Source organism: Ruegeria sp. YKSF57 (assembly GCF_059612585.1).
The window spans coordinates 1-56820 of record NZ_JBXWQW010000013.1; the positions used below are offsets into that span (position 1 = coordinate 1).

Annotated in this window: 55 protein-coding genes and 1 tRNA gene (1 of these 56 only partly in view); 29 read left to right on the forward strand and 27 right to left on the reverse strand. The window is 57.9% G+C overall.

Features of this window, described 5'->3' with window-relative positions:
- On the forward strand, positions 1–1468 hold a 1468-nt coding region (locus tag AC2FLX_RS07450), incomplete at its 5' end, for an adenylate/guanylate cyclase domain-containing protein (RefSeq protein ID WP_496875400.1).
- An 82-nt stretch (positions 1469–1550) separates the two neighbouring features.
- On the opposite strand, the gene mtaB is transcribed toward AC2FLX_RS07450, so the two are convergent.
- Both mtaB and dapF read right to left on the reverse strand, forming a co-directional pair.
- Positions 1551–2807 (reverse strand): tRNA (N(6)-L-threonylcarbamoyladenosine(37)-C(2))-methylthiotransferase MtaB, encoded by a 1257-nt coding sequence (gene mtaB, locus AC2FLX_RS07455; RefSeq protein ID WP_496811369.1) that lies wholly within the window; start codon positions 2805–2807, stop codon positions 1551–1553.
- Positions 2804–3646, reverse strand: coding sequence for a diaminopimelate epimerase (gene dapF, locus AC2FLX_RS07460; protein WP_480748985.1), 843 nt, complete (start codon positions 3644–3646; stop codon positions 2804–2806). The genes mtaB and dapF overlap by 4 nt, the downstream gene beginning before the upstream one ends.
- 207 nt (positions 3647–3853) lie before the next feature.
- Between dapF and AC2FLX_RS07465 the strand changes: the two genes are divergently transcribed.
- A tRNA-Lys gene (locus AC2FLX_RS07465) sits at positions 3854–3929 on the forward strand.
- 555 nt (positions 3930–4484) lie between these two features.
- On the opposite strand, the gene gyrB is transcribed toward AC2FLX_RS07465, so the two are convergent.
- The 9 genes from gyrB to AC2FLX_RS07510 all read right to left on the reverse strand — a co-directional run bounded on the left by gyrB (position 4485) and on the right by AC2FLX_RS07510 (position 14932).
- Positions 4485–6902, reverse strand: a complete 2418-nt coding sequence (gene gyrB, locus AC2FLX_RS07470) for a DNA topoisomerase (ATP-hydrolyzing) subunit B (protein ID WP_480748959.1) — start codon at positions 6900–6902, stop codon at positions 4485–4487.
- 132 nt (positions 6903–7034) lie between these two features.
- On the reverse strand, positions 7035–7655 hold the full coding sequence (locus tag AC2FLX_RS07475) for a LysE family translocator (protein WP_480748958.1): 621 nt from the start codon (positions 7653–7655) through the stop codon (positions 7035–7037).
- Complete coding sequence (gene recF, locus AC2FLX_RS07480) at positions 7652–8752, reverse strand: DNA replication/repair protein RecF (protein WP_496745400.1); 1101 nt, start codon at positions 8750–8752, stop codon at positions 7652–7654. The genes AC2FLX_RS07475 and recF overlap by 4 nt, the downstream gene beginning before the upstream one ends.
- Positions 8753–8811: 59 nt before the next feature.
- Entirely contained in the window at positions 8812–9933 is a 1122-nt protein-coding gene (dnaN, locus tag AC2FLX_RS07485; protein ID WP_480748956.1) for a DNA polymerase III subunit beta, read from the reverse strand.
- Between the two features lie 219 nt (positions 9934–10152).
- The gene (gene dnaA, locus AC2FLX_RS07490) at positions 10153–11535 is read right to left on the reverse strand and encodes a chromosomal replication initiator protein DnaA (RefSeq protein ID WP_496811201.1); all 1383 of its coding nucleotides are present in this window, start codon (positions 11533–11535) and stop codon (positions 10153–10155) included.
- A gap of 545 nt (positions 11536–12080) precedes the next feature.
- On the reverse strand, positions 12081–12344 hold the full coding sequence (gene rpsT / locus AC2FLX_RS07495) for a 30S ribosomal protein S20 (protein ID WP_480748954.1): 264 nt from the start codon (positions 12342–12344) through the stop codon (positions 12081–12083).
- 223 nt (positions 12345–12567) lie between these two features.
- On the reverse strand, positions 12568–13344 hold the full coding sequence (acuK, locus tag AC2FLX_RS07500) for an acryloyl-CoA hydratase (protein ID WP_480748953.1): 777 nt from the start codon (positions 13342–13344) through the stop codon (positions 12568–12570).
- Positions 13345–13410: 66 nt separating this feature from the next.
- A complete protein-coding gene (mutM, locus tag AC2FLX_RS07505) occupies positions 13411–14262 on the reverse strand; it encodes a bifunctional DNA-formamidopyrimidine glycosylase/DNA-(apurinic or apyrimidinic site) lyase (RefSeq protein ID WP_480748952.1) in 852 nt (283 codons plus the stop codon).
- Complete coding sequence (locus AC2FLX_RS07510; protein WP_496811202.1) at positions 14255–14932, reverse strand: hypothetical protein; 678 nt, start codon at positions 14930–14932, stop codon at positions 14255–14257. The genes mutM and AC2FLX_RS07510 overlap by 8 nt, the downstream gene beginning before the upstream one ends.
- A gap of 78 nt (positions 14933–15010) precedes the next feature.
- Between AC2FLX_RS07510 and ubiE the strand changes: the two genes are divergently transcribed.
- Together ubiE and ubiB are read left to right on the forward strand one after the other, a co-directional pair.
- Positions 15011–15757: a bifunctional demethylmenaquinone methyltransferase/2-methoxy-6-polyprenyl-1,4-benzoquinol methylase UbiE gene (gene ubiE / locus AC2FLX_RS07515; protein WP_496807964.1), complete on the forward strand. Its 747-nt coding sequence runs from the start codon at positions 15011–15013 to the stop codon at positions 15755–15757.
- A gap of 3 nt (positions 15758–15760) precedes the next feature.
- Positions 15761–17290 (forward strand): 2-polyprenylphenol 6-hydroxylase, encoded by a 1530-nt coding sequence (ubiB, locus tag AC2FLX_RS07520; protein ID WP_496745391.1) that lies wholly within the window; start codon positions 15761–15763, stop codon positions 17288–17290.
- A gap of 39 nt (positions 17291–17329) precedes the next feature.
- Here ubiB and AC2FLX_RS07525 read toward each other — a convergent pair whose 3' ends face one another.
- Positions 17330–18505, reverse strand: a complete 1176-nt coding sequence (locus tag AC2FLX_RS07525) for an acetyl-CoA C-acyltransferase family protein (protein ID WP_496811203.1) — start codon at positions 18503–18505, stop codon at positions 17330–17332.
- Positions 18506–18620: 115 nt separating this feature from the next.
- On the opposite strand from AC2FLX_RS07525, the gene AC2FLX_RS07530 reads away from it, so the two are divergent.
- Positions 18621–19187, forward strand: coding sequence for a helix-turn-helix domain-containing protein (locus AC2FLX_RS07530; protein WP_496811204.1), 567 nt, complete (start codon positions 18621–18623; stop codon positions 19185–19187).
- A 43-nt stretch (positions 19188–19230) separates the two neighbouring features.
- On the opposite strand, the gene AC2FLX_RS07535 is transcribed toward AC2FLX_RS07530, so the two are convergent.
- Positions 19231–19524, reverse strand: coding sequence for a hypothetical protein (locus AC2FLX_RS07535; protein ID WP_480748946.1), 294 nt, complete (start codon positions 19522–19524; stop codon positions 19231–19233).
- A 101-nt stretch (positions 19525–19625) separates the two neighbouring features.
- Here AC2FLX_RS07535 and AC2FLX_RS07540 point away from each other — a divergent pair, with 101 nt between their 5' ends.
- The 3 genes from AC2FLX_RS07540 to tdh all read left to right on the forward strand — a co-directional run bounded on the left by AC2FLX_RS07540 (position 19626) and on the right by tdh (position 22217).
- On the forward strand, positions 19626–19862 hold the full coding sequence (locus AC2FLX_RS07540) for a sulfotransferase (RefSeq protein WP_496807962.1): 237 nt from the start codon (positions 19626–19628) through the stop codon (positions 19860–19862).
- A 127-nt stretch (positions 19863–19989) separates the two neighbouring features.
- A complete protein-coding gene (locus AC2FLX_RS07545; RefSeq protein WP_496811205.1) occupies positions 19990–21174 on the forward strand; it encodes a glycine C-acetyltransferase in 1185 nt (394 codons plus the stop codon).
- 14 nt (positions 21175–21188) lie between these two features.
- A complete protein-coding gene (gene tdh, locus AC2FLX_RS07550; RefSeq protein WP_496811213.1) occupies positions 21189–22217 on the forward strand; it encodes an L-threonine 3-dehydrogenase in 1029 nt (342 codons plus the stop codon).
- A gap of 169 nt (positions 22218–22386) precedes the next feature.
- On the opposite strand, the gene AC2FLX_RS07555 is transcribed toward tdh, so the two are convergent.
- The gene (locus AC2FLX_RS07555; protein WP_496811206.1) at positions 22387–23451 is read right to left on the reverse strand and encodes a peptidoglycan-binding domain-containing protein; all 1065 of its coding nucleotides are present in this window, start codon (positions 23449–23451) and stop codon (positions 22387–22389) included.
- Between the two features lie 153 nt (positions 23452–23604).
- Between AC2FLX_RS07555 and rlmN the strand changes: the two genes are divergently transcribed.
- Together rlmN and AC2FLX_RS07565 are read left to right on the forward strand one after the other, a co-directional pair.
- A complete protein-coding gene (gene rlmN, locus AC2FLX_RS07560) occupies positions 23605–24789 on the forward strand; it encodes a dual-specificity RNA methyltransferase RlmN (RefSeq protein ID WP_496811207.1) in 1185 nt (394 codons plus the stop codon).
- Positions 24790–24868: 79 nt separating this feature from the next.
- Positions 24869–25252: a hypothetical protein gene (locus tag AC2FLX_RS07565; protein ID WP_496745382.1), complete on the forward strand. Its 384-nt coding sequence runs from the start codon at positions 24869–24871 to the stop codon at positions 25250–25252.
- A 6-nt stretch (positions 25253–25258) separates the two neighbouring features.
- Here AC2FLX_RS07565 and AC2FLX_RS07570 read toward each other — a convergent pair whose 3' ends face one another.
- Positions 25259–26377 (reverse strand): cystathionine gamma-lyase, encoded by a 1119-nt coding sequence (locus tag AC2FLX_RS07570; RefSeq protein WP_496811208.1) that lies wholly within the window; start codon positions 26375–26377, stop codon positions 25259–25261.
- 160 nt (positions 26378–26537) lie between these two features.
- On the opposite strand from AC2FLX_RS07570, the gene AC2FLX_RS07575 reads away from it, so the two are divergent.
- Entirely contained in the window at positions 26538–26747 is a 210-nt protein-coding gene (locus tag AC2FLX_RS07575; RefSeq protein WP_496811209.1) for a hypothetical protein, read from the forward strand.
- 6 nt (positions 26748–26753) lie between these two features.
- Here AC2FLX_RS07575 and AC2FLX_RS07580 read toward each other — a convergent pair whose 3' ends face one another.
- Complete coding sequence (locus AC2FLX_RS07580; protein WP_496745376.1) at positions 26754–27041, reverse strand: hypothetical protein; 288 nt, start codon at positions 27039–27041, stop codon at positions 26754–26756.
- A gap of 48 nt (positions 27042–27089) precedes the next feature.
- Complete coding sequence (locus tag AC2FLX_RS07585; protein ID WP_480748937.1) at positions 27090–27935, reverse strand: LOG family protein; 846 nt, start codon at positions 27933–27935, stop codon at positions 27090–27092.
- 89 nt (positions 27936–28024) lie between these two features.
- On the opposite strand from AC2FLX_RS07585, the gene AC2FLX_RS07590 reads away from it, so the two are divergent.
- The 6 genes from AC2FLX_RS07590 (at position 28025) to AC2FLX_RS07615 (ending at position 32644) form a co-directional block, all read left to right on the forward strand.
- Positions 28025–28942: a threonine/serine dehydratase gene (locus AC2FLX_RS07590; RefSeq protein ID WP_496811210.1), complete on the forward strand. Its 918-nt coding sequence runs from the start codon at positions 28025–28027 to the stop codon at positions 28940–28942.
- Between the two features lie 44 nt (positions 28943–28986).
- Complete coding sequence (locus AC2FLX_RS07595) at positions 28987–29586, forward strand: GntR family transcriptional regulator (protein ID WP_480748935.1); 600 nt, start codon at positions 28987–28989, stop codon at positions 29584–29586.
- Between the two features lie 121 nt (positions 29587–29707).
- Positions 29708–30295 carry a biotin transporter BioY gene (locus AC2FLX_RS07600; protein WP_480748934.1) on the forward strand — a complete coding sequence of 196 codons (588 nt, stop codon included), beginning with the start codon at positions 29708–29710 and terminating at the stop codon, positions 30293–30295.
- Positions 30288–31253, forward strand: a complete 966-nt coding sequence (bioB, locus tag AC2FLX_RS07605; RefSeq protein ID WP_496811211.1) for a biotin synthase BioB — start codon at positions 30288–30290, stop codon at positions 31251–31253. The genes AC2FLX_RS07600 and bioB overlap by 8 nt, the downstream gene beginning before the upstream one ends.
- Before the next feature lie 92 nt (positions 31254–31345).
- Positions 31346–32173, forward strand: coding sequence for a 2,3,4,5-tetrahydropyridine-2,6-dicarboxylate N-succinyltransferase (gene dapD / locus AC2FLX_RS07610; RefSeq protein ID WP_496745370.1), 828 nt, complete (start codon positions 31346–31348; stop codon positions 32171–32173).
- Between the two features lie 126 nt (positions 32174–32299).
- Positions 32300–32644: a DUF8846 family protein gene (locus AC2FLX_RS07615; protein WP_480748931.1), complete on the forward strand. Its 345-nt coding sequence runs from the start codon at positions 32300–32302 to the stop codon at positions 32642–32644.
- A gap of 3 nt (positions 32645–32647) precedes the next feature.
- On the opposite strand, the gene AC2FLX_RS07620 is transcribed toward AC2FLX_RS07615, so the two are convergent.
- A complete protein-coding gene (locus tag AC2FLX_RS07620; protein ID WP_496811212.1) occupies positions 32648–33703 on the reverse strand; it encodes a transporter substrate-binding domain-containing protein in 1056 nt (351 codons plus the stop codon).
- 209 nt (positions 33704–33912) lie between these two features.
- Here AC2FLX_RS07620 and dapE point away from each other — a divergent pair, with 209 nt between their 5' ends.
- From dapE to AC2FLX_RS07640, 4 genes are all read left to right on the forward strand, one after another.
- A complete protein-coding gene (gene dapE, locus AC2FLX_RS07625) occupies positions 33913–35058 on the forward strand; it encodes a succinyl-diaminopimelate desuccinylase (protein WP_496875401.1) in 1146 nt (381 codons plus the stop codon).
- 3 nt (positions 35059–35061) lie between these two features.
- Positions 35062–35673, forward strand: a complete 612-nt coding sequence (locus tag AC2FLX_RS07630) for a TIGR04282 family arsenosugar biosynthesis glycosyltransferase (protein WP_480748928.1) — start codon at positions 35062–35064, stop codon at positions 35671–35673.
- 31 nt (positions 35674–35704) lie between these two features.
- Positions 35705–37963 (forward strand): ribonuclease R, encoded by a 2259-nt coding sequence (gene rnr, locus AC2FLX_RS07635; protein ID WP_496811028.1) that lies wholly within the window; start codon positions 35705–35707, stop codon positions 37961–37963.
- 198 nt (positions 37964–38161) lie between these two features.
- A complete protein-coding gene (locus AC2FLX_RS07640; RefSeq protein ID WP_496811029.1) occupies positions 38162–39481 on the forward strand; it encodes a lytic murein transglycosylase in 1320 nt (439 codons plus the stop codon).
- Between the two features lie 25 nt (positions 39482–39506).
- Here the strand turns inward: AC2FLX_RS07640 and AC2FLX_RS07645 are convergent, their stop codons facing one another.
- From AC2FLX_RS07645 to AC2FLX_RS07670, 6 genes are all read right to left on the reverse strand, one after another.
- Positions 39507–40682: an ABC transporter permease gene (locus tag AC2FLX_RS07645; RefSeq protein ID WP_496745359.1), complete on the reverse strand. Its 1176-nt coding sequence runs from the start codon at positions 40680–40682 to the stop codon at positions 39507–39509.
- Between the two features lie 6 nt (positions 40683–40688).
- A complete protein-coding gene (locus tag AC2FLX_RS07650; RefSeq protein WP_496811030.1) occupies positions 40689–41960 on the reverse strand; it encodes an ABC transporter permease in 1272 nt (423 codons plus the stop codon).
- 112 nt (positions 41961–42072) lie between these two features.
- On the reverse strand, positions 42073–43176 hold the full coding sequence (locus AC2FLX_RS07655; protein WP_480748923.1) for an extracellular solute-binding protein: 1104 nt from the start codon (positions 43174–43176) through the stop codon (positions 42073–42075).
- An 82-nt stretch (positions 43177–43258) separates the two neighbouring features.
- Positions 43259–44359 (reverse strand): ABC transporter ATP-binding protein, encoded by a 1101-nt coding sequence (locus tag AC2FLX_RS07660; RefSeq protein ID WP_496811031.1) that lies wholly within the window; start codon positions 44357–44359, stop codon positions 43259–43261.
- A gap of 354 nt (positions 44360–44713) precedes the next feature.
- On the reverse strand, positions 44714–46111 hold the full coding sequence (locus tag AC2FLX_RS07665; RefSeq protein ID WP_496746844.1) for an aspartate aminotransferase family protein: 1398 nt from the start codon (positions 46109–46111) through the stop codon (positions 44714–44716).
- A 79-nt stretch (positions 46112–46190) separates the two neighbouring features.
- On the reverse strand, positions 46191–46865 hold the full coding sequence (locus AC2FLX_RS07670) for a GntR family transcriptional regulator (RefSeq protein WP_496811042.1): 675 nt from the start codon (positions 46863–46865) through the stop codon (positions 46191–46193).
- A 146-nt stretch (positions 46866–47011) separates the two neighbouring features.
- Between AC2FLX_RS07670 and AC2FLX_RS07675 the strand changes: the two genes are divergently transcribed.
- The 5 genes from AC2FLX_RS07675 (at position 47012) to AC2FLX_RS07695 (ending at position 52291) form a co-directional block, all read left to right on the forward strand.
- A complete protein-coding gene (locus tag AC2FLX_RS07675) occupies positions 47012–48097 on the forward strand; it encodes a polyamine ABC transporter substrate-binding protein (RefSeq protein WP_496746847.1) in 1086 nt (361 codons plus the stop codon).
- A 72-nt stretch (positions 48098–48169) separates the two neighbouring features.
- Positions 48170–49297, forward strand: a complete 1128-nt coding sequence (locus AC2FLX_RS07680; RefSeq protein ID WP_480748919.1) for an ABC transporter ATP-binding protein — start codon at positions 48170–48172, stop codon at positions 49295–49297.
- The gene (locus AC2FLX_RS07685) at positions 49297–50178 is read left to right on the forward strand and encodes an ABC transporter permease subunit (RefSeq protein WP_480748918.1); all 882 of its coding nucleotides are present in this window, start codon (positions 49297–49299) and stop codon (positions 50176–50178) included. The genes AC2FLX_RS07680 and AC2FLX_RS07685 overlap by 1 nt, the downstream gene beginning before the upstream one ends.
- Positions 50175–50993, forward strand: a complete 819-nt coding sequence (locus AC2FLX_RS07690; protein ID WP_480748917.1) for an ABC transporter permease — start codon at positions 50175–50177, stop codon at positions 50991–50993. Before AC2FLX_RS07685 ends, AC2FLX_RS07690 begins: the two co-directional genes overlap by 4 nt.
- Complete coding sequence (locus AC2FLX_RS07695) at positions 50990–52291, forward strand: NAD(P)/FAD-dependent oxidoreductase (RefSeq protein WP_496811032.1); 1302 nt, start codon at positions 50990–50992, stop codon at positions 52289–52291. The genes AC2FLX_RS07690 and AC2FLX_RS07695 overlap by 4 nt, the downstream gene beginning before the upstream one ends.
- Position 52292: 1 nt before the next feature.
- On the opposite strand, the gene AC2FLX_RS07700 is transcribed toward AC2FLX_RS07695, so the two are convergent.
- The 3 genes from AC2FLX_RS07700 to fliK form a co-directional block, all read right to left on the reverse strand.
- Complete coding sequence (locus tag AC2FLX_RS07700; protein WP_496811043.1) at positions 52293–53153, reverse strand: phosphotransferase family protein; 861 nt, start codon at positions 53151–53153, stop codon at positions 52293–52295.
- A gap of 77 nt (positions 53154–53230) precedes the next feature.
- Positions 53231–53899, reverse strand: coding sequence for a flagellar hook capping FlgD N-terminal domain-containing protein (locus AC2FLX_RS07705; protein WP_496811033.1), 669 nt, complete (start codon positions 53897–53899; stop codon positions 53231–53233).
- Positions 53900–53902: 3 nt separating this feature from the next.
- Complete coding sequence (fliK, locus tag AC2FLX_RS07710) at positions 53903–55249, reverse strand: flagellar hook-length control protein FliK (RefSeq protein ID WP_496811034.1); 1347 nt, start codon at positions 55247–55249, stop codon at positions 53903–53905.
- Positions 55250–55470: 221 nt separating this feature from the next.
- Between fliK and AC2FLX_RS07715 the strand changes: the two genes are divergently transcribed.
- The 3 genes from AC2FLX_RS07715 to AC2FLX_RS07725 all read left to right on the forward strand — a co-directional run.
- Entirely contained in the window at positions 55471–55659 is a 189-nt protein-coding gene (locus tag AC2FLX_RS07715; RefSeq protein WP_496811035.1) for a rod-binding protein, read from the forward strand.
- The gene (flgN, locus tag AC2FLX_RS07720; RefSeq protein ID WP_496746858.1) at positions 55637–55996 is read left to right on the forward strand and encodes a flagellar export chaperone FlgN; all 360 of its coding nucleotides are present in this window, start codon (positions 55637–55639) and stop codon (positions 55994–55996) included. Before AC2FLX_RS07715 ends, flgN begins: the two co-directional genes overlap by 23 nt.
- 204 nt (positions 55997–56200) lie before the next feature.
- A protein-coding gene (locus AC2FLX_RS07725; RefSeq protein WP_496811036.1) for a flagellin N-terminal helical domain-containing protein crosses the window boundary here: on the forward strand, positions 56201–56820 show its 5' portion. The gene runs 688 nt beyond the window's last position; only the first 620 of its 1308 coding nucleotides appear in the window; the start codon lies at positions 56201–56203; its stop codon lies off the right edge, out of view.

Consider the following 56820-nt stretch of genomic DNA (forward strand, 5'->3'; position numbering starts at 1 on the left):
CGTTGCAGAGGCGTCTTCGGATGCTCCGCTCCTCGAACTTGATGGGGAAGGCTTTTCGGTTGTCGTCGCCACGGATCATCGCAATCCTCTGCCTGCACTGGGTCCGACAGAGGCGTTGCGCGGTACGACCTCTCTCGGCCATGTCATTCTGCGCCACGACACAGATGGAGCTGTCCGCCGAATTGACGCGGCGCATCCTCTGGCAACGCAAGATGGTATCGTTTGGTATCCTGCGCTTGCTATGGCGGCCCTGACCGATGCAGGTAACGATCTTGATCTGCAACTGTGGTTGTCTGCTACCGGAGGGAAGCTGACGGTCGGAGAATCCACCATTCCGCTGGACATGCTGGGTGCGATACCACTCAAGTTCTACGGGCCGGGGGGCACAATCCAGACCTTCTCCGTCACAGAGGTTCAGGACGCAGACCTTGAGGGTAAGATCGTGTTCCTCGGGGCAACCGCGACCGGATTCGGAGACCGGCACGCCACATCGTTCGACGCGGCCTTCCCCGGCGCCGAGCTGCATGCGACGCTTGCCGCGAACATGCTTGAAAAGCGCCTGTTGCGACGTGACGCGGTTGCGTGGTTCTGGGATATCGCACTTGCGCTCGTGGCGAGTACCTTGGGGTTCATCGTGGCCGGAGTGAGCCGACCCTGGCTTGCCCTGTCGGGAACCGCTGCCGTGACAGTTGCACTGGCGGCCGTGTTGCAGGCCGCGTTCATCGCGGGATGGTGGCTGGATGTGACAACTGTGCTGCTTTCGCTGTTGCTCGGGGTCGGATTCGGTGCCGGGCTGCGGCTTTTGGATCATCGCCGTCGCGCGGCGAACCTCGCTCTCTATCATTCACCGCTGTTGGTGGAACGGCTTGCAAGCGCCGCCGATCCCCAGTTCGAAACAGCGGCGCGGCCAGCCGTCGTTCTGTTTGTCGATGTTGAGAATTTTACTGGCTATTCAGAACAGCTGGGCCCCGAAGGCACTGCACAGTTCCTGCGAGTTTTTCATGGCCTGGTCGAACAGACGGTGGAGCCCTTGGGCGGGGTCATTGCGCATTTCGCCGGTGATGGCGCAATGGTTGTCTTTGGTCTGCCGAAACCTCGACCCGATGACGCAACGCAGGCTTTGCGGTTCATCGAAGGTTTGTATGAAAGCGTTGGAAGGGCGGCTGACTGGCCTGGCCTCGGTCTGCGGGTGGGCGGCCACGCTGGCCCCGTTCAGACCGGAGTGGTCGGTGGACGGCATCACAGACAGCTGACCGTAAGCGGTGACGTGGTCAACACCGCCAGCCGATTGCAGGATTTTGCCAAATCCTGCGGTGCGGCCATCGCCCTGTCCGAGGCGCTCGTGCAATCCGAACCGGAAGCACTGGCTCGGGCTGGCAAGCTGGGTCTCAGCCCGTCCGGCCGGCACAAGTTGCGCGGTCGCCAAGAACCGATCCTTGTCTGGACCGACCAGCCAACCAAAAGCTGACGAAGCATATTCGTACTCAGCACGGTTAGGACAGCGATCCTTGGACCAGCTGTGGGGAAAACTGACCAGCCTTGAGGTGCGTTCAGGCGATGAGCCGGCTATCCGACACACCGCTGATCGTCGCGGTGACGATCTGACCTTCGGATTGCGGGTGGCTCAGGCGGACCTCGGTGAATTGTTCCGTCCGGCCCATGACCGGGGTTTCCATCAAAATGCGATGGGTTTTTCCGATCTGCGCTGCGACGTGCTTTTGGACCTGCGCATCGCCCGTCGCACGCAACCGTGCGGCGCGGTCCTTGATGACCTTGCCGTTGACTTGCTGCGGAATGCGCGCCGCTGGCGTGCCGTCACGTCTGGAATAGGGAAAGACGTGCAGCCAGGTCAGGTCGCAGTCGATCACCAGTTTCAACGAATTTTCGAAATGGGCCTCGGTCTCGGTCGGGAAACCGGCGATGATGTCGGCGCCGAATGTCATCTCGGGGCGCAACTTGCGAGCCTCTTCGGCAAATCGGATCGCATCATCGCGCAGGTGGCGCCGCTTCATTCGTTTGAGGATCAGGTCGTCGCCATGCTGCAGGCTGAGGTGCAAATGCGGCATCAGGCGCGGTTCGGTCGCGATGGCCTGCATCAGGTTCTCATCCACCTCGATCGAGTCGATCGAACTGATCCGCAGACGCGGCAGATCGGGCACCAGTTTCAGGATACGCATCACCAGATCGCCCAGCTTGGGTTGAGCGGGCAGGTCAGCACCCCACGAAGTCAGATCGACCCCGGTCAGCACCACCTCGTTAAAGCCGCGATCCACCAGCCGCTTGATCTGGTCCACCACGACGCCGGCTGGGACGCTGCGTGAATTGCCCCGGCCATAGGGAATGATGCAGAAGGTGCAGCGGTGGTCACACCCATTCTGGACCTGTACATAGGCCCGCGAGCGCGTGCCAAAACCGTCGATCAGATGACCGGCGGTTTCAGTGACCGACATGATGTCATCGACCTGCACCGCCTCGGTCCGACCGATGAAATCGGCGGCCATGCCCTTCCAGGTTTCGGGGCGCATCTTTTCGGTGTTGCCGATCACCGCGTCGACCTCGGTCATGGCGGCAAAAGTCTCTGGCTCGGTCTGGGCGGCGCAACCGGTTACGATCAGACGCGCCTGAGGGTTTTCCCGCCGCAGCTTGCGAATTTCCTGTCGCGCCTTGCGCACCGCTTCGGCTGTGACCGCACATGTGTTGACGATCACCGCATCCGCAAGCCCCGCCTGCTGCGAAAGCTCTTTCATCGCTTCGGTTTCATAGGCGTTCAGGCGGCAGCCGAGCGTTGTGAATTTGGGCGCGTTCATTTCAGCCCGTCCAGGAATTCAGGCGTCATCGTGCCCGAGAACACATGGCAGGTCGGCCCGGTCATCCAGACCCCGTCTTCGCGCCACTCGATCCAAAGCGTGCCGCCATCCAGATCAACCCGCACCTTGCGCCCCGTCAGTCCGCGCCGCGCCGCCGCGACAGCAGTCGCGCAGGAAGAAGAACCGGACGCCAGCGTAATGCCGACGCCCCGCTCCCACACGCGCATACGGATATGGTCGGGGCCAACGATCTGGGCCACCTGAACATTTGTCCGCTGCGGATAAAGCGGGTGGTATTCATAACGCGAGCCGAATTCTGTCAACGGAATCGCCTCGGCATCCTCGACGAAGAAGGTACAATGTGGATTGCCCATACCTGTGGCGACCGGCCCGCCTTCGATCGGCAGCTCCAACGTGTCCACGTCTTCGGCCAGTGGAATATCCTGCCAGTCCAGCTGAGGCTGTCCCATGTTCACCGAAGTCAGCCCGTCGCCTACGTCCCTTGCGCGCAGCTCGCCGCGGTCGGTGGTCAGCACCAACTCGGTCTTGCCGGTCTCGGTCATCAGGTGGCGTGCGACGCAACGGGTCGCGTTTCCGCAGGCGGCCGAGGTCGTGCCGTCGGCGTTGTAAAAGACCAGATGCGCATCGCCCTTGCCGTTCTGGATCACGGCCAATTGGTCAAAGCCGACCCCGAACTGGCGATGCGCGATCCCTTGCGCCGCAGCCGGGGTGATTCCGATTTCATGCGCTCGCGCATCAACAATGACAAAGTCATTGCCCAGCCCGTGCATCTTCATGAATGGTAATCCGGTATGTGTCTGATCCTGCATGGCGGGCATATAGCGCTGCTGTAGTGATGAATCCAGCCTGTCGCGATATTTCGCCAAAAAAGGGCTTGACCCCCTCGCGCCACCTCCCTAATTAGGCCGCCTATCGGGTCGCCGGATGGTTCTGAACCAAAGGGGGCGCGCGGTGCAAATAAGGCCTTGAACCTGACCGGTAAAATGCCTTACAGAGCGCCACGGATCGAAAAGATCCAAAAGAGTGGGCCGTTAGCTCAGTTGGTAGAGCAACTGACTTTTAATCAGTGGGTCGCAGGTTCGAATCCTGCACGGCTCACCACTTTTTATAGTAAAACAAAGAGTTCCGCCTCTGGGCTGTTGGCTTGGCAGGCCGTGTGATCGAATTTCACGGAAGAATGTGCTGCAAGGGATTTTGTTTTCTTGTGTTTCATAATTGGGACCAACAATTGACCGTCGATCAATTGTTCATAGGCGCGACCCCTGCCGTCGGAGCCAATCCTGCTAACAATCAATTCTAGCAAACCTGTTGATTGGCAGGGAAAATACGACCCCGCCAAAACTCACCAAGACATGCCCCATGTCGCTTTTCATTCAGAGAATCTCCGCATTCCTCGAAATACTCCACCTGGACACGGTGCCCTGACGTGGCCAGGGCATTTCGTGACCCGCGAGCTTGAAAAGTGTGTCGAGAACAAGAGCCCGATATCGCCGGATACTGGGAATGAACATATCGCGCGAGGAACTGTTCGCTCTCATCTGGTAGAAGCCGACCATCGAGGTCGCGCATGATATCGGAAACCCACAGCGCAAAACTATGGGCAAACTACGCAATCTTATAGGGTGCGCGAAGTGTTATGCGCGCACCTACACAAGCTCAGAAATCCAAATTCTCCACGCTAAGTGCGTTTTGCTGAATGAATTCGCGGCGGGGTTCGACTACATCGCCCATCAGTTTGGTGAACAGATCATCAGCTTCGACCATGTCGTTAACCCGGACCTGCAGCAATGTGCGCGCGTCGGGGTCGAGCGTGGTCTCCCACAGTTGATCCGGGTTCATTTCGCCCAGACCTTTGTAACGCTGCAGCGACAGGCCCTTTTCGCCCTCATCCAAAATCGCCTTGAGCAGCGACAGCGGCCCGTGAATCGCCTGCGAGCGGTCGCGGCGGATCAAGGTGGCGGGAGTGTTATAGATCTCTTGAAGGCTTTGAGTGAAGCTGCCTGTCTTGCGCGCCTCGCCCGAGCGCAGCATCGGACCATCAAGCGTACGCACCTCTTCGACGCCGCGCAGAATGCGGGCCAGACGGATGCCGTGATCCTGAGTTATCCGGCCCTGCCAGCCGCGCTCGTATTCCAGTGCGATCAGATCCAGACGAGCGGCAACCTTGTCGGCCACGCCCTGCAGGTCCGCATCCACCGCACCGGGCACAAAAGCGCCGGCAACGGCAGCCTGTTCAAGAATATGGCGCGGATAATGCGTCGGGAACGCATCCAGAACGCGTTTCAACTGGCGCGCCTCGTCCACAACACGGGTCAGGTCTTGACCGATGATTTCTTCGCCGGTGCCCAGTTTCAGCACCGCGCCCTCGACACCCTGATGGATAAGATAGTCATCCAGCGCTGCCTGATCCTTGAGGTAAACCTCGGACTTGCCGCGCGATACTTTATAAAGCGGCGGCTGCGCGATATAAAGATAACCACCCTCGATCAGTTCCGGCATCTGGCGATAGAAGAAGGTCAAAAGCAGCGTGCGGATATGCGCACCGTCCACGTCCGCGTCGGTCATGATGACGATCTTGTGGTAGCGCAGCTTGCCGATGTTGAACTCGTCCCGTCCGATGCCGGTGCCCAGCGCCATCACGAGGTTGCCGATTTCCTGACTGCCGAGCATCCGATCAAACCGCGCGCGTTCCACGTTCAGGATCTTGCCGCGCAGGGGCAGCACCGCCTGCGTACGCCGGTCGCGGCCCGTTTGTGCCGAGCCACCGGCCGAGTCCCCCTCGACCAGGAACACTTCGGTTTTCGCCGGGTCTTTTTCCGAACAATCTTTGAGCTTCCCTGCCAGATAGTTGACATCCATCGCCGTTTTGCGCCGGGTCAGTTCCCGCGCCTTACGCGCGGCTTCGCGGGCCAGTGCCGCCTCGATGATCTTGCCGACGATCTGCTTGGCTTCGTTCGGGTTCTCTTCGAACCACTCGGCCAGTTTCTCGTTCACCAGGTTCTCGACCGCCGGGCGCACCTCGGAGGAGACCAGCTTGTCCTTGGTCTGGGACGAAAATTTCGGATCAGGCACTTTGACCGACAGAACACAGGTTAGCCCCTCGCGGGCGTCATCGCCGGTGAAGTTGATCTTTTCCCGCTTCGCGATGCCGCTCGACTGGGCATAGTTGTTGATGGTCCGGGTCAGAGCGCCGCGAAATCCCGCCACATGGGTGCCGCCGTCACGCTGCGGGATGTTGTTGGTAAAGGGCAGCACCGTCTCGTGATAGCTGTCGTTCCACCACATCGCGATCTCGACGCCGATATCATCGCGCTCGCCCTTGAAATAGATCGGGGCGGGCATGACCGGGGATTTGGACCGGTCCAGGTATTTGACGAATTCGCGCACGCCGCCCTCATAGAACAGCTCGGTCTCGATCCGCTCGGCCGGGCGCTCGTCGATCAGGATGATGCGCACGCCCGAGTTCAGGAAGGCCAGTTCGCGCAGACGCTTTTCCAGCGTCTCGAACGAGTATTCCAGGTTCGAAAACGTCGAGGTCGAAGCCAGGAACCGCACCTCGGTTCCGGTCCGGTCGCCGCAGTCGCCAACGACTTTCAGGTGCTCGGTCGTCTCACCGCCCTCGAATTTCGCGAAATGCTCCTTGCCCTTGCGCCAGATGCGCAGTTCCAGCCAATCGGATAGTGCGTTCACCACAGAAACACCCACACCATGCAGACCGCCTGAAACCTTGTAGGAATTCGAGTCGAATTTGCCGCCAGCATGCAGTTGGGTCATGATGACCTCGGCTGCGGAAACGCCTTCTTCGGCGTGAATGTCCACCGGAATGCCGCGCCCGTTATCGGCCACGGATACGCTGGAATCGGCGTGGATTTTCACGGTGACATGGTCGGCGTGTCCGGCCAGCGCTTCGTCAATTCCGTTGTCCACCACCTCATAGACCATGTGATGCAGGCCCGAACCGTCATCGGTGTCGCCGATATACATGCCCGGCCGTTTGCGGACGGCCTCCAACCCTTTGAGAACCTTAATGGAATCCGCGCCGTATTCCTGCTGCGCCTGTGCGTCTTGGGACATGCCGTCTGTACCTATATTATTTTGGTAACTTATACGTTTTCTGGTGGGGATTGTCACGCGCTCCCACCAGATTTTGTGCATCGCAACCGTTTTTTGCACACAGCAATTCGGCGCGCGTTTCAGGCTGCATTTTCAGGTAAACGGAATGACCAGACCGACCGCGACAAGCATCGCGCCAGCGGTCAGATTCATTCGCCTCAACGCGGTCGGAGAGGCAAGAAGACGCCGCACCCGGTCAATGAACGCCGCCAGCATCAGATTGCCGAATAACGGCACCAACTGAGACACCAGAACAATGGCGGCAATATCGGGAAGCGTGACGGCGGAGAGGTCAAAAAAGCCGGGTAGAATGCCCATGTAAAACAGCACGGCCTTGGGATTGCCAAGGATCACGACCAGCCCCGCCAGAAACCCCGCCCACTTGCCGGGGCGGGTCATCCGGCTGTCGGCGTGCAAGGTCTGGCCGGCCTTGCGGATCGTCGCGATGCCCAGCCAGACAAACACCAGCACCGCAACGCCTTTCAACACGACCGCCAGTTGCACCGACGCCGCCGTGATCCAACTGACTCCGGCGATGGCCAGCACCGGCCACAGCATGTCGCCCACCACAACGCCCAGCGTCAGAGGCCACGCGGCCTGAAACCCGCCTGTCAGCGTGCGCGCGGTCAATGCCAGCCAGACCGGCCCCGGCGTCAGGAACAGAACGAAAACCGCACTGGCATAAAGCAGCAGATCCACCGTTGAGAGTGTCATGTCTGCAAAACCTCCGACACGCCTTCATGATCGTGAACCTCGATCATCTGCGCCCGCGCACCCAGTTCCGCGAACAGTTCCGGTTCGGTCCCGGTCATCCAGGCCTGTGCCCCAAGGGCGCAAATCTCGTCATAAAGCGCCGCGCGACGCTCCGCGTCCAGATGGGCGGAAACCTCGTCCAGCAACACGATCGGGGGTGCGCCGACCAGGTCCGACAAGGCGCGTGCGTTGGACAGGATCAGCGACACCAGCAGGGCCTTTTGCTCTCCGGTCGAACAATCCTTGGCCGGAACCCCCTTGGCAGCAAATACGCCATAAAGATCGGTGCGATGCGGCCCGACCAGCGTGCGCCCGGCGGCCAGATCGCGAAACCGGCTTTCTGTAAGAGCGTCCCGCAGATCCGCAACCGTATCCGGCATTGCTCCTTCGGTTTGCACCAGCTCCAGTTCGGCCGAGGGAAACGTTGTTTCGGCCTGTGTCTGTGCGGTGCGGATGTGATCCAGCGCCGCAATCCGCGCCTGATGGATGCGGTGCCCGGCTTCGGCCATCTGGTCTTCCAGCGCACGGTACCAATGCGGGTCCCGCACGTTTTCCTTCAACAGTCGGTTCCGTTCACGCATGGACTTTTCATAAGCCAATACAGACTCGGCGTGATCGGGGTCAAAACTCAGCGTCAGCCGGTCCAGAAACCTTCGCCGCCCATCGGCCGCTTCGATCCAAAGACGGTCCATCGACGGGATCAGCCACACAACGCGCGCCAGCCTGCCCAGTTCGATCTGGCTGGCGGACTTGCCATCAATCCGAACCTGCCGCGCCGCTCCGCCCTCGGACCATGTTTCGACTTCGTATTGCCGCCCCTGCCGTTGCAACAGACCGGACAGTTTCCATCCCGGGGCCTCTGGTCTCCGCACCATCTCGGCGGCACTCGCTCGCCGCAGCCCGCGACCCGGCGAAAACAGCGATACCGCTTCCAGAATGTTGGTCTTGCCGGCCCCGTTCGCCCCGTGAATCGCCACCGGGCGTCCGTCAAGTGTCAACCGCGCCAGCTTGTGCGAGCGAAAATGCGAGACCGTAAGTTCGGTCAGGGCCAATCCCATGACCCCTCCCTTCATCTTTTCAAAAAAACTCCCGCCGGAGGCATCGCGCTTCAGCGCGATCAGACGCGCATCGGCATGACGACATAGACTGCGCTATGGTCGTTGCCTTCACGCATCAGCGTCGGATCTCCGGCCGAGTTGAACAGGAACACGGCGTTTTCGCGGTCCACCTGGCTGGCAATCTCCAGCAGGTATTTTGCGTTGAACCCGATCTCCAGCCGTTCGTCTCCATAGGCGACGGCCAGTTCTTCCTCTGCCGCGCCGCTGTCAGGGGCATTGACCGACAGGATCAGCTTGTCACCGTCCAGCTGCAGCTTGACCGCACGCGAACGCTCCGACGACACGGTTGCGACCCGATCCACAGCCTGCGCGAATTCAGCGGCATCCACTTCCATCTTGCGGTTGTTGGCCTGCGGAATAACGCGGGTGTAGTCGGGGAAGGTTCCATCGATCACCTTCGATGTCAGGGTGATGTCCGGCGTCGCAAAACGCACCTTGGTCTCGCTGACCGAAACCGCGATGTCCATGTCATCGTCTTCCAGAAGCTTGCGCAATTCACCCACGGTCTTGCGCGGCACGATCACGCCGGGCATGTCGGCGGCGTTTTCCGGCAGGTCGGCATCGATCCGCGCCAACCGGTGCCCGTCCGTTGCCACACAGCGCAACACTTTGCCGCCTTCGGAACCGTCAGCCACATGCATGTAGACGCCGTTCAGATAATACCGCGTTTCTTCGGTCGATATGGCGAATTTCGATTTGTCGAACAGGCGGCGCAGCAACGCGGCGGGGGCCGAGAAATTCGACTGGTATTCCGATGACGCCATCACCGGGAAATCTTCCTTGGGCAGGGTCGCCAGCGAAAAGTTCGATCGCCCCGCCTCGACTGTCAGGCGGCCTGCGGCGCTGTCGGCAGTCAGCGTGACCAGCGCCCCATCAGGCAATTTCCGCACGATTTCGTGCAGGGTGGTGGCTGCAACGGTGGTCGCCCCGGCACGTTCCACCTGGGCAGGCGCCTTGTCGACAACTTCTATATCCAGGTCGGTGGCGCGGAACTGCACCTGATCGCCGTCGGCTTCGATCAGAACGTTCGCCAGAATCGGGATGGTGTTGCGACGTTCCACAACGGACTGGGCCTGCGACACGGCCTTGAGCAATGTGCCGCGTTCGATGCTGATCTTCATACCCTCAATTCCTCTGACATAAGCCGGGATAGGCAAACTAGCGGTTTACCCCTGCGGCACAAGGTTTTTTTACGGATTTCTCGGCTGGAATGCACAAACCGTCAAGGGGCAGGTGACTTGCAGGGCACACATCTGTTGCAACCATGAGTCTATCCGCACAAAAAAAAACGCCCCGGAGCAGAACTCCGGGGCGCAAACTGAACCGAAGGTGAGCGGTGTTCAGGCTTCCAGCGCCCGGCGCAGCATTTCCACGTCTTCCGCGATCTGGCCGTCGGTCACTTTCAGCTCCTCGATGCGTTTGACACCATGCATCACCGTGGTGTGGTCACGCCCGCCAAAGCGGCGGCCAATCTCGGGCAGGGACCGGCTGGTCAGCTGCTTGCACAGGTACATCGCAACCTGGCGCGGGCGCGCATAAGACCGCAGGCGCTTGGGTCCGATGATGTCGCTGAGGCGGATGTTGTAATAGTCAGACACCTTGCGCTGGATTTCCTCGACCGTGATCTTGCGTTCCGAAGCCCGCAGCACATCGGCCAGGCAATCCTGAGTCAGTTCCATGTCGATCTCGCGCCCGACCAGCGAGGCAAAGGCAAACAGGCGGGTCAGCGCGCCTTCAAGCACGCGGACATTGGTCGAAATGCGATGCGCCAGGAACTCCAGAACACCATCGGCAATTTTCAGGTCGGGATATGTTGCGCGATGCATCTGCACCTTGTTTTGCAGGATGCCCAGGCGCAACTCATAATCCGTCGGGTGCAGATCCACGACAAGGCCGCATTGCAGGCGCGATTTGACCCGGTCTTCCAGATCCTTGATTTCCCCCGGCGCGCGGTCGGCCGAGATGATGATCTGTTTGTTCTGATCCACCAGCGCGTTGAAGGTGTGAAAGAACTCTTCCTGGGTCGAATCCTTGCCGGCGATGAATTGCACGTCATCCACCATAAGCACGTCGACGGAACGGAAGAGATGTTTGAAATCCATCATCCGGCGTTCGCGCAGGGCCTGCACAAACCGGTACATGAACTGTTCGGCGGACAGGTAAAGAACGTTCAGATCGGGCCGCTTGGCTTTCAGTTCCCAGGCGATGGCGTGCATCAGGTGCGTCTTACCAAGGCCCACACCGCCATAAAGGACCAGCGGGTTGAAGGTGACCGGCCCGCCTTCGGACACGCGGCGCGCGGCAGCATGGGCCAGTTCGTTCGGTTTACCCACCACGAATGTGTCAAAGGTAAAGCGGGTATCCAGCGGTGCGGCCTGCAGCGAATCCGCGACTGGATTTGCGATGCCATTGAATGCCGTTTGTATCTCTTCCTTCGCGACAGCAGGCTCTTCTTCAGGACTTGCAGGGCGGGCCGGGAAATTGGCCGCAACGCGAAACGCCAAACGCTTCACTGCGGCGCCGGCTGTATTCAGTTCATAAAGAATGAGGTCGGCAAAGTTCTGGCTGACGTAATTGCCCATGAAATTCGTCGGAACAGAAAAAACCGCAACCCCATCCTGCAGCTCCTGAAATTCCAGCGGTTCGATCCACGTGGTATAGTTGTTCTTTCCAACCGCCTTCAGCAACTTGTTGCGAAGCTGTCCCCATTTCTCTTGTGTCATCCAGCGCCTCACGCATCCCAATTGTTGGCTTTTCGCCTTATTCATCATCTTGTCCCCAGCGTTATGGGGTGGATTCACAAGCACAACAGTACCGTTTCGCCGAACAGAATCGGCGAAGATACCCTCCGGGTACGCAATAGCGCAGGCCGAATACTCCGACTACAACATCAAAAACACGAGTTGTGCCCGGAACTCAGGCCAACAGCTACTATCACAGTCTTAGACAGGGCTTGAATTCCGGTTTCCCGAAACTCCAAGCAGACCGGACCCGGCTTTGCGCCAGTATCCGACATTCGCTTCCGTCCTAACCTGATGCCCGTCAGGTTCGCCCGAAAACAGCCTGTCCCCCCAAGCGAGTGAATCGCTGGAACAGTGGTAGCAAGCCGAGGCGCGCGGCGGCAACGAAACTCTGGTATTGACTCGGATTTTTGTCGGAAAGAATCTCTGGGTTTCCTGAGGGCGCGGCTTTCCGGCAACAGCACGAAAAAAGGCGCCGCAGAATCGCGGCGCCCTCAAACTGAGAATCGTCAAAAGTTGACGCAGCGTTAGCCCAGCGCTTTGACGCGGGCCGACAGGCGCGACATTTTACGCGACGCGGTGTTCTTGTGGAAAACGCCTTTGGAGACGCCGCGCATCAGCTCGGGCTGAGCCGCGCGCAAAGCGGTGGTTGCGGCATCCTTGTCACCTGACGCAATTGCTTCTTCGACCTTGCGCAGGAAGGTGCGGATGCGCGAACGACGTGCTTTGTTGATTGCGAAACGCTTTTCGTTCTGACGAGCGCGTTTCTTTGCCTGAGGCGAATTTGCCATGTGTCTCTGACCTTTCGGTTCGGTTTGTCTCGGGTCGCGCACGGCAAATGCCGCACCGGGTCAGGGATCACGGGTGTGATTCTGGCCAAAGCGGGCCGCACGCGCATGTATAGCGGCGCTGACTATCCAAGTTTCCCCGGTTTGCCAAGTCGATTCTTGGGAAAACCGACCAAACATGAAAAAGGCGGGCCGTGGCCCGCCCGAATCCCCGATGACGGGTCTGTTATTTATCCCGGAACTGCGCGGTGCGTTTTTCCAGAAACGCGGTCATGCCTTCCTTTTGGTCCTCGGTCGCAAACATCGAGTGGAACACACGGCGTTCGAACAGCATGCCCTCGCTCAACGGCAGTTCATAGCTGCGGTTCACGGCTTCTTTCGCCGCCATCGCCGTCAGCATGGATTTCTCGGCGATCTTCTGTGCCGCGCCAATCGCTTCTTCGACGAGTTTTTTGGCAGGCACAACGCGGCTGACAAGTCCGGCGCGCTCGGCTTCTTCGGCATCCATGAACCGGCCCGTCAGGTTCATGTCCATCGACTTGGACTTGCCGACAAACCGGGTCAGGCGCTGGCTTCCGCCCATACCAGCGATGACGCCCAGATTGATCTCGGGCTGACCGAACTTGGCGGTGTCCGCGGCAATGATGAAATCGCACATCATCGCCAGTTCGCAACCGCCGCCCAGGGCATACCCGCCAACAGCCGCGATGATCGGCTTGCGGATCGCGGTGATCCGGTCATTGGCATCGGCAAACAGGTTGGTGGTGTAGACATCCACAAAACTCATCTCCGACATTTCCTTGATGTCGGCGCCCGCGGCAAAGGCCTTGTCCGAGCCGGTAATGACGATGCAGCGCACCTTGTCGTTGGCGTCAGCCTCTTCCAGAGCGGTGCACAGCTCTCCCAGAAGTTGGGTGTTCAAGGCGTTCAGCGCGTCCGGGCGATCCAGTCTGATCAGAGCAACGTGTTCGTCGATTTCGACGATGATCGTCTCAAAGGCCATGTGGCATATGCTTTCGGTTGTTCCGTTCAGGGATGATTCCTTACCACGCGAGAATGCGGGATCAAGCTATCTTTGGCATTGCGCGCAGTAAAAGGACGATCGGCCGGATTGGGTGATTCTCTTGATTTCACCGGTGCATTCCGGTGTCCGGCAGGGCAGTCCCTCGCGCCCATAGACATCAAAGCTGTGCTGAAAATATCCAAGCTCTCCATCAGCTTGCCGGAAATCGCGCAGGGAAGATCCGCCCGCCTCGATGGCCTCCTGCAATACCTGCCGAATGATCGGGACCAGCGCCGCGACGCGATCCTTGGAAATTTGCCCGGCCTTGCGACGTGGCGATATCCCGGCGCGAAACAATGCCTCGCAGACATAGATATTGCCCAGCCCCGCGACGATTCCCTGATCCAGAAGGGCGGATTTGGCCGGTGTGTTCTTGTTGCGGAACGAGTCGACCAGGTGCTGCTCGTGAAAGTCGTTGCCAAGCGGTTCCGGGCCAAGAACGGCCAACAGCTTGTGCGCCTCCGACGTCGCAGTCGGCATCAGGTCCATCGCCCCAAAGCGGCGTGGGTCGTTAAAGGTGATCCGCGCGCCGTTGGCCATGTGGAACACCACGTGGTCATGTTTTTGCAGTGCGGGATGATCATGCGCGAATTGCCCCAGCGGATCGCCCGAGACCGTCATCCGGCCCGACATGCCCAGATGGATCAGCAGCGTCTCGCCGCTTGCCAGATCGGCCAGGATGTATTTCGACCGCCGCCGCAGTCGTTCTACCCGCTGCCCGCTCAGCCGTTCGGCCATCCGTTCGGGGAAAGGCCAGCGCAGATCCGGCCGGTTCACATCCGCCTTTTCGATCACCACGCCCTCCATCGCAGGACTCAGGCCGCGTCTTACTGTCTCGACCTCGGGCAGTTCAGGCATCTTGGATCGCCCTTTTCGGCTTGTTGATCATTCGCAACATCATAGCCAATTTAGGATCTTTCTGCGCCAACTTCTCCAAAAGCTGCCCATAGCCTGACATCCGAGAAACCACGCGGATTCTCTGGCCATCCAGAAATTCAAGATACACGCCCCCTGCAATGGTCTTGCTGATCGGTCGAACCTTGCTCAGCTTTGACAATGAAGCAGACACAACGGGGCGAAACAGCGCACGCTTTTCGATGGTTTCGCCGTCATACTTAATGCGCGTAAAGGAAAACATGATGAGCCACATGCTCATCAGGCTGAACATCACACCCGCGATTACTGAAACCCATGCTCGGGCGTCCTGCAGTCCTTTGGATGCAACGAATATGGCCCCGCCACCAAAGAACACCAAACAGAACAATGCTATGGGAATGACCTTTATCGGCCGCATGATCAGAATTTCTGTATGGCCGATTCCCGTAGGATGCGAGCGTTTTCCCCGCTTGGCCGCAATTTCCCATCCAGCATAGTTCTGTTTCTGAGATCGATTCAGCCCATGTCGGATCAACCGGTACTTCATCCAGGTTATTAAAAGCCCAACAAGAAATATCCCTGTGAACAGCTTCGGATTCGACTGAAAAGCCTGCTGAATGGAAAGAAGGCTCTGCCCAAAGTTTTCAAACATATGACCGCGATGTTTTGTGCGTTTGTGAATCTGAGGCGGACGCTATATCTGGGGCACAAGTGAATCAAGGTGCCCGACATGTCAGAAGACAAGACCACCCATTTCGGCTTCGAAACCGTCCGTGAGGCCGACAAGGCCGGGCGCGTGCAGGGCGTGTTCAATTCGGTCGCCTCGAAATACGACGTGATGAACGACGTCATGTCGATGGGCATCCACCGGGTCTGGAAGGATGCGATGATGGATTGGCTGGCCCCACGCCCCGGACAGCGCCTGCTGGATGTGGCGGGGGGTACCGGCGACATCTCCTTCCGGTTTCTGAAGCGTGCGGGCCACGGACATGCCACCGTTCTGGACCTGACCGAACCGATGCTGGTCGAGGGTCGCAAGCGCGCCGAGGCCGAGCAGATGGTGGCAAGCCTTGACTGGGTGGTGGGTGACGCGATGGCGTTGCCCTTCGACAACAACACATTCGATGTCTACACGATCTCGTTTGGCATCCGGAACGTGACCCGCCCGCAAGACGCTCTGAATGAGGCCTATCGCGTGTTAAAGCCCGGTGGCCGCCTGATGGTGCTGGAATTCAGCCAATTGCCCAATGATGGGCTGCAAAAGCTCTACGACCTATACAGTTTCAACGTCATCCCGCGCATGGGCAAGCTGATCGCCAATGACTATGACAGCTATCAGTATCTGGTGGAATCGATCCGCAAATTCCCGGATCAAGAGACCTTTTTGAACATGGTCCGCGCAGCCGGTTTCGAAAACGCCAAGTACCGCAACCTCAGCATGGGTATCGCCGCGCTGCATTCGGGCTGGAAGATCTGACGGATGCGCGGCCCTCACAACATCATCCGCCTGATCCGGACAGGCGCCACGCTGGAGCGCACCGGCGCCATGAACGTCGTGCTCGACGCGTTCGAGGCCCCACGCGCCATTCGCATTCTGGCCCATACGCTTGGCAAGCCGTTCCAGTGGCTGGGCTACAAGGGCGACCCGTCGATGCCGCCCGCAACCCGCGCGCTAACCGCGCTGGGCCCGGCCTATATCAAGTTCGGTCAGGTGCTTTCGACCCGGCCCGACGTGGTTGGCGTCGAACTGGCCGATCAGCTGCGCGTTCTGCAGGACAAGCTGCCACCATTTTCGCGCGCCGAGGCAATGAAAGAGGTCACCAAGGAACTCGGCCGTTCCACGGATGAACTGTTCTCGGAATTCAGCGAACCGATCGCCGCCGCCTCGATCGCGCAGGTCCACAAGGCGAAACTGGCCGATACCGGAGAAGAGGTTGCCGTCAAGGTCCTGCGCCCCGGTATCGAGCGCGCGTTTCGCAAGGATGTCGACGCCTTCTATTTCGCCGCGCGGATTGTCGACCTGTTCGCGCCCGGTGCCCGCCGTCTGCGCCCGCTGGACGTGATCGAACATTTTGACGGTGTCGTTCGTGGCGAGTTGGATTTACGCCTGGAAAGCGCCGCGGCTTCGGAATACGCGGCCAACACCAAGGATGACAAAGGGTTTTGGCTGCCGCCGGTGCTGTGGTCGCTATCGGCACGACGGGTGATGACGCTCAGCTGGGCCGACGGCATCGCGCTGGGCGACAATGACGCGCTGGATGCCGCCAATCACGACCGTGCGGACCTGGCCCGCAGGGTTCTGCGCATGTTTCTGTCGCACGCGCTGCGCGACGGTTTTTTTCACGCCGACATGCATCAGGGCAACCTCAAGGTCGCCGCAAATGGTGACATCATTGCTTATGACTACGGCATCATGGGCCATATCGACGAATATACCCGCCGGGTCTATGCCGAGATCCTGTTCGGGTTTATCCGCCGCGATTACAAACGTGTGGCCGAGGTGCATTTCGAAGCCGGCTACGTCCCTGCCAATCAGGATGTCGACGAGTTTGCCCGCGCCCTGCGCGCTGTGGGCGAGCCGATCTTTGGCATGGACGCCACCCATATCTCCATGGGCCGGTTGCTGAGTTATCTGTTCGAAGTCACCGAACGGTTCGGAATGGAAACCCGGACCGAGCTGATCCTGCTGCAGCGCACAATGGTGGTGGTCGAAGGTGTGGCGCGCTCGCTCGATTCGCACATCAACATCTGGGAAGTGGCCCGGCCCGTGGTCGAGGACTATATCAAACAGTCCATTGGCCCCCGTGCCATGGTCCGCGACCTGGGGAAAACAGCGCTGGTGCTGGCCCGTTTTGGCCCGCGCCTGCCCGGTCTGGTCGAAAACGCGCTCATGGCGCAAACCCAATCGGAAGAAAACAACAAGCCCGGCATCGGCGCGATACTTTGGCCCGCGCTGATCGGTGCCGTCGTCGGTGGCGGTCTGGTGCTGGCGATCAGCGCGTTGATCTGACCGCCGCGCGGGGGCTTGGCGCCCCCGGCGTTTCTTGCATCAAAGCCGCTCGATGGCGAGGGCAATTCCCTGACCGCCGCCGATGCACATGGTGATCAGCGCCTTGGAACCGCCGGTGCGTTCCAGCTCATAAAGCGCCTTGACGGTGATGATCGCACCGGTCGCCCCGACCGGATGGCCCAGCGCGATCGCGCCACCGTTGGGATTCACTATGGCCGGGTCCAGGCCAAGCTCCTTGTTCACGGCCACGGCCTGCGCTGCGAATGCCTCGTTGCTTTCGATCACGTCGAAATCGCTGACTGACAATCCGGTTTTGGCCAAAAGGTTCTGAACCGCAGGCACCGGTCCGATGCCCATCACTTCGGGACGCACGCCCGCAAGGGCATAGCCCAGAATGCGCGCCTTGGGTTTCAATCCCGCCTTTTCGGCAGCACCCGCCGTCGCCAGCACCAGTGCCGCCGCGCCGTCATTGATGCCCGAAGCATTCCCCGCCGTCACCCTGCCATCCTTCTTGAACACGGCTTTCAGACCGGCCAGAGCCTCGGCAGTGGTTGCCTTGGGATGTTCGTCGACCTTGAAATCGATCATGTCGCGTTTGACCTTGACCTGCACCGGCGCGATCTGGCTGTCGAAATAACCGGCTTCGATTGCGGCAGCGGCGCGGGTCTGGCTGGTCAGCGCAAATGCATCCATCTGTTCGCGGCTGACCTGATGTTCATCGGCGACATTCTCGGCGGTGACACCCATATGCCCTGTCCCGAACGGGCAGTTCAGCGCCCCCAGCATCATGTCCAGCGATTTCACGTCACCCATTTTCGCGCCCCAGCGGGCCTGTGTCATGAGGAACGGGCTGCGCGACATGCTTTCCGCTCCGCCGGCAAGCGCGAAATCGGCGTCGCCCACCATCAGGGCCTGCACCGACGACACGATGGCCTGAGCACCCGACCCGCACAACCGGTTCACGTTCATCGCCGGTGTGCCGTTCGGAATGCCCGCCTGCATTGCAGCGACGCGGGATAAATACATGTCGCGCGGCTCGGTATTGATCACATGGCCGAACACGACATGGCCAATCTGCGCCCCCTCGACGCCCGCGCGTTCCAGCGCCGCCTCGGTCGCGACGGTGGCGAGGTCAATTGGGGCGGTCGAGGCCAGCGCCCCGCCAAATGTGCCGATGGCGGTGCGTGCGCCATCCAGGATTACGATGTCGGTCATGTCTCACTCCTCTCGATTCCGCGCCATTATGCACCTGCAGCATTGCCCTGTCTCATGGGACGTACCGTCACAGCCTGAATTGACAAATGACGCTCAAGGGCGCACAGAATCCGTCATGGCGGAAAATACTGACGATATACTGACGCGCCTTCCTGCCCGCCTGAAAGAGGCCCGGCGCGCCCAAGGCCTGTCGCTGGAGGCCGTGGCCAATCTCAGCGGTGTTTCCCGGTCGATGGTCAGCCAGATCGAGCGGGGCGAAAGCAGCCCGACCATCGCGACGCTGTGGAACCTGACACGTGCCCTACAGGTCGATTTCGCGGGATTGCTGGAAGAGACCGATGCAAGCGATCAGATCGAAGTGCTGCGCCACACTGACGTTCCCAGCATCGACAACATGGGGCATGGGTGCCGCATCAAGATCCTGTCCCCACCCGAAGAGGCGGGCGGGCACGAAGTTTATGACATCTTCTTTGAAGCGGGGGGCAGTTTGCGCAGCCAACCGCATTCACGCGGGTGCCGCGAGCAGCTTACGGTTCTTGATGGGATCGTGACCGTCAAGTCCGGTACTGCAGATCAAAAGCTGGCCGCCGGAGACACGGCGAGATACGCGGCGGATGTTCCCCATTCGATAACGTCGGTCGATGGGCCTGCACGCGTCTTTCTGATCGTGAAAACCGGCTAGAGGTTGTCCGGTCGCTCCGTGTCGGGAAGCGACCGGCAAAAGGTTACTTGCCGCGGTCACCGTCGCGGTTGGAAACCTGACCAGCACCTGCGACGCCGCTTTGGCTGCCGACATTTCCCCAACCACCATTGCCGCCGCCACTGACGGCCGAGGCAGTTCCCTTGCCCGGCCCGCCCAGCGCATCGCCAAGCGTGGCGTTGCCGCCGGATACCGACGCCGCCATTCCCTGTGCCAACCCGCTGTTGCCGTTGCCGGTGTTGCCCTGACCGGGGCCTGCAAAGGCGATCGGGACGATCATCATGGTAACCGCTGCGGCAGATAGTACGACTTTCAACATTTCATTGTCTCCCTGACTAACAATGCAGTTTCTACGCAGCTGTATGCCTTCCGGATCAAAATTTATTGGGAATGCTTCGGAGTGCGCCAGGTTTTCCTCAAATGGAAATTCGCCAAAAATCGCGCGATATTAAGGCCTTGCATGCCACCAATGTGCTCAAAGCGCATGCCGAGGAAGTGCGCGATACCATCCCTGCGGATCGGCTGTTGGTCTATGAAACCTGCGGCGGTTGGGAGCTGGTGGGCAATTTCCTGGATGTTGGAAATCGTGGCGACCTCTGTCCCCGCACGAACAGCACCAAACAGTTTCAGGAAGACGGCGCGGTATCAAGGCAATAGCGTTCCGTGTTGATGACAAGCACCAAAGCGTATTCCGTTATCCGGGAAAATTTTCCGTGATATCGAATTCTCTTATTTCGGAATCAAATCCGTTATGATAGACAGCACGAAAGCGAAGGAGGATTCGATGTCCCAAGATTTCCTGACCCATGTCACCGACACGCTCGCCCAGATCGAGGCCGAAGGGCTTTACAAGCGCGAGCGAATGATCACCTCGCCCCAGGGCGGCGAGATCACGGTTGGCGGGCGTCAGGTCATCAACCTGTGCGCCAACAACTATCTGGGGCTTGCCGATCATCCGGATCTGATTGCCGCCGCCAAAGGCGCGATGGAACCGCGCGGGTTCGGCATGGCCTCGGTCCGGTTCATTTGCGGCACGCAGGATATTCACCGTGAGTTGGAGCAGCGCCTAGCAAAATTCCTGAACAAGGACGACGCGATCCTGTTCGCCGCCTGTTTCGACGCAAATGGCGGCTTGTTCGAACCCCTCCTGGGTCCCGAGGATGCCATCATCTCGGACAGTCTCAACCACGCCTCGATCATTGATGGCGTGCGGCTGTGCAAGGCCAGGCGCTATCGCTACCTGAACAATGACATGAACGACCTCGAAGCCTGGCTGAAACAGGCGCGGGCGGATGGTGTGCGGCATATCATGATTGCCACCGACGGCGTGTTCTCGATGGACGGCTACCTCGCCAACCTGCCCGCAATCCGGGCGCTGGCCGACAAATACGATGCGGTGGTGATGGTCGATGACTGCCACGCCACCGGCTTCATGGGGCCGAACGGTGCGGGCACACCGGACCATTTCTGCGTTGATGTGGACATTCTGACGGGAACCTTGGGCAAGGCACTTGGGGGGGCAATCGGCGGCTACATCGCCGGGCCGCAGCCAGTGATTGACCTGCTGCGGCAGCGGGCGCGGCCCTATCTGTTCTCAAACTCGCTGCCGCCTGCCATCGTCGCCGCCGGATTGGAAGCGATCCGTCTGGTCGAAGAGGGCGACATGCTGCGCTCAAAACTTTTCGGCAATGCCAAGTACTGGCGCACAGGTTTGGAAAAGCTGGGTTTCGACCTGCTGCCGGGCGAGCACCCGATCATTCCGGTCATGCTGGGCGAGGCCACGCTGGCACAGGACATGGCCGCGCGGCTGTTTGACGAGGGCGTTTATGTCTCGGGCTTCTTCTTTCCCGTCGTGCCGCGGGGTCAGGCGCGGATCAGGACCCAGATGAATGCGGCGCTGACCAGGGACGAACTTGACCGGGCACTGGCGGCCTTTGGCAAGGTGGGCAAAGAACTGGGGGTAATCTGATGCGACCCAATACAATGAAAGCCCTGGAAAAATCCAAGCCCGAGGAAGGGCTGTGGATGGTGCAGGCCCCGGTGCCCGAGATCGGCCCGGACGAGGTGCTGATCAGAATAAACAAGACCGGCATCTGCGGCACCGACATCCATATCTGGAACTGGGATGAGTGGGCCGCGCACACGGTTCCGGTACCGATGATCACCGGCCATGAATTCGCGGGCGAGATCGTCGAGCTTGGCCGCAATGTCACCGATCTGAAAATCGGCCAGCGCTGCTCGGGCGAGGGGCACCTGATCAAGACCGACAGCCGTCAAAGCCGGGCCGGCAAATTCCACCTCGACCCCGGCACGCGCGGGATCGGGGTGAACGAACAGGGCGCCTTTGCCGAATACCTCAAACTTCCCGCCTTCAACGTGGTACCGCTCCCCGATGACATCCCGGACGAGATCGCCGCGATCCTCGATCCCCTTGGCAACGCCGTCCACACCGCGCTGAGTTTTGATTTGTTGGGAGAGGATGTGCTGATCACCGGCGCGGGCCCCATCGGCATCATGGCCGCCGCCGTCGCACGCCACGCGGGCGCCCGTCACGTGGTGATCACCGACATCAACCCCGACCGTCTGAATCTGGCGAAACACGTGGTTCCGTCCGTCAGAACGGTCGATGTGACCAACGAAGACCTGCGCGACGTGATCCACCAGCTTGGCATGAGCCAGGGTTTCGACGTGGGGTTGGAAATGTCAGGCTCGCAGGCGGCGCTGGATCAGATGGTCGAGTCGCTGGTGATGGGCGGCAAGATCGCTTTGCTGGGCATCCCGCCGGGCAAATCCCCGGTGGACTGGAGCCGCATCGTGTTCAAGGCGATCACCATCAAGGGCGTCTATGGCCGCGAAATGTTCGAGACCTGGTACAAGATGATCGCCATGCTGCAAAACGGCCTCGACGTCAGCCGCGTCATAACCCACCGGTTCAAGGTCGACGAATTTCGTCAGGGCTTTGCCGCCATGAAATCCGGACTGTCCGGCAAGGTCGTGCTGGACTGGATCTAGCAGACAGTGGCTGTGACCATTGCTTAGGCCGTCTCTCTGGCTGAGCAGGCCATGGACCTCTTTTTTGAATGGTGCGGTCAGTTGCCAGAGCAGCACCGACTTTGAAAAAACGGCGAGGTTGGCCTCAATCATTGCCTTGCTTCGCGAGCACCAATGTGTCGCCACCCTCTCAGCTCTTCTTCCACTTGGCCCTGGTTGTCTCCTTGATCGGCCACTCGCATTTCTTCAGGTCAAAGTGATGGCAGGCGACCTTGCCGCTGTTGGTTTCGCGCAGGTGATTCAGGCAGGTGGCCAAGGCCGCAATCATCCGTTTGTCGGTTGTCAAAGCCACATCAACGGCGCTGCCGGTCAGGTGGTACGAGACCTGTTTCCAGTCGGCCTTCTTCATCATCGTTTCAATAAAGGCCTTCTCGTCACCGCGCTGCCGGATGCCGTCCAACTCTTCCCTTAGCTTCTGGTTTCTGGCCAGATAGTAGTAGTAATTGCCGCGCTTCAGATGCCCGTTCCAACCTTTGTACATGCACTCGGCCTGATATTTCTTTGACCGCAGGCCGGACACAACAAGGATGGGCTTGTCGTAAAAGGCGGAAACCTCGTTGAGAACTTCCAAAAGCCGTTTCTTCACGCCCTTGGTCTTGCCGGTCACCTTGCCCTTGGCCTTGGGTTCCGGTTTCTTTTCCGCTTCCTTGGCGGCAACCTTGGCCTCGTCCGCCGCCTTTTTCTGCGCCTCCTTGATCACCTTGTCCGCGATCTTTTTGGCGTCTTCGGGTGTGGCTTCGGCCTTTTTTTCGAACAGGTTCAGAAAGTCGTCATACAGCTCATCGGCATAGGATTCGACCTTGTCAAAGATGTCGCCCCAAATGCTCTTTTCCAGCTTTTCGGACTTTGCCGCCTTTTCGGCGTTCTTGACCGCCTGTTTCAGCGCGCTTTTCTTGGCTTCGACCTTGGCCTGTTCCACCTTTTTGGCATTGGCCTTGGCTTTGGCCGGACCCGCAACAAGCGTCTTGATCGTCGTCTTGCCCGGCGAAATGACATAGTCGGGTTTGAACTTGCACACCCTGAGTTGAAATGCCCCGATCGCGGCCGCAGTCTTCTTGCCGTATTTTCCGTCAACTTTCAGTTTTGGAAACCCGGCGGCCTGAGCAAACGGATTCAACAGGGTCTGAACCTGTTTGACATCCTCGGAATCGTTCGCCTTGTTCTTACCCACAGGCGCCGAAATACCTTTGGCCATGTCCCCCTCCGCCATAAGTATTATGTTCAGAATAGCTTAAAAAAGAGATTCGTGAAAACACGCCCCTTGTCGCGCTGCGCGAAACCTTTTGATCTTTGCCGACTTTCCTATATAGAGGCGCATTCCGTTCCAGAATCCGCCGAGTCCCTGCCCATGTCCGCCAAAGCGCCGATCACTCATGACGTCCTGACCATCCCCCGCAAGCTGCCTGCCGAGGGGAAGGTCAATATTGTGGGCCTCACCCGCGACCGGCTGCGCGAGGTTCTGATCGAACATGGCACGCCCGAGAAACAGGCCAAGATGCGGGTCAACCAGATCTGGCAATGGATTTATCAATGGGGCGTGCGCGACTTTGCCGAGATGACGAACCTCGCCAAGGCCTATCGCGCGCAACTGGCCGAGGCGTTCGTGATCGAAATCCCCGAGGTGGTGACCCGCAAGGTGTCCGAGGACGGCACCCGCAAATATCTCGTCCGCATCGCTGGCGGGCACGAGGTCGAGGTGGTCTATATCCCCGAAGAAGATCGCGGCACGCTGTGCATTTCCTCGCAGGTCGGGTGTACGCTGACTTGTACATTTTGCCACACAGGCACTCAGAAACTGGTACGAAATCTCACATCCGCGGAAATTGTGGGTCAGATCATGATGGCGCGCGACGATCTTGAGGAATGGCCGACACCGGGTGAACCCAAGAACGAAACCCGCCTTTTGTCCAATATTGTACTAATGGGAATGGGCGAGCCGCTTTACAATTTCGACAACGTCCGCGACGCGATGAAGATCGCGATGGACCCCGAAGGCATCTCTTTGTCCCGTCGCCGCATTACCCTGTCGACCTCCGGCGTGGTGCCGGAAATCGCGCGCACCGCGGATGAAATCGGCTGTCTGTTGGCGATCTCGTTTCACGCCACAACAGACGATACCCGCGACATCCTGGTGCCGATCAACAAGCGTTGGAATATAGAAGAATTGCTGGGCGCACTGGCCAGCTATCCCAAGGCATCCAACTCGGAGCGTATTACCTTTGAATACGTGATGCTGGACGGAGTGAATGACACGGACGAAGACGCCCGCCGCCTGATCGCGCACATCAAACGCCACAACATTCCGGCCAAAATCAACCTGATCCCGTTCAACGAATGGCCCGGTGCCCCCTACAAGCGAAGCTCGAACAACCGCATCCGGGCGTTTGCAAACATCATCTACCAGGCCGGATATGCCTCACCCATCCGTACGCCCCGTGGCGAGGATATCATGGCCGCCTGCGGTCAGCTGAAATCCGCAACCGAACGCGAGCGCAAGTCGCGCAAACAGATCGAGTCCGAAGCGGGCCTTTGAAAAACAAGGTGAAATTGATCTGATCCCGGTCTAGGCTCGTATTCAATATCAACAAGGATTGATTGCGAGGGATTTACTCATGTCACGACGTCTCATGTCGGCCGTTGCCTTGCTTGTCGGCAACGCCGTTGGTCTTTTGCTGGCCGCAGCCATTCTTGCGGGCTTTTCCATCGCGCCGCTGTCCTTCATCGTCGTGGTGGTCATATTTACGCTTGTACAAGTGATCGCCGAACCCCTGATCGCAAAGGTCAGCGAAAAAAACGTGCCAGCTCTCAAGGGCGGTATCGCACTGGTCGTGATCTTCGTCGGGCTGCTGATCACCGATTTCATTGCCGCCGGGTTGACGATTGGCGGAGTATCGAACCTGCTGGCCGCCACTTTGCTTGTCTGGCTTGGAGCACTGATCGCGGGGATTCTGCTACCGATATTCGTGTTTAAGGAACTGCGTGAACAGAAAAAATAGGAGGTCTCAATGCAACCCGTCGAGGGATGCCCTGACCGCCTGCCACAATTCCTCTGCCGGTTCGCAACCGACCGAAAGCCGAACAAAGCCCGGGTCAACTGCATCACCCCAGCGCGCGCGCCTCTCTGCGGATGTGTGCACTCCGCCGAATGACGTGGCTGGCCGGATCAGAGCGCAGTCATTGATGAACTGTTCGGCCTTGGCCTCGCTTTCCAGAGTGACCGACAACAGGAACCCGAACCGTCTGGTCTGAGTGCTGGCCAGATTGTGCGACGGGTCCTGTGGCAGGCCCGGATAGCGGATCCGTCGGATAGCCGGGTGTTCGGCAAGTTTTCCGGCCAGCAGCCCTGCCGTTTCGCACATCCGTTCAAACCGAACATCCAGCGTTTCCAGCCCCCGGTGCAGCAGCCAGGATTCCTGCGGGCCGGGGATCGCGCCGGACACTCTCCGCCATTCTTCGACGGATTCCATGAAATCTGCATTTCGACTGGCGACATGCCCCATCAGTACGTCCGAATGCCCCCCCATCGCCTTGGTGTCCGAGGACACCACTACGTCGATCCCCAGATCCAGCGGACGCTGTCCAAGCGGTGTCAAAGTCGTATTGTCGGCAATGGTAATGCCTCCCAAAGCGCGAACATCCCGGGCGATAGCCGCCAGATCGACCATATCCAGACCGGGGTTGGACGGGCTTTCTACAAACACAACATCAAACCCTTCAAATCCGCCATCGCCAAAGCTCATGGTTGGGCGCTCGATCACTGTGACGCCCAGTTTGGCCAAGAAACGGTCGGCCAAAAGCCGGGTCACATAGTAGCCATCCGAAGGAATCAGCACCCGCTGCCCGGCCTTGACCACGGCAAACAAGGCTGCTGAAATCGCGCCCATGCCTGAAGGAAAGCACACACATGGTGCGCCTTCGAGATGCGCCAGCACATGTTCCAGATGTTCCCATGTCGCATTGTTGACGCGGCCGTATCCCGGAAACCCGTCAGGTGTTCCAGGCAAATGGTACATGCTGCTTTGTACCAGAGGCAGGGCAACAGGGTCGCCCTTGCCTAGCGTGTTGCCGCGAAGGTGGAGCATCTCGCCCAATTTCAGGCCATCCGACACTGATTTGTACATGGCTTTTACCCCTTCGACGATCACGTTCGAACCGCCATAGCATTCAAATTGTGGCCGTGGAAGCACAAGAAATGCCTAAGACTCACCTAAAATCCGGTGAATTTCCGCCCTGTTGAACAATTAGTTTCCATTCAGGGGTCAATGCCATGGAGGGGAAGAAATGGCGCAGGCTAATTTTGAAAAAACGGGGATCGAGGCGGGCGTTCTGGACCTGCTTCAGCGTGAGCGGGCGAAGTCGCTGAGCGCGCGGGAATGGAAATTCCGGCTGGCAGGTTTCGGCTATGCGATCAAGGATGTGAAAGGCAAACAGGTTGTGACAAGGCTGCCTGGTGGCGATGAACTTGGGGTTCTTCCGTCGGAACTGCACTAAGCGGTTTCAGACCGAAACCACAGCTGGGCCATTGAATGCGCGCGTCATCACGCCGCCTTCGGTCGCAATGGTATCCTTGCGCATGTGTTCGACTGACTCGCGCACGCGGTTCCATGTGCCTTCGTCCGGATAAACCATTACGATCAGTCCTTCGGTGGGGCTGATCCTGACAAGGTGGCCACTGCTGGCGCCCATCGCCTTGAGTTGGCTGAGCTTTTCTTTGGCCGTCGCAAGCAACGCGCTTTCATCGAGGGTGTCGTCGTAACTCCAGTTGGAAACCGTTACATAGGACATGAGCTCCTCCCTTGGATGCGGTCGAAGCACAGTTTACCACGATTCCCGCTATCTCCCGGGAATTGAATCGCGCGCTGGCGCCGGTTCCCAGTTTTCGATGATGTGCACCGCCTCTTGAGCGGTGTCGACAAAACGGAACAGGTCCAGATCCTCGTCCGATATCGTGCCCGCGTCCGCGAGCGCCTCCCAGTTGATGACCTTTTCCCAGAACGCCCGGCCAAACAGCAGGAAGGGTACCCGTTCCATGCGCCCGGTCTGGATCAGCGTCAGCGACTCAAACAGTTCGTCCATCGTGCCAAAGCCACCGGGGAAGATTGTGATCGCACGGGCGCGCATCAGGAAATGCATCTTGCGGATGGCAAAGTAATGGAAGTTGAAGCTGAGTTCCGGAGTCACGAACAGGTTCGGCGCCTGTTCGTGGGGAAGTACGATGTTCAACCCAATAGAACAGCCGCCTGCCTCATGCGCGCCACGATTGCCGGCTTCCATCACGCCTGGTCCGCCACCAGTGACAATCACGTTTTCGCGGCCGCCGCTTTCCTTGGATTTCTCGGTCATCAACCTGGCAAACTCCCGGGCCTCGTCGTAGTATTGAGACAGGTTTGCCAAGGTTTGCGTGCGTGCTGTGTGCTTTTTTGATGGTTCAGGAATGCGCGCGCCGCCAAACATGACAATGGTCGAGCTGATCTGGCGCTCTGCCATCAACATTTCGGGTTTCAGCAACTCAAGCTGCAGACGCACCGGGCGCAATTCGTCACGGCAGAGAAAGTCGTCATCTGCAAAGGCCAGCTTGTATGCAGGTGAACGGGTTTGCGGCGTATCCGGAACCTCGCTCGCGGTCGAACGGTCAGTATGGGCGTCGCGGAACGGGCTCAGACGGTGGTCTTCTCTCATTGCTGGGGTATCCCTGCTTGCGTGTTTGTGAAACAGCTATAGGTTTCCCGGACAGAGCGCCAGTACCGCCCCGTGACAAGGATGTGAAAATGGATTGGAAGACAGAGATTTCAACGGCAACCCAACGGGTTGTCGGCCACGTTCAGGAAACACCGGTGATGCGGGTTGGCGGGTTCGGATTGGACTATCCTGTCGAGTTGAAGTTGGAGCACATGCAGCACACAGGAAGTTTCAAAGCGCGGGGGGCATTCAACACGCTTTTGAGTTGCAGTGTGCCGGCGGCCGGAGTTGTTGCGGCATCGGGCGGCAATCACGGTGCTGCCGCTGCATATGCCGCGCGGACGCTAGGTTATCCGGCGAAAATCTTTGTGCCAGAGATGGCAGGACCATCGAAAATTGCCTTGATCGAAGGGATTGGTGCGGACCTGACTGTGGTGCCCGGCGAATACGCCAATGCATTGGAATTGGCCCGCGAGCATGAAAGGGCAAGCGGTGCGATGCAGATCCACGCCTATGACGCACAGATGACCGTTGCAGGGCAGGGCACCTGTTTTGCCGAATGGGACGCGCAGGGATTGCAGGCGGATACGGTTCTGATTGCGGTCGGCGGCGGCGGATTGATTTCCGGTGCCTTGGGCTGGTTTCAAGGCGCGCGCAAGGTCGTGGCGGTTGAGCCCGAGACGTCTTGCGCCCTGCATGCCGCGCAGACGGCGGGTGAACCGGTGGATGTCGAGGTTTCGGGGATTGCTGCCAATGCGCTGGGCGCGCGCCGGATTGGCGATATCTGTTTTGGTTTGGCGCGGGGAATCGAAACCGTACTGGTTTCGGATGCGGCCATTGAGCGGGCGCAAGGGGCGCTGTGGCAAGAGCGGCGAATACTGGTCGAACCAGCGGGAGCGACGGCGCTGGCGGCGTTGATGTCGGGTGTTTATCGACCTGAGCCTGGTGAAAGAATGGCGGTTCTGATCTGCGGTGGAAATATCGCGCCTGACCCGTTTTTATCCTGAATTATCGCCTTGAGCATGAGCTTTGCGGGTTTTATCTATAATTCATGACCGCAACGATTGCCGACAAGATTTATGACCGCCTCAGCCGGCAAATCATCACCGGCACGTTGCCTGCGGGTGAAAAGTTGCGGCAGGATCATATCGCGCGCGCCTATGAGACCAGCCACGTTCCGGTGCGCGAGGCATTGCTGAGGCTTGAGGCGCACGGGTTGGCAGAAAGCGAGCCGCGCCGCGGTATGCGTGTGACCGCCTTGAACCCTGCTGAAGTGCGCGAAGTGATCGAGATGCGGGTGGCGCTGGAATCGCTGGCGCTGCAGCATTCGGTTCAAAACATGACACCGACCGCGATCAAGGCGGCAGACGAGGCGCGGGCGGCGTGCGACGAGGCGAAGGATATGCCAACTTGGGAAGCGCGAAATCGCGCCTTTCACCGCTCGGTTCTGACACCCTGTGCCATGCCAAGGCTGCTGCATGCCATTGATGACCTGCATATTGCCAATGCTCGTCATATGTTCGCGCAATGGCGTCAGAAATGGGCGCAGAGAACGGACGCCGATCATGCGGCAATCATTCAGGCTTTGAAGCGTCGGGATGCTCCTTCGGCGATCTCGGTTCTTACCAAACACATTCGCCGTGCCCGGTAGTTAATTAAAATCATTTATAACAACACGTTATAATGTGACTTTTTGTGCCTTGATAATTTATAGATAAAAAATGTAATCCTATTTAAAGTAGAGAAATTAAATCTATAAAATGGAGCGATGCATGAAACCCTCTCACCAAGCCGCCCTTCCTTCTTTTGGAGCGTTGGGCCTGTCCGGTCAGGCTCTGCGCATAGCCGTGGGCGTTCTTCTGTTGACACTCAGCGCCAAGGTGCAGGTTCCGTTCTGGCCCGTGCCGATGACGCTCCAGGTAGCCGCGGTCATGGCAATAGCCGCCGCTTACGGTGCTCGTTTGGGAACCGCCACGCTGGTTGGATATCTTGTTGCGGGGGCCGCCGGCTTCCCCGTATTCGCGGGAACCCCGGAAAAGGGCATCGGTCTGGCTTACATGTTCGGTGGCACCGGCGGATACCTGTTGGGCTTTGTTGTGGCGGCCGCGATGGTCGGCTGGGCTGCCGGCAATCTGCGCAGGTTATTTCTGTGGCCCGCTATGCTGTTGGGGTTGGGCGTGGTTTATGGGTTTGGGTTGGCTTGGCTCGCGCAGTTTGTGCCGTCGGATAAGGTGCTGGCCTACGGCTTTACTCCCTTTGTCGCGGGCGATCTGGTCAAAATCACGCTGGCAGCTATCATTGTTCTGGGGCTCCCCGGCGGCCTGATGGCCAAAATTCGCGGGACCAAATCGGATGCTTGATCAGGGCCAAACCCTCCGCAGCGATTGGTCGGTGGACGAGGTGGAGGCGCTGTTGCGCCTTCCCTTGCTGGACTTGGTGGGGCGCGCGAATGCGGTTCACCGTATTCATCACGACCCCGAAGACATTCAAAAAGCCAGCCTGCTATCGATCAAGACCGGTGGCTGTCCCGAGGATTGTGCCTATTGCCCGCAATCGGCGCATCACCGAGAGGTAGAGTTGACCAAGGAAAGACTGATGAACCCGGAGCAGGTTTTGTCGCTGGCCAAACGAGCCAAGGAGGCCGGGGCAGAACGGTTTTGCATGGGTGCGGCCTGGAGACAGGTCCGCGACGGAGAAGAGTTTGACAATGTGCTGGAGATGGTCTCGGGTGTGCGTGTGCTGGGTATGGAGGCCTGCGTGACCTTGGGTATGCTGAAGCAGCATCAGGCCAATCGCCTCGCCAACGCTGGATTGACCGCCTACAATCACAACCTTGACACATCGCCGGAGTTCTATGGCGCGATCATCGGGACGCGAACCTATCAGGACCGACTGGAAACTCTGTCCTATTGCCGGGACGCAGGCATCGCCCTGTGTTGCGGTGGCATCATCGGAATGGGCGAAAGCCTGCGTGATCGCGCCTCGATGCTGCAGGTTTTGGCGACCTTCAACCCGCATCCGGAAAGCGTTCCGATTAATGCGCTGATCCCGATCGAGGGCACACCGCTGGCGCATCGCAAAAAGGTCGGAATCTTTGATCTGGTGCGCATGGTGGCAACCGCCCGGGTCATCATGCCCAAAGCGCGCGTGCGCCTGTCTGCAGGGCGGTCTGAATTCTCAACGGCCGAACAAGCGCTGTGTTTCCTGGCTGGCGCGAACTCGGTCTTTTATGGGGATGTTTTGCTGACCGCCCCCAACGCGGGAACTGGCAACGACCGCGAAATGTTTGCGGCGTTGGGCGCCCTTGGCGACGACTGACGCAAAGGGGCCAATGAGCGTCGCATTGCGTCTTGGCCCCTGCTTGCTTATAGGCCACACCAACGTGACGAGATTCTGCAGGGAGTAGACCCATGTCCAACGCGCAGCTGGAAGCCGCCATCGAAGCCGCCTGGGAGGCGCGCGACACCGTCACGCCGTCCACCGGCGGCGAAACCCGTGAAGCCATTGAGGCCACGCTGAACGCGCTGGACAGCGGCAACCTGCGCGTGGCCGAGAAGATGGAAAACGGCGACTGGCACGTGAACCAGTGGGCCAAGAAGGCCGTGCTGCTGGGGTTCCGGCTGAAAGACATGGAGCAACAGGATGGCGGCCCGCAGGGCGGCCATTGGTGGGACAAGGTCGACAGTAAGTTCAAGGGCTGGGGCGACAATGAGTGGACCGCCGCCGGGTTCCGGGCAGTGCCAAACTGCATCGTGCGTAAATCGGCCTATATCGCGCCGGGTGTGGTGCTGATGCCGTCGTTTGTAAACCTCGGCGCTTATGTCGACAGCGGTACCATGGTGGACACTTGGGCCACCGTCGGGTCTTGCGCCCAGATCGGCAAGAACGTGCACCTGTCGGGAGGTGTCGGCATCGGCGGCGTGCTGGAACCGATGCAGGCGGGTCCGACCATTATCGAGGACAACTGCTTTATCGGGGCACGTTCGGAAGTGGTCGAGGGCTGCATCGTGCGCGAAGGCTCGGTCCTGGGCATGGGGGTGTTCATCGGCAAGTCGACCAAGATCGTCGACCGCGACTCCGGCGAAGTGATGTATGGTGAAGTGCCGCCTTATTCGGTGGTGGTTGCAGGCTCGATGCCATCTAAGAATGGGATCAACCTGTATTGCGCCGTGATCGTGAAACGGGTGGACGAAAAGACCCGCTCGAAAACCGGAATAAATGAGTTGTTGCGCGACTGAACTGGCAGTCATCAAGGGAGTCAATGGGCCACCAAGAAAGGTGCGCAACAGGATTTCAGACTGCCGACTTGCCTGCCTTGAGCGGATTCGGTTGACCGGTCAATGCCGCAAGGGTAAGGCGGCTGCATGGAAAAGAAAAAGAAGGCATCGCGCCAGCAGGTTTATACGCTGCTGGTCCAGATTGGTCGCAAGGAAGGCGATGGGCTGCCCAAAGATGCAACTGGAGCGGCCCTGATGTGCTATGCCAGCGGCGTGGACGAGGCAGAGGCGGTGCGCGAGACGGTCGCGATCCTCAAGCAAGCCGATACTGCCCCGCTGGACGTTACCGGTTACGGAACCTTGGAAGAGCGTGAGGCGGAAGGTCACGAGATCGACGCTGAAGAGCGTGCCTTGATGCAGAGGGCGCTGGAAGAAAACGCAGTGATCGTGGCGCAGATGACGCCGTTTTACGACGAGGTCGGACAGATCTGACGGTCAATTCCTGACACCGAACCACTTGCGATAGATCTTGTCATAGGTGCCGTCTTCGCGCAGCGCCAAAAGTGCCTGATTAACGTCTTCGACCAGCGGAGAGCCAGACGGGAAAGCGATCCCGTAATTCTCCCTCAGGAACACATTACCGGCCATCGTAGCCTTCTTGCGTCCATCATGGGTTGCATAATATGACAGAATGGGCGCATCGAACACAACCGCATCCAGTTCCCCTTCCTCGAAATCAGCCAGCAACGGCGTCAACCCGTCGTAACCCGCATACTCAAGCTCGCGTCGTTCGAGAAAACTCGCGGCGGTGGAGTTGCTGATCGTTCCGACCCGTTTGCCATACAGATCGTTGATCGAATTTACTGCGCCGCTGATGGCATCGACGGTCATGACCGAAGTGATCTTGGCGGTGAAAACCGAAACAATAAAGAGGGAAGAGACGACCAGTATCACGCCAAAAACCCGGCCGAATGCAGTTCTCGGCACACGTTCCTCGAACCCGCCATTCACCACTAGGTTCAACGCCCACCAGAACGAGGGAAACCAGGCCTCGTGCAGTTTGCGATCGAAATAGGGTTGAGCGCGTCGCTCAAAATACCACATCACCATTCCACCGCCCAAGAGAACGCCGAACGCCAACCCAATGGCAATGAACAGTTCTCGGACCAGCAATGCATTGAGCAGCGAAGGGCTGCGCGCAGCATCGGACGGCACCATTATCTGCAAGCCCGCCTCGAATATCGGCTGGCTGAAATCCATTCGCGTTTCGCGCGAAGCGGTAATCGAGATATTGGCGATGGCCAGTTCCGCATCGCCTTTTTCGACGGTTTCCAGCATATCGGAGAATCCGTCGACCCTTTTGATGGTGTAGGCAACATTAAGCGAGCGTGCGAGCGCGTTTAACAGGTCGATGGAAAAACCTGTATCCGCACCATCCTCGATAAATGAAAACGGCGGACGGGTCACTGTCGTGACCGTCAGTGTTTGCGCCTGGCTTTGCTGGGACAGAACCACGATAGTCAGGCATAGTATGGCAAGAAGTGTGCGCATCGCTGTGTATCACCTGTTTGCGGCCCTCTATCGCAATTTGGGTCAGTCGGGCAAGGTTAACGCCAGTTCACTCGGCGTTGTTTTCGGTTTTTTGTGGTAGAATTTGTCGTTTCATCACGCTTTTAGGAATTCCGTGCCCAAGGGTTGGCAATCTGGACGATTCATAGAATGTGTGCTTTTAACCCGAACCCTGAAACGAGAGTGACCCGATGACGCCAACAGACGCAGCACAACTGACAGCCGAACTGATCCGCTGCCCTTCGGTGACACCCTACGAAGGTGGCGCTCTGATTCTGTTGGAACGCGTGCTCGCCGAGGCCGGGTTCGTTTGCGTTCGGGTTGACCGCGGCGGCGTTAGCAACCTGTTTGCACGTTGGGGCGACAAGGCGCACGCCCGCAGTTTTGGGTTCAACGGGCACACGGACGTGGTTCCTGTCGGTGACGAGGCAGCGTGGAGTGTCTCTCCATTCGGGGCAGAGATACGGGAGGGAACCTTGTATGGCCGAGGTGCGACAGACATGAAGTCGGGCGTCGCAGCGTTTGTTGCTGCCGCAGTGGATTTCGTGCGGCAGACGCCGCCGGACGGTGCCATTGTCCTGACCATCACCGGAGATGAAGAAGGGGACGCCATAGACGGCACAACCGCACTGCTGGACTACATGGATCAGGCAGGCGAGCGCATGTCGGCTTGTCTGGTGGGTGAACCGACCTGCCCGGACCACATGGGCGAGATGATCAAAATCGGTCGGCGCGGGTCGATGACAGCATGGTTCACGGTGACCGGAGTGCAGGGGCATTCGGCCTATCCGCACCGGGCAAAGAACCCCCTGCCGGCGATGGCGCGCCTTATGGATCGTCTGGCGAGTCACAAGCTGGATTCCGGAACCGACCATTTCGACCCCTCGACTTTGGCGGTTGTCACGATTGACACTGGAAACTCGGCCACAAATGTCATTCCGGCACAGTGCAAAGCCGCGATCAATATCCGGTTTAATGACCTCCACTCAGGTGCGAGCCTGACTGAATGGCTGCAAGGCGAGACCGATCATGTTGCCGGGGAATTCGGTGTTCAGATCGATGTGAAGGTCAAGATATCGGGCGAGAGTTTCCTGACACCTCCCGGTGAGCTGTCCGATCTAGTTGCAAAAGCCGTAGAGGCCGAAACCGGCATATCGCCCGTTCTGTCAACTTCGGGCGGAACCTCGGATGCCCGTTTTGTTATGACCCGCTGCCCGGTGGTCGAGTTCGGTCTGGTCGGAAAAACCATGCACCAGGTGGATGAGTGCGTCGAGGTTGCGCAGATTCACCAACTCAAGGCAATCTATGCCCGTATCTTGCGGGACTATTTTTCCTGACCGATGCAGAAAACACTGGTCATCATGGTCAAGGAGCCTCGTCCCGGTCGCGTCAAAACGCGGCTAGGGCGGGACATGGGCATGGTGAGGGCGGCATGGTGGTTTCGGCATCAAACGCGCGCGCTGATCCGGCGGCTGCGCGATCCACGCTGGCGGATCGTATTGGCCGTTGCGCCGGATCGGGAGGGTCTGGCCAGCCGGGTCTGGCCCGCTGATTTGCCGCGATCGCCGCAAGGCTGCGGGGATTTGGGTGCCCGAATGACCCGGCAATTGCGGTCCGTGCAAAACGGCGCCGTCTGCCTGATCGGGGCAGATATTCCAGGCGTTGGGCGTGACCATGTGAGACGTGCATTCGCGGCCCTTGGCGGGGCCGACATGGTCTTTGGCCCGTCAGTTGATGGCGGGTACTGGCTGGTCGGGGCACGGCATGCACGTGTTCTACCGCGGAGCCTGTTTCGGGATGTGAGATGGTCGACCGAGCACGCATTGGCGGATACTCTGGCATCCGTTTCCGGCTGTCGGGTCGCGTTGGTGGATCGGCTTAGGGACGTGGACACGTCATCCGATCTGGAAGCGACCATGGTGACCGGGCGGGCTTCGTCGCTTTTGCGATGACGAAGGTTTGCGGTCGTGCTACGGCGGAAACATGACTCGCATTCCTTCCAAGCAGGAGATTCTTGAATGGATCTCGGCGCACCCAACCCTGACCTCGAAACGCGATATCGCCAAGGCCTTTGGGATCAAGGGCTCGGATCGTATTGACCTCAAGCGTGTTCTCAAGGAACTAGAGGTCGAAGGACATCTGGAAAAACGCCGGCGCAGCTATCGCGACCCGGATCGTTTGCCGCCAGTCAGCGTTCTGCAAGTCAAAGCGCCGAACGCCGATGGCGACCTGTTCGCCCGGCCGTTGGAATGGCATGGAGAAGGGGTTGAACCAATCGTGGTGGTCATCCCACGTGCAAGTGACCCGGCGTTGGGCGAAGGCGACCGGATTCTGGCGCGCCTGACTCTTGTACACGAGGAAGATCACAACTATGAGGCGCGCCTCATCCGCCGTATCGGTGCCAATCCGCGCCGAATTGTCGGCATCTTCCGGAAAGGCGCTGAAGGCGGCCGCATTGTTCCTATCGACAAGGCGGGTCAGACCGAGTGGCTGGTGCCGGAAGGGGCCGTGCATGGGGCCAAGGACGGTGAACTGGTCGAGGCTGAACAAGCAGGCCCCAAGAACCGCATGGGACTGCCGCGTGCGCGCATTGTTGAACGATTGGGCGATCCGTCTGCGCCCAAGGCGGTGTCGCTGATCGCCATTCACCAGCATGGCATTCCTGACGATTTTCCGGATGTGGTGATCGAAGAAGCAGACAGCTGCAAACCTGCGGGCCTGCAAGGGCGCGAAGATCTGCGCGACATGCCGCTAGTCACGATCGACCCATCGGATGCGAGGGATCGGGATGACGCCTGCTATGCCCATGCAGATGACGATCCGAAGAATCCCGGCGGACACGTCATCTGGGTCGCTATTGCGGACGTTGCCGCCTATGTCCGACCCGGTACGGCGTTGGACCGAGAAGCCCGAAAGCGCGGCAATTCGAGTTATTTCCCGGATCGCGTAGTGCCCATGCTGCCGGATCGGTTGTCAGGCGATTTGTGTTCGCTGCACGAAGGCGTGCCGCGCGCCTGTATTGCTGTCCGGATGCAGATCGACGCCGATGGCAACAAGCTTGGCCATCGTTTCGTGCGAGGTCTGATGCGCTCGGCGGCCGCGCTGAACTATGCCGAGGTGCAGGACGCGATAGACGGCAATCCGAATGATCGCACAGACCCATTGCTAAGTAACGTTCTGAAGCCGCTCTATTCCGCTTATAATGCGTTGAAAGCGGCTCGCGAGGCGCGGCAGCCGCTGGATCTGGACCTGCCCGAGCGCAAGATCGTGTTGGGGGACAACGGCCATGTCGAAAGCGTTGCCTTCCGGGAACGGCTGGATGCGCACCGACTGATCGAAGAGTTCATGATTCTGGCGAATGTCTCTGCCGCCGAAACCCTGATCGCCAAGCGGCGTCCGCTGCTGTTCCGGGTACATGAGGAACCGGCGCCAGAGAAGCTTGAATCCTTGCGTGAAACCGCTCAGGCTGCAGGGCTGAACCTGGCCAAGGGACAGGTGCTGCAAACCCGGCACTTGAATGCGCTGCTGAATGCGGCGGCGGGAACGGATGAGGCGGAGCTGATCAATCTCAGCACCCTCCGTTCGATGGCGCAGGCTTACTACAGCCCGGAGAATTTTGGCCATTTCGGGTTGGCCCTGCGAAATTACGCGCATTTCACATCCCCGATCCGACGATACTCGGACCTTATTGTGCATCGGGCGCTGATTTCGGCGCATGGGTGGGGCAAAGATGGTCTGACCGAGGATGAAATTGATCGCCTTGAGGAAACCGCAAACCACATATCGGATACCGAGCGCCGGTCTATGATGGCCGAACGTGACACGACAGACCGATATCTTGCAGCCTATCTGAGTGAGCGGGTCGGCAACGAATTCACAGGCCGTATCAGTGGCATAGCGCGCTTTGGGGCGTTTGTTAAGCTTGATGAAACCGGTGCTGACGGGTTGATTCCTGTGCGCTCGCTCGGGCGTGAATTTTTCCATTTCGACCGCGAGGCCGGGACACTGATGGGCGCCGACACCGGCCTGCTGATCGCAATTGGCCAGCGTGTTACGGTACGACTGACCGAAGCGATTCCGGTGACCGGCGGGTTGGAGCTGGAATTGCTGTCCATCGACGATCAAGTGGTTCCAAGAGGGCGTGGGTCGGCCCGCCGTGGGGTGAAAAGGAAAACCGCCAGTACCAAGCGCAAGAAAGACAAGATCAAGCGAAAGATTGAACGCAAGCGCCGCCAGAGATGAAAAGTAGCTGAAAGAAAAGTCACTGGCAGCGGGAGAACGGACAAAAAGTTGCAGGGCGGATGAAATGTCCGTTTCCTCAGGCGTCGATGTGTGCACGACGTGCGGGCGGCGGAGTTTTGCGAAACAGAATATTGACTGCTTTGTGAAAAGCCGGATTCGCGATACCCTGTTATCGAGCAGATAATCGGGAAATCCGGAATGAAAATGTGTATCAGCGGCGTTGCCCTCGCCGCAATTTGGGCAACAGGCGTGTCAGCAGACACATCGCAACAATCGAACCGGCCAAAGGTGCGGGCCGATCAGGCCGTCATTCACTTGGCATCGGCTGACCTTACGACGTCGCTGCGCCCGATTTTGCGTCCAGTCGAAGAGGTAGAGCAAGTGAGTGCAAGTGTGTCGAACGCACGGTTCCAGGCATGGATCGGGGCATTCAAGTTGCGTGCGCGGGATCAGGGCATCTATCATTCGACTCTGGATCGGGCTTTTCAAAGCGTGACATATGACGCGGATGTAGTGAAGCGTGATCGTAACCAATCCGAGTTTACAAAGACGATCTGGGACTATCTGGACAGCGCGGTTTCGGATGTGCGAGTGCAGAATGGTAGAGCAGCACTTGCGAAACACAATGCAACGCTGGAACGGATCGAGGCTAAATACGGTGTCGAAAAAGAAGTCGTATTGGCGATTTGGGGACTGGAAAGTGCCTATGGTTCCTTCAAGGGAAACAACAGCACGATCCGGTCATTGGCGACGCTGGCGTTCGATGCGCGCCGTGCGCAGTTCTTTGAGGCGCAGTTGCTCGCCGCGCTCAGGATTGTTCAGGCAGGGGATGTAGCGCCTTCGGATATGACGGGCAGTTGGGCTGGCGCGATGGGGCATACACAATTCATGCCAACGTCCTATCTGGAACATGCCGTCGATTTCACCGGGGATGGAAAACGAGACATCTGGTCGGACGACCCGTCGGACGCGTTGGCGTCGACGGCGTCATATCTGGCAGGGTTTGGCTGGACCAAGGGACAACCCTGGGGTGTCGAAGTCGTGCTTCCCGAAGGGTTCGACTATTCCAGTGCCAAACGCGACTACACACAGGCGCCGTCGGATTGGGCTGCATTGGGGGTCGTCGGGACCGATGGCAAGTCTGTCGCTGATTTCGGACCTGCGTCAATACTGCTGCCAGCGGGCGGTCAGGGCGCAGCTTTCATGATCTTCGACAATTTCGAAGTGCTCGAACGCTATAATTCCGCCGATGCCTATGTCATTGGCGTAGGGCATCTGGCGGATCGGATCGGAGGCGGTGCCGCGATTCAAGCCAACTGGCCACGTGGAGATCGCGCCCTATCCTTCTCCGAGCGAAAAGAATTGCAACGGCGACTGACGCGGGCCGGGTTCGATACGGAAAAGATTGATGGGCGTATCGGGCCGCTGACCATCAACGCGGTCCGATCCTATCAGTTGGCAGAAGGCCTGTTGCCGGATGGCTATCCTTCGCTGCAGCTATTGAACCGGCTAAGATGAAAAGGGGCCTTTCGGCCCCTTTGTCTTAGGTCGGTGACATGCCTCTGAGCCGTTCCGAGCGGCGCCGCAGCATCTCGACCGTGGTCAACAGACCAATCGAGATCACCACAAGAATTGTCGCGACCGCCAGAATGGTCGGTGAGATTTGTTCGCGCAAGCCGGTGAACATCTGCCAAGGCAGCGTCTTTTGACCGGCGGAGCCTACGAACAGAACCACGACCACTTCGTCGAACGACGTGATGAATGCGAACAATCCGCCGGAAATAACTCCGGGGAGGATCAGAGGCATCTGGATTCGGAAGAAGGTCGTCACCGGCCCCGCACCCATATTCGCGGCTGCCCGAGTTAGCGATCGGTCAAAACCAACCAGCGTGGCCGTCACCGTGATGATGACAAACGGAATGCCAAGGGCCGCATGGGCCAAAACCACGCCGAAATACGTACCTTGCAGGCCGATCCGGCTGTAGAAAAAGTACATGCCAGCAGCCGAGATGATCAACGGCACGATCATTGGGGAAATCAGGACCGCCATGATCGCACGCCGGAACGGCACGTGGGGTTGGCTGAGACCAATGGCTGCCAGTGTGCCGAAGCCAACCGAAAGCAGTGTCGCCATAGGAGCAATTTTCAGCGAATTCCAGAGCGCCTGTTGCCAGTCATCGTTTGTGAAGAAGTCCTGATAGTGTTTCAGCGAATAGCCGGCAGGATCAAAGCGCAGCATCTCCGGAGTAAAGGTGAAAAAGTCCTGGGCATTGAAGCTGAGAGGCATCACCACAAGGATCGGAGTGATGAGGAACACGAAAATCGCGCCACAGATCACCCGGAAAGTGTAGTGCCAAAGCACCTGTCCTGGTGTCAGATAGGGGGCCAGATGCGCCCGGTAGCGCGACGTTGCCAGCCAAAAGATGAACCAGCCGGCGAACCAGCCGAACAGGGCGCCGACCACGGCTGCTGATAGACCACCAAGCGCGAAGCCCGCGAGAAGAAAGCCTGCAAATATGATCCAGCGCAGCGTTTTTTCCTTGTCGGCCATACCTGCAAGGACAAATCCCAAGGCAGCAAGAAGCGCCGCGCCGACAACGATGCCGATCAGGCCTGATCCCTGCGCTGTGCCGACGAAGAGACCAAAGAAGGCTCCGGCAGCACCGGCAACGGCGGCAACGAATCCTGGGGTTTGAGGTTGGACGGGTGTTAGTGCCATGTTTTCTTACCCCAGCTTCACGTTGTCGATGCCCACGATCTTGTCGTAGGTCCAGTAGAGCAGCAGAACCACCGCCAGCAGGATCGTTCCGAGCGCCGCGGCCAGACCCCAGTTGAGCGAGGACGAGATGTGGAAGGCGATCCGGTTGGAGATGAAGACACCCTTGGTGCCGCCAACGAGTTCGGGCGTGATGTAGTAGCCGATGGCGAGGATGAACACGAGGATCGAACCTGCGCCGATTCCTGGCACCGATTGCGGGAAATAGACCCTCCAGAATGCCGTCCAGTTGGTAGCGCCCAAAGACTTGGCCGCACGCAGATATGACGGGTTGATTGTCTGCATGACTGAATACATCGGCAGGATCATGAATGGCAGCAGGATGTGGGTCATCGCCACGATGGTGCCGAACTGGTTGTTGATCATCACCAATCGCGAGTCATCAGCGACCAGTCCCAGCCAGACCAACGTTTCGTTGATGACGCCCTGTTGCTGCAACATCACTTTCCAAGCAGAGGTACGCACCAATAGCGACGTCCAGAATGGCAACAATACGAGTATCATCAGGATGTTCGCTGTCCGGGTCGGAAGGTTGGCCAGAATCCATGCCACCGGGTAACCCAGAACGATGCAAGCGCCGGTAATCACAAGCGACATGATAAAGGTACGGATGAACAGTGTGATATAGATGCGCTCGTTTTCCTGGCGGGCTTCGACACCATCGTTACCTTTGCGCAGGTCGACAGAGTTCAGGAAATACCCATTGGTTATCTTTGGCGAGTAGGTCTGGATGGTGCGCCAGACTTCGACATCGGCCCACCGGTCGTCGATTTTGAGGAACTGCTCCTTGAAAGGACCATCACTTTCGGTATCCCACTTGCTGACGCGTCGACCAGCTTTTCGAAACAGAGAAGAAATCCCGGGGTTTTCATAGTTCAGACGCGAACCCACGCGGGTATGCAACTTGGCTTCGGCGGCAACCTTCATGTCTACCGCCATTGCGGCGAAAACCGCCTCGTCCGGCGCTTCACCTGTATTCGGGTCCCAATCCCGTAGAGCAACGACAGTATTGGGCAGAGTGTCCGCAACGATATTGTTCTCTACCGAACGGAACAACATGTCCACAATCGGCAGGATGAAGGTCAGCAACACGAAGAGCAGGAGTGGCGCAATCAGCATGAGCGCGCGCATTTTTTGCATTCGCAATGCCCGTGCCAGACTTCGCTTTAGCGGTGTCCCATCAGCGGCCAGAACGCGGCCGGTATGCGTAGTATCGCTCATCTACTTTCCCCGTTGCTTGCTGCCCGTTCACAGCATGAGCGGTCTTGTTTGACCGTCGTTTTTCGTAAATCCGCAAGGAGGCGACGCGCCCCCTTGCAGATTTCGTATTGGCTTACTTCGCCAACCAGGCTTGGAATTTTGCGTTCAGGTCGTCACGGTTGTCTGCCCACCACTCGTAGTCGTAGATATGAGTGTTGGAAGCATTCGCAGGATCGGTCGGCATGTGCGGAGCCATGTCGATTCCCAGTTCTGCGTGCTGGCCAACCAGCGGTGCCGAAGACTTGCGGGCCGGGCCGTAGGAGATGTACTTGGCTTGATCCGCCAGACGCTGAGTATCGGTAGCGAAAAACAGGTAGTCCAGCGCGCGTGCCTTGCGCTCAGGGCTCAGGCCTGCGGGAATGATCCAACCATCAAGGTCGAACGACTGCATGTCCCAAAGCATACCGATCGGCTGCCCCTGTTCGGCAATAGCCGAGAACAAACGACCATTGAAGGTCGATCCCATGACAACTTCGCCGTCGGCCAGAAGCTGTGGGGTTTCCGCACCAGCGGTCCACCAGACCACTTGGTCCTTGATTGTGTCGAGTTTGGCCAGTGCCTGCTCAACGCCTTCGGGCGTGCTGAGCGTGTCATAGATGTCTTCTTTGGCAACACCGTCGCAGTAGAGGGCCCATTCCATGTTGTCGATCGGGCGTTTCTGCAGCGAACGCTTGCCCGGATACTTTTCAAGGTCAAAGACGTCGCAGACGGTGGTCGGCGGAGTATCCCCAACCAAGTCGGTGCGATAGCCGAAAGTTGTCGAATAGACGATTTGCGGAACAAAGCAGTCGGAAACGATCAGTTCGCCAAAGTCCTCAGTTGCCGGCGTCCCATCGGGAGCCGCGGCGAGAATCGCATCGTGATCCAGTTCTTCCGCCAAGCCTTCGTCGCAAAGGCGCATGGCGTCAGATGCCACGACATCAACGACGTCCCAGGTGACGTTGCCGGCTTCGTTCATTGCCCGGAGCTTTGCGACTGCTTCGGCCGAGCTTTCGTCGTTGATGATCTTGACGCCGGTCTTTTCCGAGTACGGAGTGTGATAGGCGTTCTGCTGCGAGGCAGAATACGCGCCGCCCCAGGACACGATGGTCATTTCATCGGCCATGTCCTGCGCAATCGCGGCAGGAGCAATGAGTGCCGTCGTAGCAACCAGAGTAGAGAGTTGCGAAAGTTTCATGTTTATCTTTCTCCTTGTTGAACTTGGTTCTTGTGGTGGATTGCGCGCCGAAGTGGACAATCCAGCGCGCAAGAGCGCCTTGTTAAGCATCAAGTGCGCGGCAGTCCTCGGGAAGCCAGCCGATCTCAATCTGCTGGCCCGGCTGCAAGCGGACTTGGTCCGGCGCGTTACGGGTTTTGATGATGAATTCATCGTTCCCGGCAACGCGCAAACGTGTGCGGAAGATATCGCCCATGTAAATGAACTCCAAAACTTCGGCGTTCAGTGTGTGGGCGCCTTTCTGCAAACGTTCCTTGTTGTATTCAACTCGCTCTGGACGAATGGAAACCCGTGTGCGTTCCCCCGGTTTGCTTACGTTGACCGGTTTGCAATCGATCAGACCGCCGCCGTCCAACTGGACAACTGCGATACCGTCCTTGATTTCCTTGACTTCGCCTTCGAGCGTATTGTTCTCGCCGATGAACTGGGCCACGAAGCTGTTGGACGGTTCCTCGTACAGAGTATCTGGCGGAGCGAGTTGTTGGATGACGCCGTCGTTGAACACCGCGACCCGGTCGGACATTGTCAACGCTTCGGTCTGGTCGTGGGTCACATAGACCACCGTGATACCCAGGCGGTGCGCCAGGTGGGTGATTTCGAACTGCATCTTTTCCCGCAGTTGCTTGTCCAGTGCACCCAGAGGTTCGTCCATCAGAACCAGTTCCGGTTCGAAAACCAGAGCGCGGGCCAAGGCGATCCGCTGTTGCTGACCACCTGAAAGCTGCGCCGGCCGGCGTCCACCGAATGCGCCCATTTCGACCATGTCAAGCGCGCGCTTGACCTTCTCTTCGCGCTCGGACTTGCCCATATTTCGGACTTCCAGCGGGAAAGAGAGGTTTTCGGCAATCGTCATGTGCGGGAACAGGGCATAGTTTTGAAACACCATGCCGATGCCGCGTTTATGAGGTGGGATGTTGTTAATGGAAACGCCACCAAGCCGGATGTCGCCGTGAGTGGCAGTTTCGAAACCGGCCAGCATCATCAGGCATGTGGTTTTTCCGGAACCCGACGGACCGAGCATCGTCAGAAACTCGCCTTTGGGCATTGTTAGATTGAGATCTTTGACGACCAGAGTCTCGCCGTCATAGCTTTTTTGCACGCGCTCAAATTCGACGAACGCGCTGTTGTTCGAAGCGTCGGCCAAGTTGTCTCCCCATTTGCTGTTAGGCAGATTTCCTCTGCGCTTTTTGTGATCTAATCACACCAAGCATAACGAGCGCTAGGCATGAAATTAATAAATTTCGGTGACCGAAAGTAAGATTTTCGTCATTACCGCGTATAGGGTCACTGATTTCTGTCGTTGGAATTTGAATGCAGCTTTGGTATGCGGCAGCGACTCAGAGCGACACTATTGTGCAACAATGCGACATTCTTTGGATGTGTATCCGGTTTTGGTTGCACACAGGAAGAAGCTGCCGTTGCACAAGTTGCAAGAATTGGGCCGGTCATTCGAAATGACCGGCCATGCCTCAAGTTGTCCTGGCTTTTTGGCCGAGTGTTACGCAGCTTCCTTCAAAAGATCCCTGTCAAGGATTTCGGCATAAGCTTCGTCCAGTGACTTGCGGATGCGGACAAACATCTCGTCGATCTCTGTATGGGTGATAACCAGTGGCGGAGAAATGATCATGCGGTCGCCGACATGGCGCATGATCAGGTTGTTTGCAAAACACTTGTCGCGGCAAATGTATCCGATCGTACCTGGTTCGGACGCAAATTTTGCCCGTGCCTCTTTGTTGGGGGTCAGGGCAATCGACGCCATCATACCGACGATCTTGGCTTCTCCAACCAGTGGATGATCGATCAGGGCTTCCCACTTTTCCTTGAGGTATGGGGCGGTCACGTTTTTCACACGCCCGACAATGTCTTCTTCCTCCATGATGCGGAGGTTTTCCAGAGCGACTGCTGCGGCAACAGGATGGCCCGAATAGGTATAGCCGTGGTTGAATTCCACACCTGCAATCACTTTGGCAACCTCGTCGCAAACGATCGAGCCGCCTATTGGTGCGTAGCCCGAGCTGAGGCCTTTGGCGATGGTCATGATATGCGGTTTGATGCCAACAGTTTCCGAGCCGAACCAGTTGCCAGTACGACCGAAGCCACAGATCACTTCATCCGCGATCAAGAGGATTTCGTATTTGTCGCAAATCCGCTGGATTTCAGGCCAATAGCTGTCGGGCGCCACGATCACACCGCCCGCGCCCTGAACCGGTTCGGCAATAAAGGCGGCAACGCGGTCTTCGCCAAGCTCGAGAATGGCTTCTTCCAATTCACGTGCGCGTGCAAGGCCGAATTCTTCGGGGTCCATGTCAGTGCCTTCGGCCCACCAGTTGGGTTGATTTATATGGTGGATGTTCGGAATCGGGATGCCGCCCTGAGCGTGCATTGCCGGCATCCCGCCGAGCGAGGCAGAGCCGACGGTGGAACCGTGATAACCGTTCTTGCGGCTAATGATGATATTCTTGCCAGATTTACCTTTGCTGTCCCAATAGGTACGCACCAATCGAATGTTCGTGTCGTTGGCTTCGGAGCCGCTCCCAGCAAAGAACACATGATTCAAGTCACCAGGCGCCAGGTTAGCGATCTTTTCCGCCAATGCGATCGCAGGAACATGGGTCGTCTGAAAGAACGTATTGTAATAAGGCAGTTCCCGCATTTGCCGCGCGGCGACCTCCGCAAGCTCGTCGCGGCCATAGCCGATGTTTACACACCACAGGCCTGCCATGGCGTCCAGAATCTCTTCCCCCTCACTGTCGGTCAGAAACACGCCTTTGGCGCGGGTGATAACGCGCGCGCCCTTTTTTGCCAGTCCGTCGTTTTCAGTGAACGGGTGCATGTGGTGGGCCGCATCAAGGGCCTGAAGCTCGGCTGTGGGCATGTGATTGGTGATCGTGGACATCGTGAAATCTCCTGCGGAATCTGTCGACCTTCACAATATGATCAAATTTGGCGAAGTCAATCGAATCACTTCGCAATGATTATTTTGAGAGAGCGCCCGCCATAAGTTCCATGCCTTGCTCGACATCATGGGCCATAGCCCGACCGACGCCTGCGGCGTCTTTATTGCGCAGGCATTCCACTATGTCTTTGTGTCGATCCGGAAGGCTGTGCGTGCCGAAGCGACCGCACACGACGCGCAAAGAGGGGCCGAATCGTAGCCACAAACGTTCTGCCAGATCGCACAGGACAGGAGCGTCGGCATGGCTGTAGATTGTTGTGTGAAACGCATAGTTGTTCAGTAGATACCCGCTAACATCACCAGCAGAGATGCACTCGTCAACGCGGCGATCGATGTCTTCCAGGGCATCTATTTGCTTGGGGGTCATAAGACCTCCGGCACGCCTTGAAAGCTCTGATTCAATTACTTTTCTTGCGAAGATCAGTTGCTCGATATCGCCCTTGCTCAAAATGGGAACGCTGACCCTGCGATTTCCCTGAAAAACCAGAGCCCCATCGGATATCAGACGTCTGATCGCCTCTCGTACCGGAGTCATTCCGGCACCCAGCGAATCAGTCAGCCCTTGAATCGTCACAGGCTGGCCGGGAACCATCTCTCCGAACAGGATTTGTGATCTGAGCACGTGATAAACTTGCTCATGTGCGGGGCGTTTTTCGTCGCTTGAATTTCGGTCAGAAGCTCTATTTTTGATCATATTCAAAAGGTTTATCCTGATCTTGTTGGTCTCGGAATGCAGCGCACGACGCCGCTTGAAACCATAAACTGTATTGCCGTGGAACGCAAAACTTGATCAAATCCAAAAAAACGGGATGATAACGGTACATTCGCAGGGAGAGAAACATGACATTCAAATCGCTGACACTCACGACCGTATTCGCGTTGGGGACCTCGGCTGCATTCGCCGAAGAGGTGCGCGTCTACAACTGGTCGGACTATATCGACGAGGATTTACTGGCCAAGTTCCAGGAAGAAACCGGCCTGACGCTGATCTACGACGTATTCGACAGCAATGAGGTTCTGGAAACCAAGATGCTCGCCGGTGGCTCGGGTTATGACGTTGTGGTTCCGTCGGGAACGTTCTTGCAACGTCAGATCCAGGCCGGGGCGTTCCAGAAGCTGGATACCAGCAAGCTGCCCAATGCAGACAATCTTTGGGATGTAATCCAGGAACGGACTGCGGGATATGACCCCGACAACGCCTATTCGATAAACTACATGTGGGGTACCACCGGGATCGGTGTGAATGTTGGCAAGGTGAAGGAGATCCTGGGAGAAGATGCGCCCATCGATAGCCTTGAACTTGTGCTGAACCCGGACAACATGTCGAAGCTGGCGGGATGTGGTGTGCATTTCCTGGATGCGCCGGCAGAGATGATTCCAATGGTGCTGAAATACATCGGTGAAGACCCGGATAGCCACGATCCGGATGTAATCGCCAAGACCGAGCCGGTATTCATGGCGATCCGGCCTCATATCCAGAAATTCCACAGTTCCGAATACATCAATGCGCTGGCAAACGGTGATATCTGCGTCGCTGTCGGGTGGTCTGGCGACATCCTGCAAGCGCGGGACCGTGCGGCTGAAGCCGATAATGGGGTGGAAATCGCTTATCACGCGGCCAAAGAAGGCGCGCAGATGTGGTTTGACCAAATGGCAATTCCGGTTGACGCTCCGAATCCAGACGGCGCGCACAAATTCCTGAATTTCATTCTCGATGCCAACAACATGGCAGCAGCATCAAACTATGTCTATTATGCCAACGGCAACAAGGCGAGCCAGGAGTTCCTGGAAGAGGATGTGATTGGCGACCCGGCGATCTACCCGGACGAAGCGACCATGGAAAACCTCTTTATCACAACGCCCTATCCGGCAAAGACCCAGCGCGCGGCGACACGCCTGTGGACCAAGATCAAGTCGGGAACTTGATCTTAATGGGCGGAGTAGGTTTTGCCTTCTCCGCCAATTCTATCGGTGAAGTCAACTCAACGGGGGTCCGTTTTGAATTCTTCCGTCTTTGCGCCGTGGGAAGATCCACAGGCGAAACCATTGATCCAGTTTCAGAACGTCACAAAACGGTTTGGTCAGTTCACTGCGATCGACAATCTTTCGCTTGATATCTACGAGCGGGAGTTCTTTGCCCTTCTGGGTCCATCCGGCTGCGGTAAGACCACCATGATGCGGATGCTTGCGGGTTTCGAAAAACCCACCGAAGGGCACATCATGCTGGGTGGGAAGGATATCGACCCTATTCCGCCAAACAAAAGGGCGGTGAACATGATGTTCCAGTCCTACGCTTTGTTTCCGCATCTCAGCGTTTGGGACAACATTGCCTTTGGCCTTCGCCGCGACAACATGCCGAAACTGGATCTGGAAAACCGTGTCGAAGAAATGCTTCGCCTGACCCGTCTGGAACAGTTCGCCCGCCGCAAACCGCACCAGATTTCTGGTGGTCAGAGACAGCGAGTGGCTCTGGCCCGGTCCTTGGCCAAAGCGCCCAAACTTCTGTTGCTGGATGAACCCCTCGGAGCGCTTGACAAAAAGCTGAGGCAGGACACCCAGTTCGAACTGATGGACATCCAAGAAAAAACGGGCACCACCTTTGTGATCGTTACCCACGATCAGGAAGAAGCGATGACCGTCGCCAGCCGCGTCGCAGTGATGGATCAGGGTAAACTGATGCAGGTGGCCACGCCGGACAAGATCTATGAAAACCCTGCGTCGGTTTATGTGGCTGATTTCATTGGAGACGTGAACATCATCGAAGGCCGGGCAACGCCCGACGGCGAAGATACTTACAAGGTCGATTGGGCCGACGGGCAAGCACCGATCATAACCAGATCAGCTCAGACGTTTGCCACCGGTCAGACCTGCCATCTGGCGATACGGCCGGAGAAAGTGACGATTTCAGCCGAGCGTCCTGCAGATGCAGCCAATGCCGTTCAGGGTAAAGTGCACGACATTGCATATCTGGGCAACTTGTCGACCTATCATGTTGAGCTACCGAACGGCACGATCATCAAGGCGCAGACGGCCAATACACGCCGTATCTCGCGCCGCTCCTTCACTTGGGAAGACCCTGTCTGGCTGTCGTGGACAGCTACGGCTGCGGTGCCGCTGGCAGACTGATGCGTCGCTTCGTCCTGATCGCCGTCCCGTATTTCTGGCTTTTGGCGCTGTTTCTGGTGCCTTTCGCCATTGTTCTCAAGATATCGCTGTCGGACACGGCGCTATCAATACCGCCTTACGTTCCGCAATTCGACTGGGCTGAAGGCATCGGGGCCTTCCTTAGCGAGCTGGATTTCGAAAACTTCATCTTCTTGACCGAGGATGCCTTGTACTGGAAGGCTTATCTGTCGAGCCTCAAAATCGCGATCATCTCGACATTCCTGACATTGCTCGTGGGGTATCCCATCGCCTATGGCATGGCCCGGGCGCCCGAAGAATGGCGTCCGACGCTGATGATGCTGGTGATTTTGCCGTTCTGGACGTCGTTCCTGATCCGGGTTTATGCGTGGATGGGTATTCTGAGCAACGAGGGTTTCCTCAATCAACTGTTGTTGTGGACGGGAATTATCTCGGAGCCACTGACGATCCTGAACACACAAAAAGCTGTCTATGTCGGTATCGTCTACACCTATCTGCCCTTCATGATCCTGCCTATCTATTCTGCGCTCGACCGGCTTGACGGCTCGTTGATCGAAGCCGCTGAGGATCTGGGGTGCTCTCGTACGCAGGCTTTCTGGCTCGTCACCGTTCCACTTTCGCGCCCCGGCATCATTGCCGGGTGTTTCCTGGTGATGATCCCGGTGATCGGCGAGTTCGTGATCCCGTCGCTTTTGGGAGGGTCCGGAACGCTGATGATCGGCAAGGTTCTTTGGGAGGAATTCTTCTCGAACCGCGACTGGCCGGTTGCGTCGGCCGTGGCCGTGGTGCTGCTCCTGATCCTCGTGATCCCGATCGTGCTGTTCCAGCGCAACCAGCAGAAACAGGCGGAGGCGGAAAAATGAACAGGCTTAGCTGGTTCAACGTTGTCTCGCTGACGCTGGGATTCGCGTTTCTTTATATCCCGATGGTCATCCTGATCATCTTCAGTTTCAACGAAAGCAAACTGGTTACCGTGTGGGCCGGGTTCTCGACCAAATGGTATGGGGAGTTGATCCGCAATGAAGCATTTCTGGATGCGGCGTGGGTGACGCTGCGGGTCGCGGTGTTTTCGTCGACGCTCGCAACAATTCTCGGGACAATGGCAGCGTATGTTCTGGTGCGCGGTGGCCGTTTTCTGGGCCGAACAGTGTTTTCTGGCATGATCTATGCCCCGCTTGTAATGCCTGAAGTAATCACTGGCTTGTCGCTACTGCTTTTGTTTATCGGCATTGGTCTGGATCGAGGTGTTTTCACAGTCGTGCTTGCACATACGACGTTCTCGATGTGCTACGTTTCTGTCGTGGTCTCGTCGCGTCTGGTGACGTTTGACCAATCCTTGGAAGAAGCTGCACTTGATCTGGGTTGCTCCCCGGCGCAAGCCTTTCGTTTGGTAACACTCCCGATCATTGCGCCTGCGGTGATATCGGGCTGGTTGCTGGCGTTTACGCTGTCGCTGGATGATCTGGTCATAGCGTCGTTTACCACCGGTCCTTCAGCCACCACCTTGCCGATCAAGATCTTCTCGGCGGTTCGTCTGGGGGTCAGCCCGGAAATCAATGCCTTGTCCACCATCATGATCGGCATCGTGACCGTAGGGGTTATCGCCGCGTCGCTGGTGTCCAAACGCGCGATGGTCCGGCAAAAACAGGATGAACAGGCGGCGGCCCGCGCGCAATGAAGCGGATCTTTCCAGACTACACCTATGGGCCTGGACCGCGGGACGGGTGCTGGTGGGATCAGACAATTCAGGCGCCGTCTTGGCCAGTTCTCGAAGGTGATCTTGAGGTGGATGTGACCATCGTCGGCGGGGGTTTCACAGGCATCTCGGCGGCGTTGCATCTTGCTAAAGCCGGTGTTTCGACTGCCGTGCTTGAGGCCGAAACACCGGGATGGGGTGCATCCGGGCGCAACGGCGGGTTCTGTTGTCTCGGCGGGTCCAAGTTGAGCCAAGATGCCATGCGGCGTCGATATGGCCACACCGCCACCGAAGCATTCGAAGCGGCAGAGGTCGAGTCCGTGGAACTGGTGTCTCGATTGTTGCAGGATCACGGAATCGACGCTGACAAACACTCGAGGGGCGAAACGCAACTGGCCCACACGCCGCGGGCAATGGATGCCGTGCGACGGCGGGCGGAAGCAGGGGGCGTTGTTCATGAACACAAAGATCTGGCGGCATTGGGATTTGGTGGCCAATTCTTTGGCGGCTACACCTATCCCATCGGTTTTGCTTTGAACCCCCGAAAATATCTGTTCGGTCTTGCCTTTGCGGCACAACAAGCGGGGGCGAGCCTTTTCCAGAAAAGCCCAGCGCTTTCGATCCAAAGCAGGGCGGCGGGCCATACGGTGGCGACCGCGAACGGACGGGTTACATGTAAAGCCATTTTGATTTGCACGAACGGGTATTCAAGCGAGGACATGCCGGATTGGCTGGCCGGTCGGTACATGCCCGCTCAATCCACGGTTATGGTGACGCGCCCGCTGACAGAAGTCGAGCTTGAGGCGCAAGGCTGGACATCGGATCAGATGGCCTATGACACCCGCAATCTGCTGCACTATTTCCGGCTCATGCCGGATCGGCGGTTCCTGTTCGGAATGCGTGGTGGATTGCGTTCGTCCCCAACCGCTGAGCGTGCGATCCGAGTTAAAATCAGGCGGGATTTCGAACGTATGTTTCCCGCTTGGGCAATGGTCGAGGCGACAAATATGTGGTCGGGGATGGTGTGTCTCGCGCGCAGCTTGACGCCTTACGTCGGCCCTGTTTCTGGTCTAAACGGTGTGTTCACGGGTTTTGCCTATCATGGCAACGGCGTGGCAATGGGCACTTATGCCGGGCGCGCCTTGGCGCGTTTGGCAATGGGACAGCCTTCGGGTCTCCCCGGCCCGATGTCACGACGCCCGGAGAAGTTCCCGTTCGGTCGCTGCCGTCGTATACTGATGCCGCCGGCCTATGCCGCGATGGGGCTGGCCGATCTGTGATCTAGAGATCGCTCAAAGCGTCCAGTTCCAGCTGCAATCCGGTCTCGTAGTCCTTGGCGCCGTTTCGACTGCGCCACAGGCAATAGGCAGCCATGCGCCAGCCGAACCAGTGGCGCAATTCATGATATCGCGCGACAATATCGACATCGTGATACGCGTCCAGAAAACACTTGATTTCGTCTTGGCTCAGCGGTTGTCCCCGGTAAAGCCACTGCATGGCAGGTGACAAAAAGAGCGCCAAATCTTCGCAGGGGTCGCCAAAGGCGGGACATTGCCAGTCAATGAGCGTCGCACGCTTTCCTGCGATCAGTATGTTGCCCGCGACCGGGTCGCCGTGAATCAAGCGTCGGTCGGACAAGGGGGGAACATCCCTGTTGGGGCGGCGGAGCATCACTACGTCTCGGTCATCCGGTTCGCAAAGGTTCAGGATATCCTCGGCATGGCGTGCCAGGTCATCGCTTCCGTTACATCCTTCGGGAACGGGGATCGTGACATTGCTGCTGTGTAGTCTGTTCAGAAGATGTGCCACGGTCTCGGGGTTTTCGCGCCAGGGTGATCCGGGTGCATGATCATAAAGCACCCAGCTTTCTGCGCCGCAGACACCAGTAGCCCTCAGTTGTGGAACAAAACCGCTACTCTTGAAGACACGCAGGCATTCCGCTTCAAGCCGAGCGTCATTGCGAAACAGGGGATTTGCAAAACCGCTTTGATACAGTTTGAGAACCTGATCCGAATGCTGGCCCGCGAGTTTCCAAACCCGGTTGGTCCTCCCGCCACATAGCGTTTCGAACCTGTCGCCGGAGCAATACACGCCCAATTGCAGCAGGTCCTTGATCAAAGCGTCCGGAGGAGGCGAGTCCACGGTCAAGGTGAGTTCCTTGTATTACGGTTCGGCATTGGCGATTTTTCGCCACCGTTTGACCTGTCCTGTCCATTAGATCAACTCTTCGCTCGCACCGATGCGACATCTGAGGGCAAAATCGTCTGCCCGCCGGAAAGCACAAGAGTAATTTCGCCACCTGCCACCTGCGCTTCAAAGACTTTTTCACTCACCGCCGCCAGAGAGTTTTCGACCAGTACATCCTTGGCATAACTTTCGACCGCAAAAGAATAGAGGCCGAAAGGAACAGCGTTTCCGCTGCTGTCCTGGCCGTTCCAGACGACGGATTGTGTAGTGGTGGAGAATTCGATTCGGTCAACGGTTGCGCCGTTTGAATCGACGATTTTCAGAATAGCTTTGTCGGCATCGGGTACACGAGGCCAGGATATGGTCACCGGCTCGCCTTGGTAATTTGCAGGTGCAACTGCAGTAACCTCCAGTCCGACCCAACCTGCCAACTCTGAAAAACCGGGCTGTCCCAGTTTTGCGACGAGTGCCGACAGGGTTTCATTAGTTTTCACCTGCTGTTCGACCATTGAAAACTGTGCCAGCTGTGCCGCATATTCAGACGAGCCGATAGGTTCCAGGGGGTCCTGGTTTTGCGCCTGTGCAGTCAGCATCTTGAGAAATGTCTCGAAATCGGATGTAAGTGCGGACGTGCTTGATGCTGATGTGGAACCAGAAGTTCTGGTGTTCGTAGGCAAGATTGGTTCGATAGTTCCAGACATTATTCAAATCCTCAGATCAAGACTCGATCCCGCAACTCGAATGGGTCGGGTATCGAAGATTTCACGGTCGTCACTTGAGCTCTCCGGATTTGGTGTCTTTTCCTTTCTGGACGAGCCTTGATCGCGATTGTGAAAATCAAAAGAGATAGAGTTATACCCCAGTTCGCGAAACTCGGCGGAAAGTTCTGAAATATGGCGGCGCATCAGGTCCAGCGTTTCGGCGCGATCACCCGTGATCGATAAAACCAAGACGTCGTCCTTTGTGCTCAACCCCATGGAAACGCGCCCCAACTCTTGGGGATTGAGGGTTATTTCGATCTTGTCAGTCCCGGGCTTAGCGGAAATTGCGGCGGACAACTGTCCGCCGATGAACCGCACTGTCTCGACCCTTGTCGTCGGCATGTAACTGTTTTCTTTTGACAGCCCGACTTGCGTCACGTCAAACCCGCTAATGGTGTCATCACTGTGCGAACTTGGCCAAAGTTCGGAGTGCGCACGATCAGTATCCAGCAACCGTTCGAGGTTTGAAACGCCAAAGGACATCGCAGACATTTGTACTGGTTGAGCCATCACTTTGAAGCCAGTCGCCAGAGAGCTGTCCGCTTTCTCAGCAGGCGTGGGTGAGGCAGAAGCCGTGACATCTGTTCTGATCTTTTCTTCCGAATCGTGGCTGGTCGCCAGATCCGCCGCAGCGACCTTGGTGTTCTCGAGTTTTCCCGCCACTTTGACAGTGGCCTCCGATACGGCTGCCCCGCTGTTCTCGGAGTCCAGAATTGCGCCAGCGCGGATGGCCGCTAGCGATTGTCGCGCGCGAAAATCTGCATCGCTTGTAACCGCAGATAGAAATTGACTGCCCGGGCCAGCGAACTCTGGTGCTTTCGTGTTCTTTCCTAATTCAGGTTCTGCCCGAGATCGGTCATCCTTCTGTACGACAGAATTTAAGGGGTCGGGCGGCTGTTCCGCGTCGTTGGTCAAGGTGACCTGGTCTTTTCCTGAATTTGGCGCACCCGCACCCGCGTCTGCATTGGGTTTCCCAAAAATTTCGAATGCACGAGCATCTTCGAGACGTTCGTCACCCGGGGTTTGTGCTCCTGTTGATAAAAACTGCAAATCATCCTGACCCAGCTTCTCATCCGGTGTTTCCGAATTCTCTGCGTCGGGCAAATGCTCGGTATTGGACGAATCTGCGGGCGACTCTGCCGTGCCATTGTCGTCAGCCGCTTTCAAGAAGCTGTCGAAGGGCTTTGAGTCTTTTGGGGGCTGTGCGGCGTCCCGCGACAGAGCGGTTTCGGGCCGGCGCTCTACAGCTGGGCCAGAGCCGGTCGGATTTATGGGGCTGATTGTGTTCATTGCCACCTGCGCAATTGTTGATCGCCCCAGATTGATCCCCAACCGGTTATTTTTTTTTAACCGCCATACGATTTCATCACCCCGTTTGAACGTGATTTTCGAGGTGTCTTATGCAGATTTCGCGACACGCACCGTCTGTGCCTTTTGACAGCGCAATTCCTCACCAGGCCCAAGCCGCCTGGAAAGCGGCGCAAGATGTTGAAGCGACCTTTCTGGCAGAAATGCTGAAATCCGCAGGCCTAACGAAATTAGGCGGTGCTTTTGGCGGTGGGGTAGGAGAAGAACAGTTTTCATCCATGCTTGTTCGCGAGCAAGCGGAACATATGACCAAGGCAGGCGGTATCGGCCTGACCGAAATGATTTTCAACGTTTTGATGGAGGCTGAGAATGGCACACGACAGTCGGAATGACCTGATCAGCGCGCTATTTGAGGTGTTGGAGAAAGAGCAGGCCATATTGATTAAGGGTCGACTTGATCAGTTGGAGGCCCTGACGGAAAAAAAAGAAAGCCTGATCAACGAATTAAAAAATGGTCAGGACGGCGAAACGGGCGCGCTGCGCGGACTACAAAGCCAGATCGAAAGGAATCAGTTCCTGCTGCAGGGTGCGATGGAAGGTATTCATAATGTTGCCTCTCGCATCGCGGAAATGAATCGCGTCAAGCAAGGGTTTGAGGTGTATCAGCGCGATGGTCGCAGAGATCGTTTTGCAATACGCAATGACCGAACCCTGGAAAAACGGGCATAGATCGGCGTTGATTCAAATTGACCAAATGAAGGCCGCACCCTTTAGCAATCCATTAGGACATCATCGCCCAATTTGAGGGTGCACCTAACGAACGGGTGGCGCGATGTCCTCAAGGTCAATCGCAAAAGTCAGAAAGACACCAAGCCCGCTACTCCGCGCGGGATGAAACAGGGTGACAAATCACCCATGGAAAGAGGAAATAAAATGTCCAGTATTCTGACGAACAATGGCGCAATGGTCGCGCTGCAGACCTTGAAGGCGGTCAACAAGAACCTCGGCATGACCCAAAGCGAGATTTCGACTGGCAAGTCTGTCGCCTCCGCCAAGGACAACGCGGCGGTGTGGGCGATTTCAAAGGTCATGGAATCCGATGTAAAGGGGTTCAAGGGGATTTCCGACAGTCTGTCGCTGGGGGAATCGACCGTGGCGGTGGCGCAAAACGGTGCCGAATCCGTGACCGATCTGCTGACTCAGATCAAAGGCAAGATCGTTGCCGCACAGGAAGAAAACGTCGACCGAGGAAAGATCCAGACCGACATTTCTGCGCTGCGGGATCAGATCAACTCGGTAGTCGGCGCTGCGCAGTTCAACGGCCTCAATCTGCTGACCAACAAGGATACGGCCGCTGGGTCGGGCACAGTTCAGGTTCTCAGCTCGCTGGACCGGAACCCGGATGGCACGGTGGATGTCAGCCACATTGACGTCGGTAAGTTCGATTTGGGCATCGAAGCGACTGATTGGTCGGTTGGTACCGCTGCGGCGGCTGGATCGGGCGCAACAATCAGTGGCGGTCTTGATGCTGCCTCTGCAGTCGCATTGACTGG

Excerpts from the sequence above, each read along its gene's own strand:
- mtaB (WP_496811369.1), bottom strand. The coding sequence starts at position 2,807 with ATGAACGCGCCCAAATTCACAACGCTCGGCTGCCGCCTGAACGCCTAT.
- dapF (WP_480748985.1), bottom strand. The coding sequence starts at position 3,646 with ATGCCCGCCATGCAGGATCAGACACATACCGGATTACCATTCATGAAG.
- gyrB (WP_480748959.1), bottom strand. The coding sequence starts at position 6,902 with ATGTCCCAAGACGCACAGGCGCAGCAGGAATACGGCGCGGATTCCATT.
- AC2FLX_RS07475 (WP_480748958.1), bottom strand. The coding sequence starts at position 7,655 with ATGACACTCTCAACGGTGGATCTGCTGCTTTATGCCAGTGCGGTTTTC.
- recF (WP_496745400.1), bottom strand. The coding sequence starts at position 8,752 with ATGGGATTGGCCCTGACCGAACTTACGGTCTCGCATTTTCGCTCGCAC.
- dnaN (WP_480748956.1), bottom strand. The coding sequence starts at position 9,933 with ATGAAGATCAGCATCGAACGCGGCACATTGCTCAAGGCCGTGTCGCAG.
- dnaA (WP_496811201.1), bottom strand. The coding sequence starts at position 11,535 with ATGACACAAGAGAAATGGGGACAGCTTCGCAACAAGTTGCTGAAGGCG.
- rpsT (WP_480748954.1), bottom strand. The coding sequence starts at position 12,344 with ATGGCAAATTCGCCTCAGGCAAAGAAACGCGCTCGTCAGAACGAAAAG.
- acuK (WP_480748953.1), bottom strand. The coding sequence starts at position 13,344 with ATGGCCTTTGAGACGATCATCGTCGAAATCGACGAACACGTTGCTCTG.
- mutM (WP_480748952.1), bottom strand. The coding sequence starts at position 14,262 with ATGCCTGAACTGCCCGAGGTCGAGACAGTAAGACGCGGCCTGAGTCCT.
- AC2FLX_RS07510 (WP_496811202.1), bottom strand. The coding sequence starts at position 14,932 with ATGTTTGAAAACTTTGGGCAGAGCCTTCTTTCCATTCAGCAGGCTTTT.
- ubiE (WP_496807964.1), top strand. The coding sequence starts at position 15,011 with ATGTCAGAAGACAAGACCACCCATTTCGGCTTCGAAACCGTCCGTGAG.
- ubiB (WP_496745391.1), top strand. The coding sequence starts at position 15,761 with ATGCGCGGCCCTCACAACATCATCCGCCTGATCCGGACAGGCGCCACG.
- AC2FLX_RS07525 (WP_496811203.1), bottom strand. The coding sequence starts at position 18,505 with ATGACCGACATCGTAATCCTGGATGGCGCACGCACCGCCATCGGCACA.
- AC2FLX_RS07530 (WP_496811204.1), top strand. The coding sequence starts at position 18,621 with ATGGCGGAAAATACTGACGATATACTGACGCGCCTTCCTGCCCGCCTG.
- AC2FLX_RS07535 (WP_480748946.1), bottom strand. The coding sequence starts at position 19,524 with ATGTTGAAAGTCGTACTATCTGCCGCAGCGGTTACCATGATGATCGTC.
- AC2FLX_RS07540 (WP_496807962.1), top strand. The coding sequence starts at position 19,626 with ATGGAAATTCGCCAAAAATCGCGCGATATTAAGGCCTTGCATGCCACC.
- AC2FLX_RS07545 (WP_496811205.1), top strand. The coding sequence starts at position 19,990 with ATGTCCCAAGATTTCCTGACCCATGTCACCGACACGCTCGCCCAGATC.
- tdh (WP_496811213.1), top strand. The coding sequence starts at position 21,189 with ATGAAAGCCCTGGAAAAATCCAAGCCCGAGGAAGGGCTGTGGATGGTG.
- AC2FLX_RS07555 (WP_496811206.1), bottom strand. The coding sequence starts at position 23,451 with ATGGCCAAAGGTATTTCGGCGCCTGTGGGTAAGAACAAGGCGAACGAT.
- rlmN (WP_496811207.1), top strand. The coding sequence starts at position 23,605 with ATGTCCGCCAAAGCGCCGATCACTCATGACGTCCTGACCATCCCCCGC.
- AC2FLX_RS07565 (WP_496745382.1), top strand. The coding sequence starts at position 24,869 with ATGTCACGACGTCTCATGTCGGCCGTTGCCTTGCTTGTCGGCAACGCC.
- AC2FLX_RS07570 (WP_496811208.1), bottom strand. The coding sequence starts at position 26,377 with ATGTACAAATCAGTGTCGGATGGCCTGAAATTGGGCGAGATGCTCCAC.
- AC2FLX_RS07575 (WP_496811209.1), top strand. The coding sequence starts at position 26,538 with ATGGCGCAGGCTAATTTTGAAAAAACGGGGATCGAGGCGGGCGTTCTG.
- AC2FLX_RS07580 (WP_496745376.1), bottom strand. The coding sequence starts at position 27,041 with ATGTCCTATGTAACGGTTTCCAACTGGAGTTACGACGACACCCTCGAT.
- AC2FLX_RS07585 (WP_480748937.1), bottom strand. The coding sequence starts at position 27,935 with ATGAGAGAAGACCACCGTCTGAGCCCGTTCCGCGACGCCCATACTGAC.
- AC2FLX_RS07590 (WP_496811210.1), top strand. The coding sequence starts at position 28,025 with ATGGATTGGAAGACAGAGATTTCAACGGCAACCCAACGGGTTGTCGGC.
- AC2FLX_RS07595 (WP_480748935.1), top strand. The coding sequence starts at position 28,987 with ATGACCGCAACGATTGCCGACAAGATTTATGACCGCCTCAGCCGGCAA.
- AC2FLX_RS07600 (WP_480748934.1), top strand. The coding sequence starts at position 29,708 with ATGAAACCCTCTCACCAAGCCGCCCTTCCTTCTTTTGGAGCGTTGGGC.
- bioB (WP_496811211.1), top strand. The coding sequence starts at position 30,288 with ATGCTTGATCAGGGCCAAACCCTCCGCAGCGATTGGTCGGTGGACGAG.
- dapD (WP_496745370.1), top strand. The coding sequence starts at position 31,346 with ATGTCCAACGCGCAGCTGGAAGCCGCCATCGAAGCCGCCTGGGAGGCG.
- AC2FLX_RS07615 (WP_480748931.1), top strand. The coding sequence starts at position 32,300 with ATGGAAAAGAAAAAGAAGGCATCGCGCCAGCAGGTTTATACGCTGCTG.
- AC2FLX_RS07620 (WP_496811212.1), bottom strand. The coding sequence starts at position 33,703 with ATGCGCACACTTCTTGCCATACTATGCCTGACTATCGTGGTTCTGTCC.
- dapE (WP_496875401.1), top strand. The coding sequence starts at position 33,913 with ATGACGCCAACAGACGCAGCACAACTGACAGCCGAACTGATCCGCTGC.
- AC2FLX_RS07630 (WP_480748928.1), top strand. The coding sequence starts at position 35,062 with ATGCAGAAAACACTGGTCATCATGGTCAAGGAGCCTCGTCCCGGTCGC.
- rnr (WP_496811028.1), top strand. The coding sequence starts at position 35,705 with ATGACTCGCATTCCTTCCAAGCAGGAGATTCTTGAATGGATCTCGGCG.
- AC2FLX_RS07640 (WP_496811029.1), top strand. The coding sequence starts at position 38,162 with ATGAAAATGTGTATCAGCGGCGTTGCCCTCGCCGCAATTTGGGCAACA.
- AC2FLX_RS07645 (WP_496745359.1), bottom strand. The coding sequence starts at position 40,682 with ATGGCACTAACACCCGTCCAACCTCAAACCCCAGGATTCGTTGCCGCC.
- AC2FLX_RS07650 (WP_496811030.1), bottom strand. The coding sequence starts at position 41,960 with ATGAGCGATACTACGCATACCGGCCGCGTTCTGGCCGCTGATGGGACA.
- AC2FLX_RS07655 (WP_480748923.1), bottom strand. The coding sequence starts at position 43,176 with ATGAAACTTTCGCAACTCTCTACTCTGGTTGCTACGACGGCACTCATT.
- AC2FLX_RS07665 (WP_496746844.1), bottom strand. The coding sequence starts at position 46,111 with ATGTCCACGATCACCAATCACATGCCCACAGCCGAGCTTCAGGCCCTT.
- AC2FLX_RS07670 (WP_496811042.1), bottom strand. The coding sequence starts at position 46,865 with ATGATCAAAAATAGAGCTTCTGACCGAAATTCAAGCGACGAAAAACGC.
- AC2FLX_RS07675 (WP_496746847.1), top strand. The coding sequence starts at position 47,012 with ATGACATTCAAATCGCTGACACTCACGACCGTATTCGCGTTGGGGACC.
- AC2FLX_RS07685 (WP_480748918.1), top strand. The coding sequence starts at position 49,297 with ATGCGTCGCTTCGTCCTGATCGCCGTCCCGTATTTCTGGCTTTTGGCG.
- AC2FLX_RS07690 (WP_480748917.1), top strand. The coding sequence starts at position 50,175 with ATGAACAGGCTTAGCTGGTTCAACGTTGTCTCGCTGACGCTGGGATTC.
- AC2FLX_RS07695 (WP_496811032.1), top strand. The coding sequence starts at position 50,990 with ATGAAGCGGATCTTTCCAGACTACACCTATGGGCCTGGACCGCGGGAC.
- AC2FLX_RS07705 (WP_496811033.1), bottom strand. The coding sequence starts at position 53,899 with ATGTCTGGAACTATCGAACCAATCTTGCCTACGAACACCAGAACTTCT.
- fliK (WP_496811034.1), bottom strand. The coding sequence starts at position 55,249 with ATGAACACAATCAGCCCCATAAATCCGACCGGCTCTGGCCCAGCTGTA.
- AC2FLX_RS07715 (WP_496811035.1), top strand. The coding sequence starts at position 55,471 with ATGCTGAAATCCGCAGGCCTAACGAAATTAGGCGGTGCTTTTGGCGGT.
- flgN (WP_496746858.1), top strand. The coding sequence starts at position 55,637 with ATGGCACACGACAGTCGGAATGACCTGATCAGCGCGCTATTTGAGGTG.